50 protein-coding genes and 1 pseudogene (2 of these 51 running past the window's edge) are annotated in these 56,240 nt (G+C 71.2%); 31 read left to right on the top strand and 20 right to left on the bottom strand.

The genetic code is table 11. The features are described 5' to 3' along the window. Window positions 1-811: the 5' portion of a TetR/AcrR family transcriptional regulator gene (locus tag AC3EO4_RS09535; protein ID WP_379575090.1), read on the bottom strand. 23 nt of this gene lie to the left of the window's left edge; only the first 811 of its 834 coding nucleotides appear in the window; the start codon lies at window positions 809-811; its stop codon lies off the left edge, out of view. Between the two features lie 71 nt (window positions 812-882). Between AC3EO4_RS09535 and AC3EO4_RS09530 the strand changes: the two genes are divergently transcribed. Continuing rightward, window positions 883-1,299: a hypothetical protein gene (locus AC3EO4_RS09530; protein WP_379575091.1), complete on the top strand. Its 417-nt coding sequence runs from the start codon at window positions 883-885 to the stop codon at window positions 1,297-1,299. A gap of 7 nt (window positions 1,300-1,306) precedes the next feature. On the opposite strand, the gene AC3EO4_RS09525 is transcribed toward AC3EO4_RS09530, so the two are convergent. Next, the gene (locus AC3EO4_RS09525) at window positions 1,307-2,371 is read right to left on the bottom strand and encodes an FUSC family protein (protein WP_379575092.1); all 1,065 of its coding nucleotides are present in this window, start codon (window positions 2,369-2,371) and stop codon (window positions 1,307-1,309) included. A gap of 73 nt (window positions 2,372-2,444) precedes the next feature. Beyond that, window positions 2,445-4,085: an efflux RND transporter periplasmic adaptor subunit gene (locus tag AC3EO4_RS09520; RefSeq protein ID WP_431894911.1), complete on the bottom strand. Its 1,641-nt coding sequence runs from the start codon at window positions 4,083-4,085 to the stop codon at window positions 2,445-2,447. Between the two features lie 147 nt (window positions 4,086-4,232). On the opposite strand from AC3EO4_RS09520, the gene AC3EO4_RS09515 reads away from it, so the two are divergent. The 6 genes from AC3EO4_RS09515 to AC3EO4_RS09490 are packed head-to-tail and all read left to right on the top strand — an operon-like array spanning window position 4,233 to window position 9,988. Continuing rightward, window positions 4,233-5,321, top strand: a complete 1,089-nt coding sequence (locus AC3EO4_RS09515; protein WP_379575094.1) for an efflux RND transporter periplasmic adaptor subunit — start codon at window positions 4,233-4,235, stop codon at window positions 5,319-5,321. After that, window positions 5,318-6,136: an ABC transporter ATP-binding protein gene (locus tag AC3EO4_RS09510; protein WP_379575095.1), complete on the top strand. Its 819-nt coding sequence runs from the start codon at window positions 5,318-5,320 to the stop codon at window positions 6,134-6,136. Before AC3EO4_RS09515 ends, AC3EO4_RS09510 begins: the two co-directional genes overlap by 4 nt. Then, window positions 6,133-7,353 carry an ABC transporter permease gene (locus AC3EO4_RS09505; protein ID WP_379575096.1) on the top strand — a complete coding sequence of 407 codons (1,221 nt, stop codon included), beginning with the start codon at window positions 6,133-6,135 and terminating at the stop codon, window positions 7,351-7,353. Before AC3EO4_RS09510 ends, AC3EO4_RS09505 begins: the two co-directional genes overlap by 4 nt. Then, window positions 7,346-7,855: a hypothetical protein gene (locus AC3EO4_RS09500; protein WP_431894909.1), complete on the top strand. Its 510-nt coding sequence runs from the start codon at window positions 7,346-7,348 to the stop codon at window positions 7,853-7,855. Before AC3EO4_RS09505 ends, AC3EO4_RS09500 begins: the two co-directional genes overlap by 8 nt. Continuing rightward, window positions 7,842-8,543 carry a response regulator transcription factor gene (locus tag AC3EO4_RS09495; protein WP_379575098.1) on the top strand — a complete coding sequence of 234 codons (702 nt, stop codon included), beginning with the start codon at window positions 7,842-7,844 and terminating at the stop codon, window positions 8,541-8,543. Before AC3EO4_RS09500 ends, AC3EO4_RS09495 begins: the two co-directional genes overlap by 14 nt. Then, window positions 8,540-9,988 (top strand): sensor histidine kinase, encoded by a 1,449-nt coding sequence (locus AC3EO4_RS09490; protein WP_431894907.1) that lies wholly within the window; start codon window positions 8,540-8,542, stop codon window positions 9,986-9,988. The genes AC3EO4_RS09495 and AC3EO4_RS09490 overlap by 4 nt, the downstream gene beginning before the upstream one ends. Here AC3EO4_RS09490 and AC3EO4_RS09485 read toward each other — a convergent pair. Then, on the bottom strand, window positions 9,949-10,650 hold the full coding sequence (locus AC3EO4_RS09485) for a FadR/GntR family transcriptional regulator (RefSeq protein WP_488186336.1): 702 nt from the start codon (window positions 10,648-10,650) through the stop codon (window positions 9,949-9,951). The genes AC3EO4_RS09490 and AC3EO4_RS09485 overlap by 40 nt on opposite strands. A gap of 111 nt (window positions 10,651-10,761) precedes the next feature. Here AC3EO4_RS09485 and AC3EO4_RS09480 point away from each other — a divergent pair, with 111 nt between their 5' ends. From AC3EO4_RS09480 to AC3EO4_RS09445, 8 genes are read left to right on the top strand one after another with little or no spacing between them, the layout of a single operon-like run. Further along, window positions 10,762-12,270: an ABC transporter substrate-binding protein gene (locus AC3EO4_RS09480; RefSeq protein WP_379575101.1), complete on the top strand. Its 1,509-nt coding sequence runs from the start codon at window positions 10,762-10,764 to the stop codon at window positions 12,268-12,270. Continuing rightward, window positions 12,267-13,205 carry an ABC transporter permease gene (locus AC3EO4_RS09475; protein ID WP_379575102.1) on the top strand — a complete coding sequence of 313 codons (939 nt, stop codon included), beginning with the start codon at window positions 12,267-12,269 and terminating at the stop codon, window positions 13,203-13,205. The genes AC3EO4_RS09480 and AC3EO4_RS09475 overlap by 4 nt, the downstream gene beginning before the upstream one ends. Then, window positions 13,202-14,023 (top strand): ABC transporter permease, encoded by an 822-nt coding sequence (locus AC3EO4_RS09470; protein ID WP_431894903.1) that lies wholly within the window; start codon window positions 13,202-13,204, stop codon window positions 14,021-14,023. The genes AC3EO4_RS09475 and AC3EO4_RS09470 overlap by 4 nt, the downstream gene beginning before the upstream one ends. Beyond that, window positions 14,010-14,912 (top strand): ABC transporter ATP-binding protein, encoded by a 903-nt coding sequence (locus AC3EO4_RS09465; protein ID WP_431894902.1) that lies wholly within the window; start codon window positions 14,010-14,012, stop codon window positions 14,910-14,912. Before AC3EO4_RS09470 ends, AC3EO4_RS09465 begins: the two co-directional genes overlap by 14 nt. Then, window positions 14,881-15,666 (top strand): ATP-binding cassette domain-containing protein, encoded by a 786-nt coding sequence (locus AC3EO4_RS09460; RefSeq protein ID WP_379575105.1) that lies wholly within the window; start codon window positions 14,881-14,883, stop codon window positions 15,664-15,666. Before AC3EO4_RS09465 ends, AC3EO4_RS09460 begins: the two co-directional genes overlap by 32 nt. Continuing rightward, complete coding sequence (locus AC3EO4_RS09455; protein ID WP_431894900.1) at window positions 15,663-16,844, top strand: M20 family metallopeptidase; 1,182 nt, start codon at window positions 15,663-15,665, stop codon at window positions 16,842-16,844. Before AC3EO4_RS09460 ends, AC3EO4_RS09455 begins: the two co-directional genes overlap by 4 nt. Before the next feature lie 31 nt (window positions 16,845-16,875). Continuing rightward, entirely contained in the window at window positions 16,876-17,961 is a 1,086-nt protein-coding gene (locus tag AC3EO4_RS09450; RefSeq protein ID WP_379575107.1) for a P1 family peptidase, read from the top strand. Between the two features lie 10 nt (window positions 17,962-17,971). Next, window positions 17,972-19,390, top strand: a complete 1,419-nt coding sequence (locus AC3EO4_RS09445) for an aldehyde dehydrogenase family protein (protein ID WP_431894897.1) — start codon at window positions 17,972-17,974, stop codon at window positions 19,388-19,390. 22 nt (window positions 19,391-19,412) lie between these two features. On the opposite strand, the gene AC3EO4_RS09440 is transcribed toward AC3EO4_RS09445, so the two are convergent. After that, window positions 19,413-19,661 (bottom strand): hypothetical protein, encoded by a 249-nt coding sequence (locus tag AC3EO4_RS09440; RefSeq protein ID WP_431894896.1) that lies wholly within the window; start codon window positions 19,659-19,661, stop codon window positions 19,413-19,415. Between the two features lie 93 nt (window positions 19,662-19,754). Here AC3EO4_RS09440 and AC3EO4_RS09435 point away from each other — a divergent pair, with 93 nt between their 5' ends. Beyond that, on the top strand, window positions 19,755-22,742 hold the full coding sequence (locus AC3EO4_RS09435) for a chondroitinase family polysaccharide lyase (RefSeq protein ID WP_431894895.1): 2,988 nt from the start codon (window positions 19,755-19,757) through the stop codon (window positions 22,740-22,742). A 216-nt stretch (window positions 22,743-22,958) separates the two neighbouring features. On the opposite strand, the gene AC3EO4_RS09430 is transcribed toward AC3EO4_RS09435, so the two are convergent. Then, the gene (locus AC3EO4_RS09430) at window positions 22,959-23,624 is read right to left on the bottom strand and encodes a nucleotidyltransferase domain-containing protein (protein ID WP_431894893.1); all 666 of its coding nucleotides are present in this window, start codon (window positions 23,622-23,624) and stop codon (window positions 22,959-22,961) included. A 360-nt stretch (window positions 23,625-23,984) separates the two neighbouring features. Between AC3EO4_RS09430 and AC3EO4_RS09425 the strand changes: the two genes are divergently transcribed. Both AC3EO4_RS09425 and AC3EO4_RS09420 read left to right on the top strand, forming a co-directional pair. Then, entirely contained in the window at window positions 23,985-24,413 is a 429-nt protein-coding gene (locus tag AC3EO4_RS09425; RefSeq protein WP_431894892.1) for a hypothetical protein, read from the top strand. Window positions 24,414-24,628: 215 nt separating this feature from the next. Continuing rightward, window positions 24,629-24,913 carry a hypothetical protein gene (locus tag AC3EO4_RS09420; protein WP_431894890.1) on the top strand — a complete coding sequence of 95 codons (285 nt, stop codon included), beginning with the start codon at window positions 24,629-24,631 and terminating at the stop codon, window positions 24,911-24,913. Here the strand turns inward: AC3EO4_RS09420 and AC3EO4_RS09415 are convergent. After that, window positions 24,897-25,661 carry an SDR family NAD(P)-dependent oxidoreductase gene (locus AC3EO4_RS09415; RefSeq protein ID WP_379575114.1) on the bottom strand — a complete coding sequence of 255 codons (765 nt, stop codon included), beginning with the start codon at window positions 25,659-25,661 and terminating at the stop codon, window positions 24,897-24,899. The two genes, AC3EO4_RS09420 and AC3EO4_RS09415, sit on opposite strands and share 17 nt — an antisense overlap. A 356-nt stretch (window positions 25,662-26,017) precedes the next feature. Here AC3EO4_RS09415 and AC3EO4_RS09410 point away from each other — a divergent pair, with 356 nt between their 5' ends. Next, entirely contained in the window at window positions 26,018-26,455 is a 438-nt protein-coding gene (locus AC3EO4_RS09410; RefSeq protein WP_431894889.1) for a GNAT family N-acetyltransferase, read from the top strand. Between the two features lies 1 nt (window position 26,456). Here the strand turns inward: AC3EO4_RS09410 and AC3EO4_RS09405 are convergent, their stop codons facing one another. The 4 genes from AC3EO4_RS09405 to AC3EO4_RS09390 are packed head-to-tail and all read right to left on the bottom strand — an operon-like array spanning window position 26,457 to window position 32,072. Beyond that, on the bottom strand, window positions 26,457-26,675 hold the full coding sequence (locus AC3EO4_RS09405; protein ID WP_379575116.1) for a cold-shock protein: 219 nt from the start codon (window positions 26,673-26,675) through the stop codon (window positions 26,457-26,459). A 9-nt stretch (window positions 26,676-26,684) separates the two neighbouring features. Next, on the bottom strand, window positions 26,685-27,146 hold the full coding sequence (locus AC3EO4_RS09400; protein ID WP_431894888.1) for a hypothetical protein: 462 nt from the start codon (window positions 27,144-27,146) through the stop codon (window positions 26,685-26,687). Beyond that, a complete protein-coding gene (locus AC3EO4_RS09395; protein WP_431894887.1) occupies window positions 27,143-28,771 on the bottom strand; it encodes an alpha/beta hydrolase in 1,629 nt (542 codons plus the stop codon). The genes AC3EO4_RS09400 and AC3EO4_RS09395 overlap by 4 nt, the downstream gene beginning before the upstream one ends. Window positions 28,772-28,802: 31 nt before the next feature. Continuing rightward, entirely contained in the window at window positions 28,803-32,072 is a 3,270-nt protein-coding gene (locus AC3EO4_RS09390; protein ID WP_431894886.1) for an indolepyruvate ferredoxin oxidoreductase family protein, read from the bottom strand. A gap of 79 nt (window positions 32,073-32,151) precedes the next feature. On the opposite strand from AC3EO4_RS09390, the gene AC3EO4_RS09385 reads away from it, so the two are divergent. After that, the gene (locus tag AC3EO4_RS09385; RefSeq protein ID WP_379575119.1) at window positions 32,152-32,604 is read left to right on the top strand and encodes an Lrp/AsnC family transcriptional regulator; all 453 of its coding nucleotides are present in this window, start codon (window positions 32,152-32,154) and stop codon (window positions 32,602-32,604) included. Between the two features lie 79 nt (window positions 32,605-32,683). Here AC3EO4_RS09385 and AC3EO4_RS09380 read toward each other — a convergent pair whose 3' ends face one another. Continuing rightward, on the bottom strand, window positions 32,684-34,015 hold the full coding sequence (locus AC3EO4_RS09380; RefSeq protein WP_431894885.1) for a hypothetical protein: 1,332 nt from the start codon (window positions 34,013-34,015) through the stop codon (window positions 32,684-32,686). Between the two features lie 245 nt (window positions 34,016-34,260). On the opposite strand from AC3EO4_RS09380, the gene AC3EO4_RS09375 reads away from it, so the two are divergent. After that, entirely contained in the window at window positions 34,261-34,404 is a 144-nt protein-coding gene (locus tag AC3EO4_RS09375; protein WP_379575121.1) for a hypothetical protein, read from the top strand. Window positions 34,405-34,628: 224 nt separating this feature from the next. Here AC3EO4_RS09375 and AC3EO4_RS09370 read toward each other — a convergent pair whose 3' ends face one another. Then, window positions 34,629-35,630, bottom strand: a complete 1,002-nt coding sequence (locus AC3EO4_RS09370) for an ArsR/SmtB family transcription factor (protein WP_379575122.1) — start codon at window positions 35,628-35,630, stop codon at window positions 34,629-34,631. Window positions 35,631-36,300: 670 nt separating this feature from the next. Between AC3EO4_RS09370 and AC3EO4_RS09365 the strand changes: the two genes are divergently transcribed. The 3 genes and pseudogenes from AC3EO4_RS09365 to AC3EO4_RS09355 all read left to right on the top strand — a co-directional run bounded on the left by AC3EO4_RS09365 (window position 36,301) and on the right by AC3EO4_RS09355 (window position 39,669). Continuing rightward, entirely contained in the window at window positions 36,301-38,358 is a 2,058-nt protein-coding gene (locus tag AC3EO4_RS09365) for a hypothetical protein (RefSeq protein ID WP_431894884.1), read from the top strand. A 56-nt stretch (window positions 38,359-38,414) separates the two neighbouring features. Then, a pseudogene (locus AC3EO4_RS09360) lies at window positions 38,415-38,561 on the top strand (DUF4158 domain-containing protein); the annotation flags it as partial. Window positions 38,562-38,637: 76 nt separating this feature from the next. Beyond that, complete coding sequence (locus AC3EO4_RS09355) at window positions 38,638-39,669, top strand: serine hydrolase domain-containing protein (RefSeq protein ID WP_431895112.1); 1,032 nt, start codon at window positions 38,638-38,640, stop codon at window positions 39,667-39,669. A 332-nt stretch (window positions 39,670-40,001) separates the two neighbouring features. On the opposite strand, the gene AC3EO4_RS09350 is transcribed toward AC3EO4_RS09355, so the two are convergent. Beyond that, window positions 40,002-41,627, bottom strand: a complete 1,626-nt coding sequence (locus AC3EO4_RS09350) for a DHA2 family efflux MFS transporter permease subunit (protein ID WP_431894882.1) — start codon at window positions 41,625-41,627, stop codon at window positions 40,002-40,004. Between the two features lie 622 nt (window positions 41,628-42,249). Beyond that, the gene (locus AC3EO4_RS09345; protein ID WP_431894881.1) at window positions 42,250-43,071 is read right to left on the bottom strand and encodes an alpha/beta fold hydrolase; all 822 of its coding nucleotides are present in this window, start codon (window positions 43,069-43,071) and stop codon (window positions 42,250-42,252) included. A gap of 56 nt (window positions 43,072-43,127) precedes the next feature. On the opposite strand from AC3EO4_RS09345, the gene AC3EO4_RS09340 reads away from it, so the two are divergent. The 3 genes from AC3EO4_RS09340 (at window position 43,128) to AC3EO4_RS09330 (ending at window position 48,449) form a co-directional block, all read left to right on the top strand. Further along, complete coding sequence (locus tag AC3EO4_RS09340) at window positions 43,128-43,745, top strand: class I SAM-dependent methyltransferase (RefSeq protein WP_431894879.1); 618 nt, start codon at window positions 43,128-43,130, stop codon at window positions 43,743-43,745. A gap of 117 nt (window positions 43,746-43,862) precedes the next feature. Then, entirely contained in the window at window positions 43,863-44,246 is a 384-nt protein-coding gene (locus AC3EO4_RS09335; protein WP_379575127.1) for a cupin domain-containing protein, read from the top strand. Window positions 44,247-44,333: 87 nt separating this feature from the next. Next, a complete protein-coding gene (locus AC3EO4_RS09330) occupies window positions 44,334-48,449 on the top strand; it encodes a translocation/assembly module TamB domain-containing protein (RefSeq protein WP_431894877.1) in 4,116 nt (1,371 codons plus the stop codon). 405 nt (window positions 48,450-48,854) lie between these two features. On the opposite strand, the gene AC3EO4_RS09325 is transcribed toward AC3EO4_RS09330, so the two are convergent. Then, window positions 48,855-49,235: a VOC family protein gene (locus tag AC3EO4_RS09325; RefSeq protein WP_379575129.1), complete on the bottom strand. Its 381-nt coding sequence runs from the start codon at window positions 49,233-49,235 to the stop codon at window positions 48,855-48,857. Between the two features lie 337 nt (window positions 49,236-49,572). Between AC3EO4_RS09325 and AC3EO4_RS09320 the strand changes: the two genes are divergently transcribed. Next, window positions 49,573-50,169, top strand: a complete 597-nt coding sequence (locus AC3EO4_RS09320) for an LGFP repeat-containing protein (protein WP_379575130.1) — start codon at window positions 49,573-49,575, stop codon at window positions 50,167-50,169. 75 nt (window positions 50,170-50,244) lie between these two features. Here AC3EO4_RS09320 and AC3EO4_RS09315 read toward each other — a convergent pair whose 3' ends face one another. The 4 genes from AC3EO4_RS09315 to AC3EO4_RS09300 all read right to left on the bottom strand — a co-directional run bounded on the left by AC3EO4_RS09315 (window position 50,245) and on the right by AC3EO4_RS09300 (window position 52,515). Further along, window positions 50,245-50,724, bottom strand: a complete 480-nt coding sequence (locus AC3EO4_RS09315) for a hypothetical protein (protein ID WP_379575131.1) — start codon at window positions 50,722-50,724, stop codon at window positions 50,245-50,247. A gap of 59 nt (window positions 50,725-50,783) precedes the next feature. After that, complete coding sequence (locus tag AC3EO4_RS09310) at window positions 50,784-51,641, bottom strand: helix-turn-helix domain-containing protein (RefSeq protein WP_379575132.1); 858 nt, start codon at window positions 51,639-51,641, stop codon at window positions 50,784-50,786. Next, window positions 51,641-51,970 carry a hypothetical protein gene (locus AC3EO4_RS09305; protein ID WP_379575133.1) on the bottom strand — a complete coding sequence of 110 codons (330 nt, stop codon included), beginning with the start codon at window positions 51,968-51,970 and terminating at the stop codon, window positions 51,641-51,643. Before AC3EO4_RS09305 ends, AC3EO4_RS09310 begins: the two co-directional genes overlap by 1 nt. Before the next feature lie 191 nt (window positions 51,971-52,161). Then, a complete protein-coding gene (locus tag AC3EO4_RS09300; RefSeq protein ID WP_379575134.1) occupies window positions 52,162-52,515 on the bottom strand; it encodes a DoxX family protein in 354 nt (117 codons plus the stop codon). A gap of 234 nt (window positions 52,516-52,749) precedes the next feature. Between AC3EO4_RS09300 and AC3EO4_RS09295 the strand changes: the two genes are divergently transcribed. The 3 genes in view from AC3EO4_RS09295 to AC3EO4_RS09285 are tightly spaced (each overlapping or abutting the next) and all read left to right on the top strand, a layout consistent with a single transcriptional unit that may run on beyond the window. Then, window positions 52,750-54,552, top strand: coding sequence for an ABC transporter substrate-binding protein (locus AC3EO4_RS09295; RefSeq protein ID WP_379575135.1), 1,803 nt, complete (start codon window positions 52,750-52,752; stop codon window positions 54,550-54,552). Then, window positions 54,545-55,534 carry an ABC transporter permease gene (locus AC3EO4_RS09290; protein ID WP_379575136.1) on the top strand — a complete coding sequence of 330 codons (990 nt, stop codon included), beginning with the start codon at window positions 54,545-54,547 and terminating at the stop codon, window positions 55,532-55,534. Before AC3EO4_RS09295 ends, AC3EO4_RS09290 begins: the two co-directional genes overlap by 8 nt. Beyond that, window positions 55,531-56,240 carry the 5' portion of an ABC transporter permease gene (locus tag AC3EO4_RS09285; RefSeq protein WP_379575137.1) on the top strand. It continues 109 nt past the right edge of the window, so 710 of the gene's 819 nt are visible here — the first part of the coding sequence; it begins with the start codon at window positions 55,531-55,533; its stop codon lies off the right edge, out of view. The genes AC3EO4_RS09290 and AC3EO4_RS09285 overlap by 4 nt, the downstream gene beginning before the upstream one ends.

The raw sequence follows: 56,240 nt of genomic DNA, 5'->3' as shown, positions 1-56,240 counted from the left end.
CGGCCATGCGGCCGGCGTCCCACGTGACCGCGGGGTCGGGTTCGAGGAAGGTGAACGCGGTGGCGGCGATCCCCAGCGCGGGCAGCGACCAGTCGGCGGGACGGTCCTCGCCGAGCGGCGCCGACCGCAGGCGGAGCGTCGCGACCTCGGGGGTGGACAGCGCCATCGTCACCATCCCGCGCATCGTCGCCTGCGCCAGCGTCGCCATGGTCTCGAAGGTGGCGCCGAGCTCGGCGCGCAGCCGGTAGCCGAGCAGCCCGGCCAGATGCCGGTAGCGTGAGGCGATCCGCTCGACGAACGCCCGCTCCGCCCTGCCGAGCGACTCGCGGACGTCGTCGCGCAGCTCGCCGTCCTCGAGGCTGAGGAACGTCGCGTGCAGCGCCAGGTAGGTCCGCCACTCCGTCGACCCGTGAATGGCCTCGAAGTCGTGCGCGGCCCCCAGGCGCAGCATCTCGGCGCACAACCGCCGCCTCCCCTCCGGCGACTCCAGCCAGTCGAGGTGGTCGCGCGCGAACCCGTTGATCAGCTCGAGCGCCGCTCCCGCGTCGGCGACGGCGGGCGTGGCCGCCTTGGCGATCTGCCTGAGCAGATCGCTGAAGAACAGGTCTTTGTACGGCCAGCGCCGGTAGACCGCGCTGCGGGAGACGCCCGCGTCGCGGATCACGTCCTCAAGGCCGATGTGGTCGAGCCCCACGGTCAGCCCTGTGAGGTTGACCATGTCCAGCGCGGTGTCGAGCATCCGCTGCTCGGTCTCCTCGTCGGACAGCCGCTGCCGCCTGCGCGACAGCCCGGTGGGCGCTCGATCTCTCATGGGGCTAGTCTCTCATTAGGACATGATGTCTCAAGTTTGGTATCTCTAGTATGCCACCAAAGGAGAAACCCATGCAGACCCAGCGCAACGCCGTACGCGCGATGTACACCGGGGCCGCGCTCACGGTGATCGCCGCGCTCGTCCTCATCGCCGACCAGGCGACCGGTGACCTGGCGCGACACCTGAAGGCCGCCTATCCCTCGAACGACGCGCAGTGGCTCGACATGACGATGGCCAGCATCGCGACGTATCTGTACGTCGTCTACGGCGTGGGCGTCGTGCTGTGGCTGTGGCTGGCGAGGGCCGGCAGGAAGGGCGGCAGAAGGGCCAGGCTCAACGCGACCGTCGTCTTCCTCGTGGGCACGGCCCTGCTCGCCTTCAACTTCACCCAGCCGCACCCGATGGTCGTGACGGTGGCGGGCGTGCTGCCCTGCCTGGCCGGCCTGGCCGCCGTCGCGTTCCTGTGGAAGCGGAGCGAGCGGGTCTGACGGGCTTTCAGTCGGCGAGCGGGGGCAGGGCGGCGGCGGCCTCCTCGTGGCTCGCGCCAGTGGCCTGGAGCAGGTCGACGACGATCGACCTGAGCTGCGCGACCAGCACGCCGGCGGCGAACCCCTCCCTGTCGCCCGGCAGCGCGGCCGCCACCGCGAGGATCGCGGAGCGCGCCCCTTCAGGCTCGCGGCGCGAGGGCAGTTCGTCCCGCAGCAGCAGGACGGCGGCCGACAGGTCGTGCAGCGCGCCGGGCAGCCACACGGGAACGGGCGCGCCCTGGTCGACGGCGACGAGCGCGCGGCGGGCCAGGACGCGGGTGTTGCGGAGGGCGTGGTCGACGGGCGTGAGCGCGGTCTCGTACCGCAGCAGCAGCTCGCGCCGCCGCCTGCGGCGCAGCGGGGAGATCGCGATGATCTCCTTGCTGGTCTGCAGGGCCTCGGCGAACTGCTCGACCGCCTTCTGGGTGCCGCGCGCCTCCTCCAGCGCCGCGGCGGCCAGTTCGGGGTCCGTCTTCTCCAGGGCCTCGGCCGTGTCCTCCAGCGCCAGGGCCAGCGCGTCCAGGGCGGCGGCCGCGTGCCGGTGGGCGATGGCGGCGGTGTCGGCGGGTATCAGCGCCACGGCCGCGATGCCGAGCACGCCGCCGAGCAGGGCGTCGACCATCCGGTCCAGGCCGCCGGTGCCCGAGGGCGGCAGCAGGGTGGCGACGAGGACGGCCGACGAGCCCGCCTGCAGCACGATCAGCGAGCCGCTGTCCAGGAGCACGGCCACGCCCATGGCCAGCGCGACGACGAGCGCGATCTGCCACGGGCCCGAGCCGATCGTGGAGATCAGCAGGTCGCCCACGCCGACGCCGAGGGCGACCCCGACCACCAGCTCGGCCACCCGCCGCAGCCGCGCCCCGAGCCCGACGCCGATGCAGAGCACCACCGCGATCGGCGCGAAGAACGGGCGGGCGTGGCCGAGCAGGTCCTTGGCCGCCAGCCAGGCGACCGCGGCGGCCAGCGCGCACTGGGCGATCGAGGGGGCCATGAGGGCGAGCCGGTCCATCCGGCCCCGCACGTCGATTCTCACGGCGCCAGCATGCCCGCAAAATATGACAAACCGGTTACCTGGGAAAACCTGGCAGCCGGCTGAACGCGCGCTGTCAGTCCTCGGGCCAGCTTCCGTCGGGGAATTCGCCCGTGCCGCCCTCGACCAGCACCACCTGGTCACTGTCGCTCAGGCCCTGCTCGATCTGCACGTACTGGTCACCGCGCACGCCCGTCGTGACCGGCTGCTCCTTCTGGCCCGCGGCGGTCTTCACGGTGACCGTCGCGGTGCCGTCCGTCCTGGTCCTGACCGCCTGGGCCGGAACGTAGAGCGCGTCGTCCGCCTCGTCCGTCGTGACGGTGACCGTCGCCGACTGGCCCACCAGGAGGCCGCTCGGCGGATCGTCGAAGGTGACCGTCACGGCGTAGCGGACGAGCCGGTCGGTGGCCGTGGCCGTCGGCGCGATGTGCGCGACGGTGCCGGTGTGCCGCTCGCCCTGGCGCGTGGCGAGGGTGACGCCCGCCTTCTGGCCGAGGGCGAGACTGTTCACGTCCGACTCGGTGAACATGGCCTCGACCTGCAGCTCGTCCAGGTCGCCGAGGCTGATGAAGGTGCCGGTGCCCACGCTGTCGCCGCGCCCGCCCCCGACCGAGAGGACGGTGCCCGAGACGGGCGCGACGATCCTCGTGGCTCTGACCGCGTCGGCGGCCTGCTCCATGGCCGCCTGGGCCTTGGCGAGCGCGGACCCGGCCTGTTCCTCGCCCATTCCGCAGTTCGCCTTCGCCTGGCCGCTGGGGCCTGCGCTGGCCTGGGGCCCCGGGCTCGGCCTGCCGTCCGGCGCCCTGCCGGGCTCGCCGCTGGCTCCGGCGGACGGCCTCGCGCTGGGCCTGCCCGTGGTTCCGGCCGAGGGCTTCGCGCTGGGTCTCCCACTGGCCTTGGCCGAGGGCTTCGCGCTGGGCCCGCCGGTGGGTCTCCCGCTGGCTGCGGCGGACGGGCCGGGGCTCGCGGCCGGACCGTCGTCAGGCGCGGAGGTGGGGTGGGCCGTCACCGCGGGGATGCCGCCGAGGTCGCCCGTCGGCCGAGGGGCGGGGACCTGGGCCGACGGCGTCGCGGTGACCGTCACCGTCACGGTGGGGGCGGGCTCGGTCACGGTGACCGTCACCGTCGGCACCGGCTCCTCAGGCTCGTCCGGATCAGCTCCGCGCGGCTCAGGCGAGGGGGTGCCCTGCGGTGTCACGGGGGTGAAGGCGGCGAGCGCGATCCCGGCGCCGAGCCCGCCCGCCTGCGCGGCATCCGAAAGGCCCGCCTGCGCGGTGTCCGACACGCCTGCCGTGGCAACCGGCCCGCCCGCCTGCGCGGCGTCCGGCACCCCCGCCTGCGCGGAGGAGCACGACGCGGCCGTGTCGACGGCGTCCTGCGCGGCGGCCACGTCGGCCTTCGCCGCCGCGTACGCCTCCCTGGCCGCCGTCGCGTCGGTCCAGGCGAGTACCCGGCCCTTGCGCACCTTGTCGCCGACCTTCACCTTCAGCCCCTGGACCTTCCCCGAGGCGCCGAAGGCGAGGTCGCGGCGCGATCCGTCCTTCGTGCTGCCCGCCGCGGAGACCGACGCCGTGACCGTGCCGCGCTGGGCGGCCGCCAGCCGTACCGTGGAGGACGGCGCCGGGTCGTCGCCCAGCACGACCACGAGCACGCCCGCACCCGCCAACGCCGCCGCGGCGACGGCAAGGCCGCCCCTGCGCATATGACTCGGTCTCATGGGCGCCCATCCTGGCGGTCCCGATTCGGAGGAGACTGTCGGGAAGCTGGAGGTTGCCTGTGCGCCGCGGGGCCGCGCCGCGGCGTTCAGCAAACGCCCAGGCTTCGCGAGGCTGGAGCCAAGGCTGGTGTGCCAGGGTCACGGCCTGTGAAGCTGTCGACCAGGCGCAGGAGCCTGATAACGAACGGGATCCTCGCGGTCGCGTTGCTGGGCGGGGCGGTCCTCGCCTACTCCGCGCTGGGCACGGGCGGGTCCTCGGCCGACGCCCTCGTGCGGACGGTCACCGCGGCGAGGGGCACGGTCGAGGCCTCCGTCTCGGCCTCGGGCGCCGTGGAGAGCGCGCAGTCCCGCTCGCTCGCCTTCGCCTCCGCCGGCACCGTGGAGAAGATCTATGTCAAGGCGGGCGACACGGTCTCCAAGGGCCAGATCCTCGCCAGGCTGGACGACGACGCCGCCCAGGAGAGCCTGTCCTCGGCGAGCGCGGCCTACGAGGCAGCCGCCGACGACGGCACCTCGACCGCCGCGCTCTACGCCTCCTACGTCAAGGCCCGCAACGCCTACAGCGCCGCTCGGCGCGAGGTCGCGGGCACCGTGCTGAAGGCGCCGTTCGCGGGCACCGTCACCGCGGTGAACGGCTCCGTGGGCGGATCCTCCGCCACGGCCGGCGCGGGGCAGGGCGAGGAGGCGTCCTCCGGCTTCATCACCGTGGCGAACACCAGGAAGCTTAAGCTCGTTGGCTCCTTCACCGAGTCGGACGTCACCAAGCTGAAGATCGGCCGCCCGGCGACGATCACCTTCGACGCCCTCTCGGGGGTCACCGCGACAGGAAAGATCACCCAGATCGAGCCCGTCGCCGCCACCAGCGAGAACGTCGTCCAGTACCCGGTGACGATCTCCTTCACCAAGGTGCCGGACGAGGTGCGCCTCGGCCAGACGGCGACCGTCCAGGTCGTCACGGACCGCGCGGAGGACGTCGTGACCGTCCCCTCTGTCGCCGTGACCACCGCAGGCGGGCAGAGCACGGTGACCCTCCTCAAGGACGGCCGGCAGGTGCGGACCCCGGTCGAGATCGGGGTGAAGGGCACCGCCACGACCGAGATCAGGTCGGGCGTGGCCGAGGGCGACACCCTCGTCCCTCCCGCCGCCACCGGCACCGGCGGCACCCAGCAGCTGGGCAGGTTCCCGGGCGGCGGCATGATCGGCGGCCCGGGCGGCGGTCCGGGGGGTGGCAGGTGAGCGCGGCGGTCCTCAGGGTGGAGAACCTGGTCAAGACCTACGGCGAGGGCGACGCCCTGGTGCGGGCGCTGCGCGGGGTCAGCCTCGACGTGGAGCGCGGCGACTACGTGGCCATCATGGGCGCCTCGGGCTCCGGCAAGTCCACGCTCATGAACATCCTCGGCTGCCTCGACGTGCCCAGCGAGGGCCGCTACCTCATCGACGGCACCGATGTCGGCTCCCTCGACGAGCACCAGCTCGCCGTCCTGCGCAACCGCAAGATCGGGTTCGTGTTCCAGTCGTTCAACCTCATCCCGCGCATGAGCGCCCTGGCCAACGTCGAACTACCGCTCACCTACGGCGGCGTCGGCGCCGCCGAGCGCCGCGCCCGCGCGCTCGAGGCCCTCGGCAGGGTCGGCCTGGCCGACCGGGTCCACCACGACCCGAACGAGCTGTCGGGCGGCCAGCAGCAGCGCGTGGCCGTCGCCAGGGCGCTGGTCACCGCGCCCGCCCTGCTGCTGGCGGACGAGCCGACGGGCAACCTCGACACCATGTCCACGCGCGACGTGCTGGACATCATGGACCGGCTCAGCGAGTCGGGCAGAACCATCGTGATCATCACGCACGAGGACGACGTGGCCGCGCGCGCCAAGCGGATCATCAGGCTGGTGGACGGCGAGATCGTCGAGGACCGCCGCCAGGCGCCGGTCGAGGGACCGCCGCCGCGGCCGGCGGCGCAGACCTCCGCCCCGCTCCCCGGAAACGGATCGGGACCGCCACGGGGAGCGGGCGGAGACCACGACGAGCGGCCCGCGTGCGAGGTGCGGTCCCGGTGAACCAGCTGGAGATCCTCCGCTTCGCACTGCGCGGCCTCGCGGCCAACAAGCTGCGCAGCGCGCTGACCACACTCGGCATCCTCATCGGCGTCGCCGCGGTGATCCTCCTGGTCGCCGTCGGCGAGGGCTCGTCGCAGAGCATCCAGCGCAACATCCAGCGCCTCGGCTCCAACACGCTCACCGTCTCCCCGTCGTTCTCCGGAGGCGGCCCGGGCGGCGGGGGCCAGGGCTCGGGCCCGAGGACGCAGGCCAGGCCGCTCACACTGCAGGACGCCAAGGCCCTCACCGAGCTGCCCTCGGTGAAGAGCGTCTCTCCCGTGGTCAACGCCAACGCCGCCACCGCCGTCCACGAGGGCGCGAGCCACGCGGTCGGTCAGCTGGTCGGCACCTACCCCAGCTACTTCGAGGCCATGAACAAGCAGGTCGCCTCGGGCACGTACTTCGTCAACGACGACGTCCGCGCCTCCAGAAAGGTGATGGTGATCGGCCGGACCGTCGCGGACGAGCTGTTCGGGCAGGTGAACCCGATCGGCAGGCAGCTGAGCGTCTCGGGCGTGCCGTTCACCGTGGTCGGCGTGCTCAAGGAGTCGGGATCCAGCGGCATGCAGGACGCCGACGACCTCGCGATCGCGCCGCTGCCCGCCGTCCAGCAGAGCCTGACGGGGTTCGGCTCGCTCGGCTCGATCGTGGTGCAGGCCACGGGGGCGACGGCCACCGAGTCCGCGCAGGCGGAGGTGAGCGCGCTGCTCAACCAGCGCCACGGCGTCGGCGCCGACCCCGACTACCGCATCCTGAACCAGGCCGCGCTGCAGGAGACCGTCAGCGCCGCCACGGGCACCTTCACCGTGCTGCTCGGCGCGGTGGCGGCCATCTCGCTGCTGGTCGGCGGCATCGGCATCACCAACATCATGCTGGTCACCGTCACCGAGCGGACCCGCGAGATCGGCATCCGCAAGGCCATCGGCGCGCCGAGGAGCGCCATCCTGGGCCAGTTCCTGATGGAGGCCACGCTGCTGAGCCTGGTCGGCGGGCTGTCAGGCGTGCTGATCGCCTTCCTCGGCACCCGGTTCACGATCGCGGGGATCGAACCCGTGCTGGTGCCCTCCTCGATCGCGCTCGCCCTGGGCGTCTCGATCGGGATCGGGCTGTTCTTCGGCAGCTATCCGGCCAACAGGGCCGCCAAGCTCCGTCCCATCCAGGCGCTGCGCCATGAGTGAGGAGAAGGTCGTGTCGTCGTTCGAGGAGGAGTTCCAGCCGCGCCGCAGGACGTCCAGGCTCACCCTGGGTCTGGTGGCGGCCCTGGTGCTCGTCGCGGGGGTGCTGATCGGCATCCAGGCCCACAAGCTGCTCGGCGGCTCCACGGCCGCCGCCGGGCAGTTCGGCCCCCGCACGGGGTACGGCGTGCAGCAGCCGAGCGGCGGCACCGGACCGCAGGGCCAGCCGCCTGGCGGCGCGATCCGCGGCAGGGGCCAGGGCGGCGCCGCCACCGTCGGCACCGTCGAGAAGGTCGAGAAGGACAGGATCACGCTGAAGACCATGGACGGCTCCACCGTGGTCGTAACGACGACGGGCGAGACTACAGTTCAGGTCACCGAACAGGGCGCGCTGTCCGACCTGAAGACCGGCACCACCGTGGTCGTCCAGGGGGAGAAGGGCGGCGACGGCGAGGTGGCGGCCACCTCCATCAGCGAGGGAGGCGGATTCGGTGCCAGGAGATAGGGCCCGTGAGGCCCGGCTGCTCGTCGTCGACGACGAGCCCAACATCAGGGAGCTGCTGTCGGCGAGCCTGCGCCTGGCCGGATTCGACGTGCGGGCCGCCGCCGACGGCAGGCAGGCGCTGCGCCTCGCCGACGAGGACCGGCCTGACCTGGTGATCCTCGACGTCATGCTCCCCGATCTGGACGGCTTCGCCATCGCCGACCGGCTGCGGGCCGGCAACAGGCGCGTACCCGTGCTGTTCCTGACCGCCCGTGACGCCCACGACGACAAGGTGGCGGGGCTGCGGGTCGGCGACGACTACGTCACCAAGCCGTTCAGCCTGGACGAGGTGCTGGCCAGGATCAGGGCGGTGCTGCGCCGTACCAGGGGAGGGGAGGCGGCGCCGTCCAGGCTGGAGGTCGGCGACCTGGAGCTGGACGAGGAGGCCCACCAGGTGCGCAAGGCGGGCGTGCTGGTGTCGCTGTCGCCGACGGAGTTCAAGCTGCTGCACTACTTCATGGTCAACGCCGGCCGCGTCGTGTCGAAGACGCAGATCCTCGACCACGTCTGGTCGCACGACTACGACGGCGACGCTGGAGTCGTCGAGTCCTACGTCTCCTATCTGCGGCGCAAGCTCGACAGGGACGACCCCCGGCTGCTGCACACCCTGCGCGGGGTCGGCTACGTCCTGCGCGCGCCCCGGCAGTGAAGGCGCTCCCCCTCTGGCTGCGGCTCGTCTCGGCGACCCTCCTGCTGGTCACGCTGGCGATCACGCTGACCGGCGGCTTCGCCGTCAGGCTGCTGCGCGGCTACCTGGTCGAGCGGGTCGACCAGCAACTGGCCACCGCCGCCCGGCCCCTCCCGTTCCCCGACATGGCGCCGCGCCCGGTGGAGGGGCGCCCGCTGCGCCTGCCGGGTCTGTTCCACATGGTGCTGCTCGACCGGCAGGGTGCCATGGTCAGGACCTTCGCCGAGTCCGTCGACGTCGACAGGCCCGCCATCCCGCGGCTCACCCTCGCGGACGTGATCGACAGGGCGGGACGGCCCTTCGACGTGGACTCGGTCGAACGCGACGGGCCCGAGTGGCGGGCCGTCGCGGTGCCGGGCCCTGGGCAGACCACCCGGGTGATCGCCGTCAGCCTCGGTGACATCGACCGCACCGTCTCCCGCCTGGTGACGATCGTGGTGGGCGTCGGCGGCGGCGTCCTGGTCGTGCTGGGCCTGGCCTGCTACTGGCTCGTACGGCGCAGCCTGCGCCCTCTGGGCGAGATCGAACGCACGGCGGCCGCGATCGCCGGGGGCGATCTGTCAAGGCGGGTGCCCGAGCGGCATCGCCGTACCGAGATGGGCAGGCTGGGCCGCGCGCTCAACGGGATGCTGGCGCAGATCGAGCGGGCGGTCAGGGACAGGGAGGCGGCCGCCGACGCCGCGGGCCGCTCGGCCGAGCTGATGCGCAGGTTCGTCGCCGACGCCTCGCACGAGCTGCGCACCCCGCTGACCTCGATCAGGGGCTTCGCCGAGCTGTATCGTCAGGGCGCGCGCGACCTCGACAAGACCACGTGGCTGATGGACAGGATCGAGAACCGGGCCGGCCACATGAGCCTGCTGGTCGACGACCTGCTGCTGCTGGCGCGTCTCGACCAGCGCCGCCCGCTCGACCACGCGCCCGTGGACCTGCTCAGCCTCGCGGCCGGCGCGGTGATCGACGCCAGGACGCTCGCACCCGACAGGGACATCGGCTTCGAGCGGCTGGACGGCGCGGAGGGGGAGGTGACCGTCCTGGGCGACGAGGCGAGGCTCGGCCAGGTCATCGGCAACCTGGTCGGCAACGCGCTCAAGCACACCCCTCACGGCACGCCGTTCACCGTGCGGGTCGGGGTCGAGGCGGGGCAGGCCGTGGTGGAGGTCGCCGACCAGGGGCCCGGACTGCCGGGCGAGGCCCTCGACAGGGTCTTCGAGCGCTTCTACCGCGCCGACCCCGCCAGAGGACTCGACTCGGGAGGCACCGGGCTCGGCCTGTCGATCGCCGCGGCCCTGACCGACGCGCACGGCGGCACGATCAGCGCCGCCTGTCCGCCTGGCGGCGGCGCGCTCTTCCAGGTCAGACTGCCTCTTTACTCCAGCAGCTCGTCCAGCGCGCCTTCCGGAAGGTAGGGCGAGTAGAAGTCGCTCAGCGCCTGACGGGCCAGGCGCGCGGCGAGCGGTCCGTCGCCCACGCGGAGGGCGGCCAGCGCCTCCTCGTGGTGGGCGATGCTGCGCCGCCGCTGCTCGGGCGCCCTGATCTTGTCGGCGATGAGGTTGAGCACGATGGAGCGGACCACGTCGCTGCAGATCTGGATGAGCTTGTTGCCGCTGGCCCGCGCCACCGCGTCGTGGAAGTCCACGTCGGCGGCGCTGAACGACTCGTAGCCGTCCGCTGCCCGCATGCGCTCGATCGCGTCGTCCATCTCCGCCAGCTGCGCCGGGGTGTGCAGCCGCGCGGCCAGCAGGTAGGCCGCGCCTTCGAGCACCATCCTGAACTGCACCAGCTCGGCCAGCGACAGCTCGTCCACCCTGGCCAGGGTGGTCATCGACTTGTGCAGCGCCGCGGGGGTGAAGGGCATCACCTCCGCGCCGTTCGGGTCGCCAGGGCGCGACCTGACCAGGCCGCGCGCCTGCAGGACGCGCAGCGCCTCACGGACGGTCGACCGGCTCACCGAGAACTGGACCATCAGGTCCCGCTCGCTCGGCAGCCGCTCGCCCGGCCGCAGCTCGCCGCTCTCGACGGCCTGCTCGACCTGCTCGACGATGCGCTCGTAAGCGCGCACGGTTCGCACAGGTTGGAACCGAGGTCCGTCCATCGCGCCCCCTCTTGACCGAAAAGTCCTGGGCTGGCAGTGTGCGTAGCCTACTGGTCAGACCAGTGCACTAGCCAGGAGGCTTGAGGCATGAGGCGCATTGGAATCTGGGTCGCCCTCGGCGGCCTCCTTCTCAGCGCGGCCTGCGGCGGCGGTGGCGCCGACAGCGCCGGCGACCGCACCGGCGGCACGACGGGCTCCCAGCCCTCCACCCTGGCCGTCGGCTTCGTCGCCGAACCGGCCAACCTCGACTTCACCGCCACCGAGGGGGCGGCCATCCCCCAGGCGCTGCTCGTCAACGTCTACGAGGGCCTGGTGAAGCTGGATCAGGACGGCAACATCCAGCCCCTTCTCGCGGAGAAGTGGGACGTCTCCGCCGACCGCAAGACCTACACCTTCACCCTACGCAAGGGCGTCACCTTCACCAACGGCGCCCCGTTCACCGCCGACGACGTGGTCTTCTCCGTCAACAGGGTCAAGTCCGACTGGAAGCTGAAGATCAAGACCCAGATGGACGTCGTCGACAAGGTGGAGAAGAAGGACGACTCCACCGCCGTCATCACGCTCAAGCGGCCGAGCAACGGCTGGATGTACTCGATGGCCACCAGGCTCGGCGCGATGTTCAGCCGCACCGGCGTCGCCGACCTGGCCAACAAGCCCGTCGGCACCGGCCCCTACCAGCTCGGCTCGTGGAAGCGCGGCGACTCCATCCAGCTCACCGCCAACCCGAAGTACTGGGGACCCCAGCCACAGGTCTCGCAGATCACGCTGAAGTACTTCAAGGACGCCACGGCGATGAACAACGCGCTGCTCACCGGCGGCATCGACGTCATCTCGGCCGTGCAGGCGCCCGAGTCCCTCGCCCAGTTCGCCGACACCAACCGCTTCCAGGTCGTCGAGGGGACCACCAACGGCGAGGTCGTCCTGTCGATGAACAGCGCCCGCCCGCCGTTCAACGACAAGAAGGTACGGCAGGCCGTCCGCCACGCCATCGACCACAAGGCCCTGCTCGACACCGCGTGGGCGGGACGCGGTCAGCTCATCGGCAGCATGGTGCCGCCCACGGACCCGTGGTACGAGGACAGGACCGGCGACTACCCCTACGACGTGGCCAAGGCCAAGGCGCTGCTCGGCGGCAAGACCTACAACGTGAAGCTGCGCATCCCCAACCTGCCCTACGCCGTCGCCGCCGCGCAGGTGGTCAAGTCGCAGCTCGCCCAGGTCGGCATCACCGCCGACATCGACCCGTTGGAGTTCCCCGCCAGGTGGCTGGACGTGGTCTTCAAGCAGGGCGACTACGACATGTCCATCATCAACCACGTCGAGCCCCGCGACATGGGCATCTTCGCCGACAAGTCGTACTACTTCCACTACGACAATCCCGCCTACGGCGAACTCCTGGCCTCGGCCGACCAGGGCTCCGAGCAGCAGCAGGTGGACGACCTGAAGGCGGCCGCCAAGCTCCTGTCGGACGACGCCGCGGCAGACTGGCTCTTCCTCTTCCCCAACCTCATCGTCGCCAAGAAGAGCATCGCCACGGGCCTGCCGAAGAACGCCATCGCCGAGTCCTTCGACTTCACCGCTCTCACCAAGCAGTGATCTGGTACCTGGTCAGGCGGGTCGCGGTGCTCCTGGGTAGCACCGCGGCCGCCGGTGTGGTCGTCTTCGCCTTCATGGCGCTGCTGCCCGGCGACCCGGCGGAGATCGCGCTCGGCGTCAACGCCACGCCCGAGGCGCTCGAGGCGCTGCGCAGGCAGTTCGGCACCGACAGGCCCGCGCTCGCCCAGTTCCTCGACTGGGCCGGCGGGCTGGTCGCCGGTGACTTCGGCACCTCCTACGTCACCAGCTCGCCGATCGGGCCGCAGATCGCCGAGCGTTTCGGCGTCACGCTCACTCTGGTGCTCGGCGGGATGGTGATCGCCCTGCTCGTCGCGGTCCCCGCGGGAACCTTCGCCGCGGTCCACCACCGCAACCCCCTCGGCGCGCTCATCAGCGCCTTCAGCCAGGTCGGCATCGCGATCCCCGCCTTCCTGGCGGGCATCCTGCTGGTGTTCGTCTTCGCGGTGCAGGCGCAGGCGCTGCCCTCGGGCGGCTACGTGCCCTTCGCCGAGGACCCGGCCCTGTGGTTGCAGTCGCTGCTGCTGCCGTGGCTGTCGCTCGGGCTGGTCCAGGGGGCGGTGCTCACCCGCTACGTGCGCAGCGCGGTCCTCGACGTCATGCGCGAGGACTACCTGCGCACCGCCCGCGCCAAGGGCAGGGGGCGCATGGGCGCGCTGTGGCGCCACGGTCTGCGCAACGCGGCCATCCCCGTCGTCACCGTGCTCGGGCTGCAGCTGGCCACCCTGCTCATCGGCGCGGTCGTGGTCGAGCGGGTCTTCGTCATCCCCGGGCTCGGCGACCTGCTGCTGAACGGCGTCGCCCAGCGTGACCTGCTGCTCGTCCAGGGGGTGGTCATGATGCTCGTCGTGGCCGTCCTGCTGGTGAACTTCGTGGTCGACCTCGCCTACGCCGTACTCGATCCGAGGTTGCGATGAGAGGAAACCTGGTCATCGGCGCCGTCCTGGTCGGGCTCACGGTCCTGGCCGCGCTGGTGTCGTTCGTGTGGACGCCGCACGACCCGACGCTCGTGGACGCCGCCCACCGGCTGGCCCCGCCAGGCGGCGACTACCTGCTCGGCACCGACAAGTTCGGCCGCGACACGTTCAGCCAGCTCATGGTCGGCGCCCGCACCACGCTGTACGTCGGGATCGTCGCGGTCGGCATCGCCGCGCTCGTCGGCACGCCGCTCGGCATGGTCGCGGGGATGACCCCGCGCGGCTGGCTGTCGGAGCTGATCATGCGGGTCAACGACCTCGTCTTCGCCTTCCCCGCGCTGCTGCTGGCGGTCATGCTCGGCGCCGTCTACGGAGCGGGAACCCTCACCGCCATGATCGCGATCGGCGTCGCCACCGTGCCCGCCTTCGCCCGCATCGCCCGCGCCGCCACCATGCAGGTCATGGTCACCGACTACATCCTCGCCGCCCGCGCGGCCGGACGCGGGAGGATCGCGATCGCCGCCCGCCACGTCCTGCCGAACATCGGCTCCATGCTCATCGTGCAGGCGTCGGTCTCCTTCGCCATCGCCATCCTGGCCGAGGCGGCGCTGTCCTTCCTCGGCTTCGGCACCAGGCCGCCGACCCCCTCGTGGGGCCGCATGCTGCAGGAGGCACAGGAACTGCTCTTCTCCACGCCGCGCCTGGCCCTGTGGCCCGGCCTGGCGATCGCGCTGGCCGTCCTCGGCTTCAACCTCCTCGGTGACGGCCTGCGCGACCATCTCGACCCCAAGCTCAGGAGGATCCGTGCTGAGCGTTGAGGGCCTGACCGTCCGAGCCGGAGACCTGGAGCTGGTGCGGCAGGTGTCGTTCGGCATCGCCCACGGGGAGCGGGTCGGCCTCATCGGCGAGTCGGGCTCGGGCAAGTCGCTGACGGCGCTGTCGCTGATGGGGCTGCTGCCCGAGGGCGTCTCGGCCACGGGATCCGCCTTCCTGAAGGACCAGCCGCTGGTCGGCGTCCCCGAGAAGCGGGTCAAGGACCTGCGGGGCCGCGTGGTGTCCATGGTCTTCCAGGAGCCGATGACCGCGCTCAACCCCACCATGCGCGTCGGCGCGCAGGTGAGCGAGGTCATGACCCTGCACGGGACCCCGCGCGCCGAGGCCAGGGCCCGCACGCTCGACCTGCTGCGCCGTGTGGGCGTCGAGGCGCCCCGCGCCTACCCGCACCAGCTGTCGGGCGGGCAGCGCCAGCGGGTCATGCTCGCCATCGCGCTGGCCAACGAGCCCTCGCTGCTCATCTGCGACGAGCCCACGACCGCGCTCGACGTCACCGTGCAGAAGCAGATGCTGGAGCTGATCGCCGAACTCGCGCCCGCCGTCCTGTTCATCACCCACGACCTGGCCGTCGTCGCCTCCGTCTGCTCCCGCGTCCTGGTCATGTACGGCGGGCGCGTCGTCGAGAGCGGCCCCCTCCGCGAGGTGTTCGCCAACCCCCGCCACCGCTACACCGAGGGCCTCATCGCCGCCTCCAGACTCGGCCCCCGCGGCACCCGCCTGCCCACCATCAGCGGCACCGTGCCCGCGGCAGGCGAGTTCCCCGAAGGCTGCGTCTTCAGTAACAGGTGCGCGCACGCCACGCCCACGTGCTCGCAGGAGCCGACGCTGCAAGGAGAGGGCCATGCCTACGCCTGCTGGCATCCCCGTGATTGAGGCCCGCGACCTCACCAAGATCTACCGCACCTCGCTGTTCAAACCCGAGGTGCGGGCTCTGAACGGCGTCTCCCTCGACGTACGGCGCGGCGAACGCTTCGGCATCGTCGGCGAGTCGGGATCGGGCAAGTCCACCCTGCTGCGCCTGCTGTGCGGGCTCGACCAGCCGACCAGCGGCACGATCTCCTTCGAAGGGCGGCCGATCGTCGGCCGCCGCGAGCGCGACCTGCGCTTCCTGCGCGACGACCTGCAGATCGTCTTCCAGGACCCGATGAGCTCGCTCGACCCCAGGATGAGGGTCCGCGACATCGTCGCCGAACCGCTCGTCGCCCTCGGCCGCCCCGCCGGAGACCGGGTCGCCGCGCTGCTGGCGGAGGTCGGGCTGCCGGCCTCCGCCGCCGACCGCTACCCCCACCAGTTCTCCGGAGGGCAGCGGCAGCGCATCGCCATCGCCCGCGCCCTCGCCCCCGAGCCCAAGGTGCTCGTCGCCGACGAGGCCGTCAGCGCCCTCGACGTGTCCGTCCGCGGGCAGATCCTCAACCTGCTGGCCGACCTCATCGACACGCACGGGCTCACCCTTGTCTTCGTGTCGCACGACCTGTCCGTCGTGCGACACGTCTGCGAGAGCGTCGCCGTCATGCACCGAGGCTCCATCGTCGAGCGAGGACCGGTCGACGAGGTCTGGGCCGAGCCGCGGCACGAGTACACACGGACGCTGTTGCAGGCCGTACCCACTCTGGAGGGACTGCTTTGATCGAGATCGATGCCAGGGGAGTGGTCGAGTTCACCCAGGAACTGGTCCGCGTCCCCAGCACCAACGACCCCGCCCGCGGGCGCAACGAGCTGCCCGCGGCCGAGCTGGTGGCGGCCAAGATGCGCTCGTGGGGCTGGGACCCCGTCGTCGAGGAGGCCGCTCCCGGCCGGCCGAACGTCGTCGCGGTCGTCGAGGGCGGCGGCGGTGAAGGGCCGACGCTGATGTTCGAGGGCCACACCGACGTGGTGACCGAGGGCGACCTGTCGGAGTGGACGGTCGACCCGTTCGGCGGCGAGATCCGCGACGGCAGGCTGTGGGGCAGGGGCAGCGCCGACATGAAGTCGGGCCTGGCCGCCGTGCTGTACGCCACCAGGGCGCTGCAGCTGGCTGGACCGTTCCCCGGGCGGGTCAAGGTGTGCGCGCTGGCCGACGAGGAGGGGCTCATGATCGGCGCCCACCACTTCGTCAACTCCGCGCTCTCCTCCTACGTCGACGCGGCCATCGTCGCCGAACCCGAGGCGGGCGAGATCTGCGCCGTCGCCAAGGGCGCGCTGCGGCTGCGCGTGGACTTCACCGGCAAGATGGCCCACGGCGCGATGCCCCAGCACGGCCGCAACCCCATCCAGGCGGTGGGGTCGCTGCTGGTCGCCCTGCGCGCCTACCAGGAAGACCTGCAGGCCGCCCACCCCGCGCACGAGCACCTCGGCGAGGTGTACGTGACGCCGACCGTCGTCCATGCGGGCTCGCAGGAGCAGGTCAACGTCATCCCCGCAGTCGCCTCCGTCTTCGTCGACGTGCGCTCCGTCCCAGGGGTCGCGCACAAGGAGGTGGCCGACAGGGTGGAGGAGCTGGCCGCCTTCGACGGCATCGAGTCCAAGGTCACCATCCTGGTCGACAGGCCGCCCGTCGATGTGCCCGTCACCCACCCCGTCGTGACGTCCCTCGCCGCCGCGCACACCGCGGTCACGGGGCAGGCCCCGGTGTACGGCGGCGTGCCTGGATCCACCGACGGCACGGTGCTGACGCACTGGGGCGGGATCCCCTCGGTGGTCTACGGCCCCGGCGGCAAGTGGATCGCGCACCAGGCCGACGAATACGTCGAGGTCGAGGAGATCGTCCGCTGCACCCGCGTCTTCGCCGAGGCCGCGCGGATCTTCCTGTCCGGTGGCGGGGCATGACGCGCCGCCCGCTTCCACGAAGGGGCGCCCGATGAGGCCTGGTCCCACGAACTCCATGGCCGACGTCGCCGGGCTCAGGGTCGGGCACGCGCAGCGGATCGGCGACGGGTACCGGACGGGAGTGAGCGTCGTGCTCGCCCCGCCCGGAGGGGCCGTCGCGGGGGTGGACGTGCGAGGAGCGGCCCCCGGCACCCGCGAGACCGAGCTGCTCGACCCCCGTAACCTCGTCGAACGCGTCCACGCCATCGTGCTGACCGGCGGGAGTGCCTACGGTCTCAGCGCCGCGTGCGGAGTCATGGAACGCCTGGCCGACGCCGGAGTCGGATTCCCCGTGGCGGAGGGCGTCGTCCCCATCGTGCCGTCGGCGGTCATCTACGACCTGGGGCGCGGCGGCCGCTTCCGCGCCACGCCCGACGGGGCCCTCGGCGCCGCGGCCTACGACGCCGCCGTCGCCTCCGCGCCTGCCCCCTCGTCGGCTCCGGCTCCTGCTTCGGCTCCCTCTTCTTCGGCTCCCTCCGACGCGGCGGCGTCCTCGGCGGTCCCGGGGCTCAACGGGTCCATCGGGGCGGGGACGGGTGCGATGGCGGGCGGGCTGGCCGGCGGCCTCGGGACGGCGAGCGCCGTCCTGCCCTCGGGGATCACCGTGGCCGCCCTCGCCGTCGTCAACGCCGCGGGTTCCGTCCTCGACCCGGACAGCGGCCTGCTGTCCGGCACCAGGTACGGCCTGCCCGGCGAGTTCGACCACGTCCGCGAGCCCGACCACGACGAGTTCCTGCGCTGGCAGCCGCTGAAGGCGCCCTCGTTCAACACCACGATCGGCGTCGTCGCCACCGACCTCACGCTGTCCAAGGCCCAGTGCGGCAAGCTGGCCGGAGTGGCGCACGACGGTCTCGCCAGGGCGATCAGGCCCGCGCACACGATGGTCGACGGCGACACCATCTTCGCGATGTCCACCTGCGGGCGCCCGGGACCCGTGGACACCGACCTGCACGACGTGCTCGCCGCCGCGGCCGACGTGTTCAGCAGGGCGGTCGCGCATGCCGTCCTGCATGCCACCGGCAGGCGGGACGCGCCTGCTTACCTGGATGTGTTCCCGAGCGCACGAAAGCGAGCATGAGGGGGTCGGAATGATGGACGGGCTGCCGATCGGAGACGGATGGGTGCACGTGGGGGAGACCGCCGAGGTCGTCTTCCCCTACGACGGCACGACGGTGGCACGCGCGCCCGTCGGGACGGTGGAGCTGGCGAGCAGGGCCGTCGAGGAGGCACTGGCCGTGGCCCCCGTCATGGCGAGGACACCCTCGCACGCCCGCCGTGCCGCGCTGATGGGCGCGCACGACGCGCTGGCCGCGCGCAGGGAGGAGTTCGAGCGGCTGTTGGTCCTGGAGACCGGCAAGCCGCTGGTCGACTGCAAGGTCGAGGTGGCGAGGACGCTGGTCACGCTGGCCACCGCCGCGGAGGAGGTCGCCAGGCTGCACGGGGAGACCGTGCCGATGGACCTGCTGCCTTCGGGGGAGGGGCTGATCGGGTTCTGGACGAGGCGGCCGATCGGGGTGGTGGTCGGGATCACCGGGTTCAACTATCCGCTGCTCCTGGCCGCGCACAAGATCGCGCCCGCGCTGGCGGCCGGGTGCCCGGTGATCGTGAAGCCCGCTCCCTCGACGCCGCTGGCGACGATCGGGCTGGTGGAGCTGCTGCGCTCGGTCGGCGTGCTGCCGAACGCGTCCGTGCAGCTCGTCACCGGCGACGTCGAGGTCGGCAGGGCGCTGGTGGAGGACCGCCGGATCGGTGCGGTCTCCTTCACGGGATCCGCCGCGGCGGGTCACGCCATCGCGCGCAACGCCGCGCCCACCAAGGTGCTCCTCGAGCTCGGGTCGAACGCCGCGCTCATCGTGGCGGCCGACGCCGACCTGGAGGCCGCCGCCGACGCGGTGGTCAGGGGCGGCTACTACGCGTCGGGCCAGGCGTGCATCTCGGTGCAGCGCGTCGTGGTCGAGGAGGCGGTGCGGACCGAGTTCCTGGACCTGCTGGCCGCGCGGATGAAGGACGTCGTGGTCGGCGACCCGCGCTCCCAGGACACCAGGGTGGCGGCCCTCATCGACGAGCGGTCCACCTCACGGGTCCTGTCGTGGGTGGACGAGGCGGTGGCCGCGGGAGCCGAGCTCGTCACCGGCGGGGTGCTCGAGGGACGGGCGATCGCGCCGACCGTGCTGGCCGACGTACCCGACGGGGTGGCCGCGTGGGACGAGGAGATCTTCGGCCCCGTGGTGTGCGTCCGCACCGCCGGGAGCCTGGAAGAGGCCTTCGAGACCGTCAACAGGTCGCGGTACGGCCTGCACCTGTCGGTCTTCACCCGGTCGCTGGCGACGGCCTTCGCGGCCATCGAGCGCCTGGAGGCGGGCGGCGTGGTGGTGAACGAGGTGCCGGGATTCAGAGCGGACAACATGCCGTACGGCGGGGTCAAGGACTCGGGGATCGGGCGTGAGGGACCCAGGTTCGCGATCGAGGAGTTCACCGTGACGAGGATGGCGATCATCCGGCCCTGATTCGGCCCGCGTCCCACCATTCTCAGAGTTCCTCGGCGACGCTCCGCGACGGTCGTCTCGTCCCCGTCACCCGCCAGAAGGACGTGCCGGCGGACCCGGACGCGTGCGAGCAGTTCGCACGGCAGTTCATCGGCGCACTGCGCACCGCCTCGTGCTCGGCGAGCCGTACGGCCCCGGCTGGAACACCCTCCCGGCCTCCCGGCCGGCGGGTGTGGACCACGGCGGTGGCCACGCTCGCCTCCTGTGAACGTCGCCGAGGACCGGGGTTCATGACCGGCTCCATCTGGTCCCTGCCGTCACACCCGCCCCTGTGGTGTCGTCCGGCACCTAGACGTGAAGATAGTTTTCGCGTTTTATGGTGATTGTGGCGAATATCTCGCGCAGGACGGTCATCAAAGGCGCGGCGCTCGTGCCCGCCCTCCCTGCCATGGCCGCGCCCGCCGACCTCGAACAACGGGCGATGGCCATGGACCCCCCGGTGTTCCTGCTGGAGTCCGCCGTCCCCCCGCACTTCAGCGGCGACGGCCTGGCCATCGGCGACCAGGTCGCCGTCTGCGGGAAGCACTCCCTGCGCTGGGACCACACCGAACGCGCCGTCATCACCGTGCGCGCGCCGCTCCGGTGGGCGCCCGACCCGTACCGGCTCGGCGACGACCAGGCCTGGCAGGGGCTCGTCGACGCCTTCTGCGTCTGGATCCACAACGAGACCCCGGTCGACGACGTCGTGCGCTTCGAGTTCGGCAGGGGCTCGAAAACGGACGTGTGGTTCGAGTTCCACCTGAACTACTCGGGCTGGCGCACGGCGTGGGTGCGCTACGCCTACGACATGCACGGCAGGCCCAGGCCCGACATGGACACGCTGCGGATCGTGGCGCCCCGCCGTACCGGCAGGCTCCACCTCGACCAGCTCATGCTGAACGTGCCGCTGCGCCCGGACGCGCCCTGCCGCGACCACCAGTTACCCCTCATCGCCCCCGAGGGCGACGAGTACGACAACCAGCACTGGCAGGCGCTGTACCTGTTCGACCGGTTGCTGGCCGCCAGGAAGCCCGAGGTGAAGCCGCCGACGCCGGAAGAGAGCGAGGCGCTGCGCGCGCTCGTCACCCGCTACCACGACGAGTACCTCGTCGCCCAGGTCAAGCCGAACGTGGCCGCGCTCACCGCGCAGACCGACGCGCTCATGGGCCGCCCCGTGCACGCCTACCAGTCGCAGATCTACCCCGTCGAGATCGCCGCCGAGCTGAAGGCGTTCGTCGACCCCGTCACCCTGCGCGCCTGCACCGACCTCATGAAGACCATCGCCCAGGGCCACCAGGCCAGCCCGGCCGACAGGCCCGCGCTCGCCGCCCTCTACCTGAAGATCGTCGACCACCTGCGCGAGCAGGGATGGACGCGCGGCAGCTGCCAGGGCACGATCCACCACCTCGGCTACGACGTGCGAGGCTACTACGACTCCGTGTACCTCATGCGCGACGCCCTGCGCGCGGCCGGCAGGTTCGAACAGGTCCGCGCCGACCTCGACTGGTTGACGGGCCTCGGCAGGATCTTCCGCGGCTGGAAGCACCGCATGGCCCACGGCTCGATCATGGATTTGTTCAACACGACCTTCCGCGGCATGCTGGCCGCCGTCCTCCTGCGCGACACCGAGGCCGAGCAGGTGGCTTACCTCAAGGCACTGCGCGACTGGCTCGACGCCGCCCTGCTGCCCACCGACGGCATCCAGGACGGCATCAAGGTCGACGGCACCGCCTTCCACCACGTCGGCTTCTTCCCCGACTACGTCCGCGACGGCTTCACCGGGCTCGCCCCGCTGGTGTACGTGATGAGCGGCGGCGCGTTCGCGGTCTCCCCCGAGGCGTACGGCCGGCTGAAGCAGGCGCTGCTCATGCAGCGCGTCTACGCGGGCAGGACGCAGTGGCCGATCTCCATCAGCGGCCGCAACCCGAGCGGCGCCACCGCCCTGTCGATCGTGCCCTTCCAGTGGCTTGCCCCGATCGACGACGAGATCGGCGCCGCCTTCCTCAGGCTCATGCCCGCCTCGCCCACCCCGCAGCAGAAGGAGCTCGCCGCCAGGCTGGCCGCCAAAGGCGTCACCGCGGAGCCGTCGCCCACGGGGAACTGGGCGGTCAACTACGCCGCGCTCACGGTCCACCGGCGCGGCGACTGGCAGGTCACCGTCCGCGGGCACAACCGCTACCTGTGGTCCACCGAGATCTACGTCGGCGCCAACTGGTACGGCAGGTACAACACCTACGGGCAGATCCAGGTCGTGCACCGCGGCACCAACCTGGACAGCGGTTACGCACAGCCGGGCTACGACTGGAACCGCAGACCGGGCGCCACCACGATCCACACATCCCTCGACGCGCTCAAAGGCGACCTGACAGGGGCGATCGAGGAGATGCTGCTCACCGAATCGCGGTTCGCCGGATCGTGCGCCATCGACGGACGCAACGGGATGTTCGCCATGGACCTTCGCGAACACCCCAAGTACGAGGGCACACACCGAGCGAGGAAGTCGGTGTTCCTGTTCGACGACCGGATCGTGGCACTCGGCACCGGCATCGGCAACGCCGACGGCGCCAACGAGACCGAGACCACGCTCTTCCAGACCACCAGGACGGGCCGCGTCGTCGTGGACGGGACCGACGTGCCCTTCCCCTACGAACGGCTCGACCTGCAACCCCGCTGGCTGCTCGACGACAAGAACATCGGCTACTACCTCGCACAGGGCCAGCGCGTCGGTCTCACCCGCTCGACCCAGTCCTCACGCAACAACGCCACCGAAGCGCCGACCACCGGCGACTTCTCGACCGCCTGGATCAGGCACGGCGCCGCGCCGCGCGCCGCCTCCTACGAATACGCCATGGTCGTCGACACCACCGCCGAGCGAATGGCGGCCTTCGCGGCCGACGTGCCGTACGCGGTGCTCAGGGCCGACGACACCGCCCACGTGGTCGCCGACCGGGCCACCGGCGTCACCGGCTACGCGATCTTCGAGCGGGTACGGCTGGCAGGCCGCGTCCTCGAGATCGACACGCCGTCGCTGCTCATGACCCGTCAGGAAGGCGACGACCTCGTCCTCGCGGTCGCCGACCCCGACCTGCGCCTCTACGGCGGCATCGACCACGACCAGTACGAGCGGGGCAGGTACGTCGGCCACTACAGCCCGTGGTCCAGGCCATGGCTGACCAGCCCCAGCCACCCCCACCTGCTGAAGGTCACCCTCGCCGGCCGGTGGCGCCGCGCGGAGGGCCGGTGCGAGACGCGGGTCACCGGCGGCAGGACCGTGGTCGTGTTCGAGACCGTCCACGGCATCCCTGTCCAGGTGCGGCTCAGCCCCGAAGCCTGACACCGCCGCGGTCTCCTTCCCGCCGGGGGTCTGCCCAGCTCGGCGGATGGCTGAGAGCGAGGGGCCGAGCTGGAAGGGGCCGGGCGCGCCCGTCCGGCACCGCTAACAGGGTGAGCACACGCGCACATATGACGCCTCGCCCTCCACGCCTGGCGGTGCGGGGACGGGGCCGTCGTCGACGACACAGCGGGCGAGCCGTACCGGGCAGCGTTCATCTCATGGATCGTGGCGCAGGCGCTCGCGCCAGGGATGTGTGGCGTGCTCGGTCGCCAGCGCCTCATCCAGCCAGCGCCGCTGCCCGTCACTCAGCAGGGGAAGGACCACCTCGAAATCGGTCTCGTCCTTCGGCCGCCTGCTCTTGGACTTGTAGAGCAGTTGCACCTCCGGGGCGAGCCGGTGGAAACCGTCGTTCTCGACGGTCAGCTCGGTCAGCGGGCGGCGGATTCGAGGGTCACGCCGGTAGAGCCATTCCTTTCCGTCGGCCTCGTCCAGCATCAGCTGGAACCGCCACGGCCCGTCCGGATGCTCGCGCACCCATATGTCGTGCGCCGGCTCGGGCAGCACCTCGTCCACTGCCCATGGCCGCAGCGTCTGGGGCACGACTGCGGCGTGGACATCCCAGCCGTCCAGCAGCCGCCGCACCGCGAGCTGATCCCGGCGCAGCAGCGCGATATCCACGTCCTCGTGCTCGCGACACGGATGGCCCACGGCCAGCTCGATCGCGTACCCGCCGGCCACCCACCACGGCGCCGCCAGCCCGCGCATCAGCGCGATGACCTCGTCAAGCGGCGCGGCTTCCCAGGGCCCCCACGGCGTCTCGATCCTCATCATCCGGAAATCATGCCTGATGCCCTGCAGGGTGCCGATCATGACTTGTCGCATTTCCGAGCTGATAATCCCATCACACGCTGTCCCGCGCGGAAGGCTGGCCTGTCTTCACCGCCCGCTTCTCCCTGTCGGACCCCTGCCGCTGGCCGGCTCCGAAAGCCGGCTCGTGAATCCTGGGATCGTCTCGACACGCCCGTCCAAGACCTCCAGGTACACGCCGAGGGCGCCGATCGTCGTGCCCCGCCGACGATTCACCGACGGCGGCCGGCACGCGTTCACCAGGCCGCCCCAGACGTCGGCCTGGTGATGCCGCCGTCGGCGTCGCGCGTGACGACCGCTGATAGGGCGTCTGCGATCATGAGCCGTCAATATTGCGACGATCATCGAAACCACCTGGTCTCTATACTGACCCGTGTGAGATCAGGAATGGTGGCCATTGCGCTGGCCGTGCCGTTGTCGCTGCTGAGCTGTGGCTCCGCGACGGCGGGATCGGGCGGTGAGATCGCCGCCGAGCCTGGAAAGGTCTTCACGCTCGCGTCCGGCGATACCGCCCGCCTCACGGGGGCGGAGCTCACGGTGACGTTGACGGGCGTGGGCCAGGACAGCCGCTGCCCCACTGGCGTGCAGTGCGTGTGGGAGGGCGATGCGGTGGTGAAGGTGCGGGTCACCGCCGGAACGGCACCGCCCGCCGATCACGAGCTGCACACCAGCGGCAGGTTCGAGACGGCGATTACCGTCGCCGGGCACGAGCTACGGCTCGTCGATCTCAAGCCGTACCCCAGGTCGGGCGCTGCCCCAAGCGCCGACCGCTACCGGGCCGACTTCACCCTCACGCCGCGCTGACGGTGAGTCGCCCCCAGGGTGGGGCGCCGAAATCGAACATGTCATGAACCCCGCTGGGCCGCGAGAAGCGACTACGTGAGAGCCTTCTCCCGCGCCCCACGCGCCGCAGCGGGGAAGATCTCGTCTAGTTGCTCGCGAGTTCACCTCAGTTTCTCCGCCGGGAAGGGCTTCCAGCGAGGGTTGACGAGCGTGTCCGCCACCAGCGTCCTGTCGTCGTGCGGATCTCGATCTCGCCATGGCCGGGACGCCAGGCCATGCTCGACTACGCCTCACCCGTTGCCCTGTTCGCCTCGGGCGCGGAGGCAGCCGAGCATGGCCTGGCCGAAGCCGAGCACCCCAGCACGCAGGCCGCCGAGACCATCGCCGAGATCACCCGCGTGCGCGGCGATCTCCACTCCGCCGACGTCGCGCGGGAGCGGCGCGAGGGCGTGGGCGAAAGCCGCCGGGATCGTGACCTTCAAGGCATATCGGTCCGGGTGTGGCTCAGTTGGGCGGGTTGAACCTGCCGTCGACCGCCGTCCAGCCGCCGTCCACGTAGAGGACCGAGCCCGTGACGAAGCTCGCCGCGTCTGAGGCCAGGTAGACGACCGCGCCCGCCATCTCGGGGGCCTGCGCCCACCTGCCGAGCGCGGACTTGGCGGCGTAGGCGTCGTACCAGGACGGGTGCTCCTTGATCTGCCGGGTGAGCGGCGTCTCCACCACGCCGGGGGCGATCGCGTTGACCCGCACGCCGGACGGGCCGAACTCGGCCGCAGCGGTCCTCAGCAACTGGACCAGGCCCGCCTTCGTCGCCGAGTACACGCCCTGGCCTGGCTCGGTCACCGACGCCCTGATGGAGGCGAAGCCGACGATCGAGCCCGTTCCCCGCTCCACCATTCCGGCGCCGAACGCCCGGACCACCTCGAACGAGGCGCGCAGGTTGAGATCGACGACACGCTCGAACTCCTCGGCGGAGTAGTCCAGCAACCGCTTGCGCACGTTCGTGGCGGCGGTGAACACCAGCACGTCGACCGCGCCCAGCTTCGCCGCGGCCTCGCGGACCGCTTCGCCGTCGAGCACGTCGAGCCGCAGGGCCGTCCCGCCGCACAGGGCCGCGGTCTCCTCGGCGGAGGGCAGGTCACGGTCGGCGCACACCACCTCGGCGCCGTGCGCGGCCAGGGCCAGAGCGGACTCCCTGCCGATGCCGCTCCCCGAACCGATGACAACCGCCCGACGCCCGTCAAGCCGGAACAACCGCTCGTAGTCCATGCCCGTCACTTTATCCACTGGTCCGACCAGTGCACTAGGTGCCCCGAGCCGTCACCCATCCCTCGCCCGTTCGCCCGTCACTCATCGCCCGTCACTCATCGCCCGTAACCCGTCGTCTGTCACCCGATACCTGCTGCCTGTCACGCGTTGCCTGTCCCCGCAGCCCGCAGCCCGCAGCCCGCTCCTCGCTGTCCTGCCTTGGCCGCTGCCCGCGGCTCGCTCCTCGATGTCCTACCCCGGCTTACTGCTCCCGGCTTGCTGCCCCCGGCTTACTGCCCACTCCTCCTGCCCGCGGGCCACAACCCGGCTCGCGGCTCGGTGCCCACTGCCCACTGCTCGCGGGTTAGGCTGCCCGGATGCTGATCGAGGAACGCCCGCCAGGCGATGGCGAACTCCAGGCTTTGCTCGACGCGGCATTCGCCGAACTGGTCGCCCGCTACGGGCCCGAAGGAAGGTCGGGCGTGGACCCCGCTGCCCGCTTCCTCGTCGCGGTGGCCGACGGGGCAGCCGTGGCGTGCGGCGCCCTGCAGCCCGTGGACGCGGCGACGGGCGAGGTGAAGCGCATGTACGTCCGCCCCTCGCACCGGGGACGAGGAGCGGCGCGGGCACTGCTGAAGGCGTTGGAGGCGCTGGCCGCCGCCACGGGGTACGAACGCGTCCGCCTCACCACGGGGATCAGGCAGCCAGAGGCGATCGCGTTGTACGAGAGCTCGGGGTACACGCCGATCGCCGCCTACGGGAAGTACGTCGGCGAGCCGACCAGCCGTAGCTACGGGAAGGAGCTCGGGCGGTAGGTCAGAGCTTGCGGACGTTCGTGGCGACGAAGTCGAAGCTGTCCTGACTCCGTTCGACGAGGTCGAACTCGACGGTGTCGCCGGGGTGCAGCTCCCGGAATCCTTCGGCGACGATGTCGCTGAAGTGGGCGAACGCGTCCTTGCCAGGGGGAAGATCGGGGGAGGAGATCGCACCCCAGCCCTTGTCGGACTTCCAGAACTTGACAGTGCCTCGGGTCATGAACAGAGATCATCTCACGTCAGGCCAGACACAGGTGGACGTGACACCGATGCCGAGGACGTCGCCTTGGGTCCAGGAGAGCGAAAGAATGAAGTCATCGGGACGGCTCCGTCCGGCAATCTGGGGCTCGCCCGTGTCGAGGCCGCTCATCTCTGTGATGACGTGCCCTTGGTCCTGCCAGTGGGCCTTGACCCTTTGGGCGACATCAACGAAGCGATCTTTCGGGATACCGCGAAGGTAGTACGTGCGGGTGATGATGATGCGTTCTTCGGAGCCGCCGTCGGTCGCACCCACGCAAAGGTTTTTGTTGAGGCTGGGGCGATACAACTCAAGGCTGGGGCTTGGCTGGATCACCGCTACTGACTCACGGATGAGTTGCTCGACCCGCTCGGTCGTCTGTCTTTCGTTCAAAACTGATGTCTCCGCACAGGCGACGAGGACGAACAGAAGCAGAGCGCTGAGGCGGATCACGGCTGAACTCCCGGTGCTGTGGTGACCTTCTGATGCTCGCCGTTGACGATGTGCGCCAGATTTCTCAGCGACTCGGAGTGTACGTTCCAGTAGTCGGAGTGGGCCTTGAAGGTCAGGTAGAACGGGCCGTCCTCGACGTAGAACCGGCGTGCCCCGAAGCTGTCGTCGCCTGGGTCGTTGCCGAAGCGCGCCAGGTCCGCCACCGGATCTCCCGCCGCCTCTCCCGCCCACACGCGTCCTGGCCCCACTCCCAGTTCCTCCGCCCGCCGGACCCCCACCCCCGGGCTTCCCACGAACACCAGGTCGTCGGCGAATCGTCCGGGGCGCAGTACCGCCGCCTTGCCCGTCACCAGTGAGCCGTAGCTGTGTCCCAGGATGGTCAGGTTCGCCGTGCCGGAAGGCCCGTGGCTCGCGCGCAGGCCGTCGGTCAGCGAGGCCAACGCCCGCGCCCCCTTCTCCGCCGCCCCGTCCGTCGCCACGCTCCGGCCGGGGACGTTCAGCTGCCAGTCGATCTGCGGCGCCCGGTAGCCGAGCCACGCGATGGACGCGATCCTCTGGGACGGGGCGAAGAAGTGCGCCTGGTCCCAGAGCACCGCCGCCCTGTTCAGGTCGCTCCCGTAGGAGGCGAGCGTCGTGTTCAGCCCTGGGACGTACGCCACCACCCGGTCCGCCTCGTCGGGGTCGCCGAAGGAGATCACCGCCTGTCCGAGGGCCCGGGTGTCGAACGACAGCAGGTACGCCGGAGGCCGGCCGTTCCTGCCGCCCTGCGCGAGCCCCTCTTCGATGGCCTTCACGTGGTCCAGCTCCCGCATCACCCTGTCGAGGAGGGCGGGCCAGGCCAGTCGGAGATGCGGGTCGGACGGCACGGTGGTGAGGAGCGCCGCGAGCCTGGCCTTCTCGCCCGCCAGCAGTTCCCTGTTCGCCCTGTCGCGAAGCGTCACGGGCAGCCCGTCGAGCAGTCCGAGGCCGGGCAGGGCCTTGGCCGCCTGGTCGCGGGCCGCCGTGTCGAGCATGCGCCACCACGCGTTCACCCGGGCCGCGAGCGTCGGGTCGGTCGCCTGCCGCTGCAGGTCCAGCAGTCGGGCCAGCGCGGCCGTGTCACCGCCCGCGACCGCTGTCAGGAGGGCGGTGGCGGCCGAGGGGGCGTGCCCGCCGTACAGGCCGAAGGCGACCAGGGGAGCGGGGGCCAGGTCGCCGCCGTCGCGCAGGATGAGCGCGAGGCGGCGGCGCAGGTCGTCGGCCTGGGCCGCCGACCACGAGCCGATCGCGGCCACCTCGGGCGCGCCGAGACTGAGGGCCGCGCGCGGCAGCTCGCCTGCCGCCGTGGTGAGGCCGGTGATCAGGCGCCGCAGCTGGGCGGGTTCGACGCCGGAGAACGCGCCGTGGACGGCGGTCATGCCGGTGGAGGGCCGGGCCAGCGAGGGGACGGCGTCGCCCTCCTTCGCGAGCCTGCCCAGGGCGGACTCCAGTGCGGCGGTGAGCGCGGCGCGCTGCCGGGCGAGTTCGGCGGCGAACGCGGGAGCGCCGCCGCCGACCCATGCCTGCGCCGCGATGGCGCGCGCGGGCTCGTCGAGGAGCCCGGCTGCCTCGGCGGCGTGCCGTACGGCATGCTGAAAGCCCACCATGGCCACAAAGAGTAGCCGGGCGACTACAGGGTCAGCCGGTGGATTCCAGCAACGCGGCCGCCCGTTCGCGGTAGTCGGCCACGCCCCGCAGCTTGACGTGCTCGTAGCCGCGGATCACGTCGGGCAGCTCCGCCAGCTGGAGCACCTTCTCCTCCGGCGCTCCCGACGACAGCGCGCTCAGCACGTCGTGGGTGTACTCCTCGGCGAGGGACCGCTCGGTCCTGCGCACCTCGCCGAGGCCGAACACGTCGAGCTTGGTGCCGCGGAGTTTGCGCATGCCGTACAGGGCCTTGAACGCGGGGTCGAACCACGGGCCGAGGCTGAGCTTGCGCTTGAGTCCGAGCGCGCGCAGGACGGGCGGGTGCAGGTTGTAGGCCACGCGCGTTCCCGGGCCGAACTCGGCGGCGATCCTGGCGCGCTCGGCGGGGTCGAGATGGAGGCGGGCGACCTCGTACTCGTCCTTGTAGGCCATCAGCCGATGCAGGTGGACCGCGTAGGCCTCGGCGACCGCGCCGGGCGAGAGCGCGTGGACCTCGCGGACGGCCGCCAGGTAGCGCAGCGCGTAGCGGGGGTTCTGGTAGGCGACCAGGTCGGGCACCCGTACCGCCAGCAGCCGGTGCAGCTCGCTGCCCTCGCCCGCGAAGGCGATCTGCCGCAGCACCTCGGCCGCGGGTTCGGCCACGGTGGGCGCAGGGAAGAGCGCGTCCACCGCGGACGGGGCGGCGATCACGGCGCGACCCCAGTGGAAGGCCGCCGCGGACCTGCCGAGCGCCTTCTCCATCGACTCCAGCGACAGCGGGATGAGCCCGAGCTGCCACGCCGCGCCCAGCACGATCGTGTTGGCCTGCATGTGGTCGCCGAACAGCGCCTGCGCGAGCCGTTCGGCGTTGAGCGCCACGACCGAGCGGGCGCGCGCCTCCAGCGCGGTCAGCTGCGGCCCGAGGTCGGTGATGTGTGTGGCGGGGTCGAGCACCATGCCGCCGGTAGGCGACAGGTGGGTGGAGACGACCGCCACCGTGCGCGAGGGCGAGCAGGTGCGCAGGTGCTTGGGATCGGTCGCGCCGATCACGTCGAGGGCCAGGTAGGCGTCGACCGAGGCGGCGCTGGCCTGGCCGGTCCTGTCCTCCTCGCCGTCGAACAGGCGGATGTCGGAGACGACCGTGCCGCCCTTCTGCGCGAGCCCCGTCTGGTCGAGGCCGCGCGACTGGCGTCCGTCCATCAGCGCGGCCTTGCCGAGCAGCCGCGCGACCGACACCACGCCGGTGCCGCCGATGCCGACCAGCCTGATCGTGGTGTCCCTCGAGTGGAGGTCAGGGACCGGCATCTCGGGCGGCGCGGGGGCGGCCAAGCGCTTCTTCGAGCCGGGGACGATCGTCAGGAACGAGGGGCAGTCGCCGTCGACACACGAGTAGTCCTTGTTGCACGACGACTGGTGGATCTCCGTCTTGCGGCCGAACTCCGTCTCGACCGGCAGCACCGACAGGCATTCCGACTTCTGCCCGCAGTCGCCGCAGCCCTCGCACACGCGCTGGTTGATCGCCACGCGCTTCACCGGGTCGGGAAGCTCGCCCTTCTTGCGCAGGCGCCGCTTCTCGGCGGCGCACTGCTGATCATGGATCAGCACGGTGACGCCCTCGACGGCGGCCAGCTCCCGCTGCGCCTGTTCGAGGTCGGCACGGTCGCGCAGCGAGGCGATCGGCGACAGCCGTACCCCCTGGTAGCGGGAGAGGTCGTCGGCCGTGACGATCACCTTGCGCACGCCCTCGAGTTCGAGCCAGCGCGTCAGCGACGCCACCGACAGCGCGGGAGTGATCGTCTGGCCGCCCGTCATGGCCACCGCGCTGTTGTAGAGCAGCTTGTAGGTGATGTTGACGCCCGCGCCGACGGCCGCTCGGACGGCAAGCGATCCCGAGTGGTGGAAGGTGCCGTCGCCGAGGTTCTGGAAGATGTGGCGCGTGCCGGTGAACGGCGCCTGCCCGATCCACTGCGCGCCCTCGCCGCCCATCTGGGTGAGCCCGGCAAGATCGCCCTTGCCCTCGGGGTTGAGCACGATCATGGTGTGGCAGCCGATGCCCGCGGCCACGACCGAGCCTTCGGGGACCGCGGTGGAGCGGTTGTGCGGGCAGCCGGAGCAGAAGAACGGCGTGCGGGCGGGGCCGAGCAGCTTGAGGGGCTCGCGCCGGCGCGGCAGGTCGATGGACAGCCGATCGGCCAGAACCCTGGCGACCAGGTCGGAGTCAACGCCGCCGTGCTGCGGGATCACCGCCTTGCCGGTGACGGCGGGCGGGTTCGGCGTGCCGTACAGGACGTCCTTGACCAGGCCCTCCAGCAGCGGCGCCTTCTCCTCGACGACGATGATCTCCGACAGCCCGCGGGCGAACTCCTGCACCGCCGTCGGCTCGAGCGGCCAGAGCATGCCGATCTTCAACAGCCGGACCTCGTCGGTGAGCCCGAGCTTGCCGAACGCCTCGCGCACGTCGTAGTAGGCGGTGCCCGCCGCGATCACGCCGATCGTGGCGTCGGGTGCGGGGACGGTGATCTGGTTGAGGTTGTTGTCGCGGGCGTAGGCGCGGGCCAGCTCCAGGCGCGGGCCGACCAGCGTGCGCTCCATGTCCAGTGAGTACGGCGTGAGCAGCATCGCGTCGGGTGTGTGCCGGTACGGCTTGCCCTGCCACATGATCTCGGGCATCACCGGCTTGACCCTGTCGGGGTCGAGGCTGACGGTGGCCGTGGCGTCGACCACGTTGGCCACCGCCTTGATCGCCACCCACAGGCCGCTCGCCCTGGACGCCGCGATCGCGTGCCTGCCGAGGTCGAGCAGTTCCTGGACGGTACCGGGGTAGATCACCGGCATGCCGAGCGCGGCGAGCGTGCTCTCCGTGGCGCTGGGGAGGGTGGAGGACTTGCAGGTGGGGTCGTCGCCGCAGAGGGCGATCAGCCCGCCCTCCGGATGGGCGCCGACGAAGTTGCCGTGCCTGAACGCGTCGGCGGCCCGGTCGACGCCCGGGGCCTTGCCGTACCAGACGCCCAGGACGCCCGCCTTGCGCGGGTCGGGCAGCGAGGGGACGAGCTGGCTGCCCCAGACCGCGGTCGCGCCCAACTCCTCGTTCTGGCCGGGACGGTGGACCACGCCCTCGGGCGTGTTCCTGGCCAGTTCCTGGTCGAAACCGCCCAATGGCGACCCCGGATAGCCGGAGACCATCGCGCCTGTGTCCAGGCCCGCCCTGCGGTCCGCGGCCAGCTGGTCCGCGATCAGCCGCACCAGCGCCTGCGTACCACTCATGAAGGCGTCGCTCGTCATGACGTGAGATTATTTCAAGGGTCGAGGTATTCGATGTCAATACTTGCGGTGGTTTACGCCCTGGTTAGCATCTAAGGTCATGGATGCTACGGATCGCGCAATTCTTCGCCTTCTACAGGAGGACGGCAGGCTCAGCAACATCGAGCTGGCCGACCGGGTCCGGCTGACGCCGTCGCCGTGCCTGCGCAGGGTGCGCAACCTGGAGGAGTCCGGTGTGATCTCCGGATATCGCGCGGTCGTCGACGCGCCGTCGGTCGGGCGCGCCTTCCAGGTCCTGGCCTATGTCGAGCTGGAGGGTCAGGACGCGGAGACCGTCACCGCCTTCGAGTCGGCGGTGATGGAGGTGGAGGACGTCATCGAGTGCCTGCGCATGTTCGGGCGGCCCGACTACGTGCTGCGGGTGGCGGTGGCCGACATGGACGCCTACAGCCGCCTCTGTCTGGAGAAGCTCGGCCGCCTGCCCGGCCTCGACAAGCTCACCTCGCAGATCGCCATGAAGGCCATCAAGCCGGGCGGCTCGCTGCCCCTGTGACGCCCAGACGCAGTCGGTGCCTGCGAGCCGGCCGACCGGCTGCCGGCCTCGGCTCACGGCCGGGCTTCCCGTCAGGCCGTCACAGGCTGGACAGCTCGCCGACGCTCAGCGCCCGCTGATACGCGCGGGTGCTGGCCTCGAGATCACCGCACTGTTCCAGTTCGGCGGCGCTGTCGGCGAAGGCCTTCGAGGCGCGAGCCGGTGCCTGCATCTGTTCGAGCTGTTCGCCGACGCCGGCCCGTACCTCCGCGGCTGCCTGCGTTTGCTCGCGCGCCCGCAGCGTGTCCGCGGTCAGCAGCTGCGCGTCGGCGACGAGGTTGAGCGCGGCAGGGTGGCGGGCGGCGATCTCCTCAGCCTGCCGGGCCGCCGCTGTGGGGTCGCCGGCCAGGAGGTCGGTGCGGGCCAAGGACAGCTGGCAGTAGGCCAGATCGACCGCGCTGGCCGCGCTGCCCGCCAGCTCGCTCTGCGCCGTGAGCAGCATCTGACGAGCTCTGGCGTGCTCGGCCGGGCAGCTGGTGAGCAGGTTCTCCGCAAGCCGCGCCCGCAACCGGCCGGTCGAGCGAGGATCGCTGAGCTGGGCATGAGCGGCCAGCGCTCGATCACCCAGCTCGCCGGCCCGCTGCGCGTCGCCGTCCATGGCCGCGACCGTCGCGCCGTTCCAGCAAGCGGCTCGCAGGGCACGCGGTGTGCCCAGCTGTTCGGCGGCGTCGAGCAACTGGGCGGCCAGTGCCCTGCACGTGGCCTGCTCTCCGCGCTCGATGTAGGCGGCCAGCAGGGTGGCGCCGAGTTCGATACCCCGGTCGGTCCAGCCTCCTGGCAGCTCCCTGGAGAAGGTGATCTCGCCGATGTGGACGCTCGCCGTGAGGTCGCCCACCTCGCGAAGGCATCGGCACAGCGCCAAGGCGACCCCGATCCGATGCTCGGTCTCTTCGCGATCTTCGTAGGCCATCGGCGGCAGCTGCTCATCCAGAGGAGCGAGGACGTTCATCAGATGCGTCAGGCGCTCGATGGCCTCGGGCAGGTCCCCGTCGGCCTCCTCCGCCAGGGCCAGCCCGAGTTCGGTCTGTCGCCACAGGTCTGGGCGGCTGCCCAACGCTGGATCGCCGGCAAGCGTGGCGTATCGGACGCGGGCCTTGGCGGACATGCCTTGGGCGAGTGCCTCGTCCGCGCCGGCGAGCTCCTGCCTGATTTCCGCGCTGCGGTCGGAGCCGAGGCCATGGCGGAGCACCAGCGGCGGGCATCCCAGCTTGGCGGCCAGTTCCGCCAGTTCCCTTGCGGTGGGGTCGACGCCGTCTTCGATCAGCATGAGCCTTCGGGCCGAGAGCTGGGGCCCGCTCAGCTCTTCCAGCGTCAACCGTCGCTGGTGTCGAAGTCCTCGAAGGAGCGCGCCCGCATGCATGTCGGTCAGCATTCCACCGCCTTGGTCGTGACCGCCTCGCCCATGTCGATCAATGCCAACCGATCGTAGACACAACTCGGGCAGACCACCACCTTTGGTGGCACAACGCCCAGGGGCTCGGTCCGGGTCGGCCCGCCCGCCGACGCAGGAAGCCGAAAGGTGATCACATTGTGGAGCAGCCATTGGGCTGTCACAATCGGGCGGGTCAGCAAGTTGCGCGACCGCGTGTCGACATGAAGGAAAGCAGGAGGTTCGCTGTGCGTTCCCGCCGACATCGCGTCCTTGCCCTCAGCGCTCTCGCCGCGGTCGCGGTGCTGTTGACCGCCACGTCGGCGGCCGCCGACACCGAGCCCGGCACGGCTCCGACAGTTGTGGGAGCCGTGGGCAACCACTGCTGCTGAGCGACTGCCTGGAAACGAGGCACTCGACGGCGAGACAGGCGCCGCCGCCGATGGGTCGACGGTTCCACCATCACGAGAATCGACGGCGTGGACCACAGCGGCGTCCCCCGCGTCGCCGGCCGGGACTCCCGAGGACCATGTGAGTCTCCGTCGATACTTCTACGTCGGCTTCCGGGCTCGCGGATGAGAGTGTCAGCCCCCAGGGCCGCCAGGCTTCAGCTCGTTCAGGCTTGTTCAGCCGGTCGCCCTTCAAGGAGTTCGCGGCCCAGGCGAGTGAGGGTGTGGTGGACGGCGGGGCCGGTTCGGCGGCTCGTGAGCAGGCCCGCGTCACGGAGGGCGGTGGCGTGCTGGCTGGCCGACGGCAGGGATATGTCGAGCCTGCGGGCGATCTCGCTGGTCGTGGCGGCGTCGGCGGCGGTTTCGAGTACGGCCGCGCGGGTGCGGCCGAGCAGGGCCTGTAGCACGCGGGGGCCGCGGCCGGGTGGAGCCCACGCGTCGGCGAAGTCGGACAAGGTGTCGACCGCCGGGTAGAACAGCAGGCCGGGAGCCGCCTCATCAAGGCTGTTGCACATGTATCTCGGGCTGGGCCAGCAGAACAGCGAGGGGATCGCTATCAGTCCCTGACCCTTGAGGTGATAGTCATGCGCTTTGTTCGGCTCGTCGGAGATGTGAAGCACCGGGGAGCGCCAGACCACGCTGTGGTGCAGGCCGGTCAGCAACTGCTCCACGCCGCCGGTGCACAGGTCGCGGCCGCGGACCGCGTTGACGGCGTCGAGATGCGCCGCGATGGCGTGCTGGCTTGGCCCGACCGCGACGGCGTCGACCTCCCGGATCGCGGCCGCGAGTTCGGTGAGCGCCGCCGGGTCACCTGCGGCCAGGTCGGTCGCTCGGGTCGGCAGATCGCCTCTGTTCAGGCCCGCGAGTTCGTGGCGTAGCTGCGTGCGGGGAGCCGACAGCAGTCGTTCCACGCTCGCCTCCAGCGAGGAGTTGGGACCCACCACGGTGAACAGGTCCAGGACGGGGCCTTGTCCGGGGTAGAGCTGCCCGAGTAACCGCGTATGCGGGCTGAGCCGTCGCCGGACCAGCCGCCGCCAACCGTCGAAGATGCCTCTGCCGTCTCGCCTGCTCAGCAGCCGCGTCGCGAACAGCGCCTCGGCGAACGGCCATGGCGATGTCGCGACCCTGGTGCGGGCGAGATCCTCGGCGGTGAAGTGAATGCGCAGCATATGTCACCCGTCTCCATGCCGCCCCACGGCAGTCCGGTGGTGCCTGCGACATGGTCACAACTATCTGACCTGGATGTTTCAGCCAGGACCAAAGGGTCCTTCAGCGCCGTACACGATATCGACAGACTCGCCTCACAAGGAACGAACAGGACAGTCCTGATGAGAATCGTAGGTTTCATCGGGTCTGCTCATCAACACGTTCTCACCCTCGACAGTCACTCACCCACCAGTCCATCAACACGGTGAGCCCTTTCAACCAGTCACCGCAGGCCGGCCAGGACGCGCAGGCTGTTCCGGCTTCGACGGCCTGGCCCTCGCACAACAGGAGCCAGTCCAGGCTGACGCGACTCGATCCTGATCGGCGGGTCGTGCGGGTCGGGGTGAAAAGAGTTCCTTCTGTCATTAACGCCGATTTTCTCGTGATCCGGCGAAAGTGGGCGTTGAGCGGCAATCGAGGAACCGGGCGGAAAGGGGTTGACGCACCTTGACCAGCCGGTCACGGAGTATCGGCAGCAAAACACCCGACACGGGGTCAGACGTGCTGCTATATCTCGCTCGATCCTGGCCAGGTCGGCAGATTTGACCATGCCCTCTACTCTTTGTGAAATCTCGTGTTTGCCAGAAACTTTCGCTCTGTGCTAAACGATCTGCGGTGGATAGGGACACGGAAGTGAACGACACTCCGGACGGCGCCACAGCGCAGGCGCTGCGACGACTGCGCGAGGCGGGCGGGGACGGCCGCTCGCTCGACCACGAGAGCCCGGTGGTGATCCGCCGGGCGTCCGTCGCACGGATGCAGGCAGGTGAGCGCCCCACGCTGCTCGCCGAGGAGTACGGGTTCACCCGCGGCACGCTCCACCACGACGGGGAAGCCGGCGTCCCGTCGGGGGAGATGCCCACGGCACCGCCGGCGGCGATGACCGACACCCGCGGATCGAACGGCAGGCCCGGGCAGCCTGCCGGGTTCTGCCGTCCGCCTGATGGAGCTCTGCGCCCCGAGCCTCTGCCCGCGCGTCCCGAGCCTCTGCCCGCGCGTCCCGAGCCTCTGCCCGCGCGCTCCGAGCTGACGCCGCAGCACCTGCGGGCGTTGCCCGCGGCGATACTCGCCGGTCCCCAGGCCGCTGGATTGCCCGGCCACCTGTGGACATGGGAGCTGGTCGCCGCGTACGCGGCCCGCGAGTTCGGTGTCAACCTCTCCGAGCAGCGCATCCGCCAAGCGTTCGCCGAATTACAGCTGTGGCCGGGAAACGGGCTGGCCCGGCGCAGGAGGATGCTGCGGCACGCGCCCGACTGGTGGGCGGGCGGGCTCAGCGACCTGGGCGAGCGCGCGGCAGCGGACGGCGCGATGCTGCTCGTCGCGCAGGCCGTACCCCTGCCGTGGCAGCGGATGCTGATATCGGCCTTCTCGCCCGCACGCTCTGGCCCTACGTGGTTCGCGATCGTCGCCAGGGACTCCGACAGCCATACGCGGGGCGCGGAGCTCCTGCGGACCCACTTCGCGCGCCCGCTCCAGCTCGTCACCGATCCGCTGTCCACCGCGTCAGGGCGTGCCTTCCAGCAGGTGGCGGCGCCGCTGCGCGCGATACCGCTGCCCGACAATCCCCGCCACCAGCTCAGGTACGCGACGATCGCGCTGGAGCAGGCCAGGTCCTGGCTGAGCCGGCGCAAGGACGAGCACAAGGCCGCCACAGCCGCCTGCGCCGCCGACCGCGAACGGGAGAACGCCGCCCGCCAGGTTCTGTGCGAGCAGGTGGCGCGTGCCCGCGCCGCCGGCACCGGCACCGACCTGGTGGCCGCGGCCGCCGAGCTCAAGCGCAACGACGTGCACAACATCTGCAAGCGGACACCGGTGGAATCCGCTACCGCCCTGGCCGCACGCTCGCCCGCCGTGCTGAAGGAAGTCGCCCGGGCGGCGGGCGCGTGGCGCGCGGCGGCCGAGCGCACCCGGCGGGCCAGGCGGCGGCGCGACCAGGCGGCCGACGACTACCGGGCTGCCCGCCTGGACGCCCAGGCGGCCCGCGAGCAACGCGATGCCATGATCCTGCTCTGCCACGACCTGTCCCAGCCGACGATCGAGGAGATCGCCGAGGTGGCGGGCGTGTCCACGAGGCTGGTCCACCTCGTCGTGGACACGGCGCCGCGCCCGGCCGACGAGGGCGCGGGCCATCTGTCCCGCCTCGACCGGGCCGTCGGGCGCTGGCGCGCCGAGCACGAGCGGCTGCGGGAGCTGCGCGCGGAACGCGATCGCCGCGCCGAGGCTCGGCGACGGGCCCGCCGGCAGGAGGTCGGCCTGCGTAAGGAACGCGACGAGACGATCCAGGCCTGTCGGCGCGCCGGCGTGCCCGGCGTGCGAATCGCGCAGGAGGTGGGCCTGGAGTTGGCCGGCACCCTCTCGCGCCTGGCCGGCCCCACGCGCGGCGGCCGGCCGGATTCTCCCGATGCGGGTCAGCGCGAGATCGACCGTCTGCGTGAGGTGTCCGGGCGCTGGCGCGAGGCCAAGGAACTGCTCGACCGCAGCAACGAAGCGCTGGTCCGTGCCGAGGAGCTCAGACGGAGCAGGAGCACAGTGGCCGCGCGGCTGCGACTGGGGCGGGACGAGGCCCTGCTGGACTGCCGCCGCAAGGGCGTCACGCTCGCCGTTCTCTCCGCGCGCACCGGCCTGGACTCGCGCACCATCCGCGAGGCCACGGCCCCGCCGCCCCTGTCGCAGGAAACGGCCTCGCTCTGACTGACCTCCGAGGAGGATGAGCGAGAGTTGATCTTCGGTTCTGCGGGCTGGATCGCGTGGCCCTGGACACGCCGGCCGGCAGGCGCCGATCGGCTACCCGTCTGGGGCGGGCGGTGCAGTGGGGCACGGTCCGCATGCCTGGCGTGTTTCTGACCGAGGCGCCAACCGAGGTCCCGGTCAGGGCGGTGGAGTTCGTCGCGCGCAGATCCTCACCGCGCTGGAGCCGGCGGCTGAACCGGCCGGGCGTCTGGCCGAGCTCTCTGGCGCGCTGGAGGGCGCCTGCGCCCGGGTGCTGGATGGGCTGGGCGGCAACACCGCGGTGCAGTTCGGCTGCGGCTGGACGACCCGGTGGATCCGTGGCTGCCCGAACTCGCCGACCGGAAGGTGCTGAAGCGGGCCGACGGCCCGCTGGAGGACACCGTGCCGGCGCGGCGGCCGATCACCGTGCGGGACCTGCTCACCTCCACGTGCGGGCTCGGACTGGATATGACGGCGCGGACCGCTCCGATGATGAGCGCGTTCTTCGAGCAGGGGGTTTACGGCCAGGAGGACGGATGGCTGTTGCCCGGACCGGGACCGGATGAGTGGATGCGCCGCCTGGGCACGCTCCCGCTGATGTACCAGCCCGGAGAGCGGTGGCTGTATAACGTCAGCGACGACGTGCTCGGCGTGCTGGTGGCCAGGGTCACCGGCCAGTCGTTCGAGACGTTCCTGCGCGAACGCATCTTCGATCCGCTGGGCATGAAGGACACCGGTTTCCACGTGCCCGCCGACAAGATCGACCGGCTGCCGCCCCTGTACGCCCCCGATTGGCAGACCGGAGAGTTCCTCGTGGAGGACGAGGCCGAAGGGGGACACCACAGCCGGCCTCCGGCGTTCCAGTCAGGCGGCGGCGGACTGGACTCAACCGTCGACGACTATCACGCCTACTTCCGAATGCTGTTGAACAACGGGATGCACGGGACCCAGCGGATCCTGTCCCGGCCCGCCGTTGAGCTGATGACCACCAACCGCCTCACACCCGAGCAGACCACCGCCCTGCAGGCCTGGGCCCGTAGCGTCGTCCATTTGTCGCACGGCACGGGGCAGCACGGCGGCTGGGGCTTCGGGATGGCGGTGCGCGCCTACCGTGGTGACTACGCGCCCATCGGCCAGTTCGGCTGGGACGGCGGAGCCGGCACCACTACATACGCCGACCCCGACAACCGGCTCGTGGGCATCCTGCTCACCCAGACCGGGATGTCCACCCCGGATTCGACGCGGGCCATCCACGACTTCTGGACCACCCTCTACCAGGCGATCGACGACTGAGCCGCCTACCTCGCATATCGCACGAGCGATCCGCAGGAATCGTCGGGGTGGCGGCTCGCCGTAGCCATAGGAGGTCCAGGCCGTGAAGGCCCGACCTGTCCTCCGGCAGGCCGATCGCCGGACGCGGCAGGGACGGCTCTGGAGACCCGGATGCCGACCGCGCCTGGCTGGTCCAGATGATGGCCGCCCTCACCCGGCAGGGGGAGAGCTGATGACCGTCCCCGCGTTCCGCCGTCGGAAGGCCTTCGGCGGCCGCCACGACGAAACCCCGCCCGGTCCGGCCGGCACGAGCGACGTCATCGTCGACAGCGACCCCCTTGGGCGTTTCCGGGTCAGTCCTGTGGTGAGGTTTCGGTTTGCCTCCTCTGAGCGGGCTCGGTCGTCGGCTTCTTGTGCGGGCTGAACAGCAGACAGAACAGGGCGGCGGCGACCAGGGCCACGGCGCACGCCACGAGGGTGGTCTGCATGGCGGTGACGAAGCCGGTGGCGAACGTGTCGGCGGTGACGCGTTCGTACAGGCCGGCCGTGGCGGGGCTCAGGCCGGCGGGCGGAGCGGGTGGACCGTAGGTTCGCGCGGCAGCGGTGCTGTTGTCGATGAACTGGGCGCGCAGATTCTCCGGTAGCCGTCCGGCGCTCTTCTCGGCCTCCGTCCGCAGGGTCGAGGAGAGGCGGGCCGACAGCAGGGCACCCAGCACGGCGGTGCCCAGGACGCCGCCGATCTGCCGGGTGGTGCTGGAGACGCCAGAGGCCGCCCCGGCCAGCCGGGGATCGACGCCGTCCATGGTGGCCTGCTGCAGTGGCGCGAACGTGGCGCCGCCGGCGATCCCGATGATGGTCAAACCGGGCAGCAGGCTCCACGCGCTACTGGTGGGGCCGGCCATGGCGACCAGCACCAGCAAGCCGACGGCCAGCAGCGTCATCCCGGCCATCAGGATGTACTTGCCGCCGAACGTGTCCGACAGCCGCCCGGCGTACGCCGAGCCGACCGCGGTGAGCGCGGCGTTCGGCAGCACCACCAGGCCGGTCTCCAGCGCCGAGTACCCGCGCGCCATCTGCAGGTACAGCACCAGCACGAACATGATGCCGATCATGCCGAGCTGGAAGACGAATCCGACCCAGTTGCCGACCGCGAAGTTGCGCACGCCGAACAGGGCCGGAGGCATCAGGGGCTCGTCCCGCTGCCGGTACTGCCGGAGAACGAAGACCGCCAGCAGGGCGACGCCCGCCACGATGACCGAGGTGATGCTGATCGGGCCGGCGACGGTGCCCCAGTCGTAGCGTTCGCCCTCGATCAGGCCGAACACGATGCCGCTCAGCCCTGCGGTGGCCAGCGCGACGCCGACCAGGTCGAGCCGATGGCGGCGGCCCGAGCGCATGGGCGGCGCGAAGGTCAGCGCCAGCACAGCGGTGATGATCCCGATCGGGACGTTGATGAAGAAGATCCAGCGCCAGCTGAGATGGGCGAGCAGGAAGCCTCCGAGAACCGGGCCGATGATCGGGGCAAAGCCGACGATCGCCCCGAACAGCCCGAATGCGCGGCCACGCAGATGCGGCGGGAAGATCGTCAGGATCGATGAGATGACCTGCGGGAACAGCAACGCTCCGCCCAATCCCTGCAACAGCCGGGCGGTCAGCAGTTCAGGCGGTGAGCCGGCCAGCCCGCACAGCGCCGAGGCGACGGTGAAGGTGATGATGCCGATCACGTACAGCCGGCGGTATCCGAAGATGTCCCCCAGCCGGCCGGTGGTGATCAGCAGCACCGAGAAGACGAGCAGGTAGCCGTCGATGACCCACAGCACCTGGTCGTAGGAGGCGTCGATGCTGTGGATCAGCGTGGGAACGGCGACGTTGACGATGGATCCGTCGAGCAACGACATGAAGAAGCCGATGCACATGATCGCGAGGACCTGCCACGGACGCTGCGTGGCTGGTTGTTCGGCGGATTTGACTTCCGGCACGCCGGAGACCTCCCTGAGGAGAACCGTCTGCTGGGTGGTGACACGGACCGGGCCTGATGCCAGAACGGCGTTGACGCCGGCACACGGTCCCCGGCAGTTCCCCGAGGGCTCGGAAAGGACCAGCACGGTCAACGCGCGTCGCCACCATCGCAGGACACCCTTTTTCAGGATGTGGTGAGCGACTTCCACCTTCCCCGTGTCATCGGGACCCGGGTGAAGCTGGTTGGCGAGGCGCGAAGCCCAACGGTGAGAAGTCGGCTCGAAGCGTAACACAGCGGTTCGGCCTGTGTGGATCAGGAGGCGGCCGGTCCCAGGAACGTCAGGCCCTCGACCGGGCGGCTCCTCGGAGGCCGACGTGTCCCGCAGACCGGTCTCCTCCTGCTCCGATTGCCGCAGTCGCGCGCTGGTTCGTTCCCCGTCCCGGTGCGAGGCGCGTCCCGTGCCCGCGGCCGGGATCAGGTGATGGCGGCTGGTTCGCGACGGGGGTGGACAGGCGATGTTCCCGTAGCAAGGTGTGCCCTGTCGGTCCCGGCATTCTCACCATCCCGCCGTCTCGTGCCGCGACGCGGGACGGACAGGTCGGCGCCGGGGGATCCCCCCGGCGTGGACGCACGGGCTGGTCTCAGCCGCGCAGGACCTCGTCCAGCTTGGCGGCGAACGGTCCGGCCACTGTGGTGAACCCGCCGTGGTCGCCGGCGAAGACGACTGGCTCGCTGCCCAGCCGCTCGGCGAGCGCGATCGCCGTACGTCGGGCGAGCTGTCCCTCGGTGGTCTCGCCGATGCCGACGACGATCCTGGGCGAGCCGGAGCGCAGCGCCTCGACGTCGGGCCGGTAGCCGCTGAGCGGCGTGATCCCGTGGCCGAGGAAGAAGTCGAGGTTGCCGCCGATCCTGCCGAACATCTCCATCTGCTCGGGCGTCGACGGCTGCTGCGGCGGGGCGTCCTCGCCACCGCCGACGCCGATGAGCTCCTCGAACCGCTTCATGCCCGCGGGCACGCCTTCGCGGCGGTAGGCCGCCTCCACCTCGCGCATCCCGGCGGCGACCTCGTCGGCGTCGGGGAGCAGGGTGATGCACGGTGGCTCATGCGCGACCAGGGTGCGCACGAGGGAGGGGTGCCTGGCCGTCAGGTTGAGGCCGATCTGCGCGCCGCCGCTGCTGCCCAGCACGTACACGGGCTCGCCGCCCAGCGCGGCGATCAGCGCGGCCGCGTCGTCGCCGTGGACGTCCATGTCCTGGTCGAGCGTGGGGTCGTCGGGCACGCTGCGCGAGTTGCCGCGCGGGTCGTAGGCGACGACCGTGTAGCGGTCGGCGAGCAGGTGGGTGACGGCCGCGAAGATCCCCGCGTCGGTGGGGCCTCCGGGAATCATGACGAGGACCGGACCGGAGCCCTGGACCTCGTAGTAGAGCTGTGCGCCTGGAACCTGCAAGGTCTCTGTCTTCATGCGAGGAGCCTCTCACCGACAAATTTTTTTGTCAAGGGCGGGCGTAGAGCCGGCTCATGGAGAACACGTCGTGGGCGTTCGACCGTCCGATCACCTCTCCGTTCGCCCGGCCACGCGGCCTGGCGGGGCGTCTGGCCGGGCGCTTCATGCTCCTGACCAACGAGCAGCGCGAACTCGTGGCACTGCTCGGCGTCCGGCCGGGCGACCACGTCCTCGAGGTCGGCTACGGCCCCGGCAAGCTCGTCAGGATGCTCGCGTCAGGGCCCGCCGCGCGCATCTGTGGCGTCGACCCCTCCGCCGAGATGCGCGAGCAGGCAGCCCGGCCGCACCGGGGCGACGATCGGATCGACCTGCGGCTGGGTACGGCCGACGCGACCGGCTTCGGCGACGGGGTCTTCGACGGGGCGGTCTCCGTCAACAACGTCGCTCTGTGGCCGGACCTCGGCGCGGGCGTGCGCGAACTCCACAGGGTGCTCAAGCCGGGCGGGAAGGTCGTGATCGCCTGGCATGGCGGGAGCCTGCCCGGCCGGATCGCGGGAACGCTCAAGCTGCCGGAGGACAAGCTGGCGATGATCAGGGGCTCCATGGGAGAGCTGTTCGAGGACGTGGAGAGACACGAGTTGAAGGCGCTGACCGCCTTCAACGGCATCCGCCCGCGGACGGAGGGTCCCTAGACGTCGAGGATGCGGCAGGCGCCAGGGCTCCGCCTCGGGAGGAGCCGCGCCTCGACGGGCAGGGGCGGCAGGACGGGGAATGCCGGTGAAAGCGACGTTCAACGAGAGGAAACGCGAATGAGCCTGCATCACGTCCGGCCCGGCGATCTGACCTCCGAGACCGCGCAGACCGGCGGCATGCGCAGGTGGGCGGCCATCAGCGGCGACAGCGTCGGGTCGTCCGCGATCTGGATGGGGCAGACCCACGTCGCGCCGGGAGCCGTGTCGGCGACCCACCATCACGGCGCCTCCGAGACGGCCATCTACGTGGTCAGCGGCAGGCCGTCGTTCGTGTTCGTGCACGAGGGGCAAGAGGTGCGGATCGACACCGAGCCCGGCGACTACGTGTACGTTCCGCCGTTCGCCCCGCATCGGGAGGAGAACCCCGACCCTGAGGTCGAGGCCGTGGTCGTGATCGCGCGGAGCACTCAGGAGGCGATTGTGGTGAACCTTTCCGAGTAAATCCGGGCTTGACTAATTGTGGGCGGATATGGTCGTCTCTTACCTTTCGTGATCAGTCGGCCACACTTCCCGGGGGAAAAGCCAGTCATGCCGCGGCTGTCCTGTGTCCTGCTCGTCTGCGCGCTGGTCGCCGGCGTGCCCACGGCTGCGCACGCCGTACCGATGGCCGGGCGAACACCCGGGACGGCCGTACAGGCCGGCCCGGGTTCCGGAGTCGCCGGCGGTGGCCAGGGCAGGGGGAGCGGCGGTTCCGGCCTGGCGGTCAGCGGCCCGGAGGGCGGGAAGCCGACGATCGAGCCGGTGGCGCGGGTGCGGGTTCCCGCGGCGGCGCAGGCCGCGATGGCACGGCGGCCCTCGCCGGCGACCGAGGCCGGAGCCGGGCGGCCGGACGGCCCCGGCAAGCCGGCGGTCACGGTGCCCGCGGGGCCGGCGCTGGTCGACAAGGTGGTCGCGGAGGCCGAGAAGCGGATGGCGGGGCCGAGCCCGTCGTCCGAGCTCGTCCTGCCCGACGCCGAGGAGGGCGGGCTGAGCCTGCTGCCGGCCAAGAAGGGCCTCAAGCTTCCGTTCCCTGTCACGCCGGACCTCCCCGTGGTGCGGGACGGGGTGCCGCTGATGACGTTCAAGCTGTGCGCGGCCGGCGCGGACCTGCCTGCCGCGTGCTCGTCGGCACGTCCCGTGGGCACGCCCGTCCAGGCGGACGTCACCGGCGACGGCATGCCCGACCTGCTGGCCACGCTCGTCCCGCAGAAGGCGGAGGGCGACAGCGTCGGCATCGGCTTCGGCGTCGTCCAGCTCGGCGGGCCGGTCAAGGCGCAGGTGTGGGCCGAGTACGCCGTGGCCTCCGACAAGGTGGTGAAGGTCGGCTTCGACGGCTACCGCAGGGGGAGCACCCTTGCGGGGCGCGACTGGGGCTCCTTCACCGTCGACCTGAGCGCGCTCGCCAAGGGACGGATCGACGTGCGGGCGACCGTACGGCGTAGCGCTCCTGGATCCTCCGCCGCCACCATCGCGGGGCTGGAGGGCAAGGCGCTGCTCAGCCTGCGCCAGACACCCGCCACCGAGCGGTTCAGCGCGCACGCCAGGATCGACGGCGACACGAGCGCGCTGACCGCGACCGCCTCAGCGAACGCCGAGCTCGACGCGCTCGTAGTAGCGCACCGGCGCAGGTTCACCCAGGTGACGGTGGACAAGATGGGCGCCGAGCTGACCGCCGAGCTGACCAGGCCAGGCGACGTCCACTTCACCAGCTCGAGTCCGATCGCCAGGGCCGGTTTCCACGACTACGTGTTCAGGGACGGCAAGCTGTCCAGGGCGGCGGGGCTGTCGATCACCAGGCTGCCCCGCGAGTTCCGCGCCACCGCCCGGGCCCAGGGGCTGTCGGTCAGCTCGGGCTCGCCCCGGGCCAAGGCGGCCGACCTGAGCTTCTACGACGCGACCAGGGACCAGACGGTCGTCAGCGCGCGGCTCACCGGACTCCCCGCGAAGATCGCGGTCGAGCACGACGCCGCCGCCAACACGATCGTCCACACCGCCAGCTCGGCGCTCGGCGGATTGACGCTGCTGCTCCAGCGCGGGCAGGGAGCGATCGCCAGCCCGCCGGGCAACCACGTCACCATGATCAAGGACGGCGCCCGGCTGGGGGTGTCGGGACGGCTGACCGGCGTGGCGGGCTTCGAGGTGAGGTACGGCGCCACGCCCCGCGTCAAGCTCGCCCTCGACGCGGGAGGCGGCCCGTTCACGGGCGCGGCCGACATCGACGGGACGCACCTGGCCAGGCTGGAGATCTCCAACACGCCCGCCAAGGTGTCGGCCGATCTGGACCCCGAGGCCCGCACGGCCGCCTACACCGCCAACGGGACCATCGAACGGCTGCGCGCCTCCTACGCCAACCCGAAGACGGGCCTGAGCGTGGACGGCAGCGTGCGCGGAGTGCGGGGGAGCGTGAAGGCGTCGTGGGCGCTCGGCCCCCGGACGACCGTGGACGTGACGACCCCCGGCAGGCTCGGCAGGATCGACCTGCACGCCGCCGCGGCGCAGGGAGTGGTGAGGGCCAGCGTGAAGGGGGTGCGCGGGCACCTCACGGCGGTCGCCGACACCGAGGGCAGGCGGCTCGGCTGGACCGCCGACGCGCCTGTCTCCTCCGTCGTGGCGTGGGCGAGGGCGGGGGAGCTGCGAGCCGCCTTCACCGCGACCGGCGTGCCCGCCCGCTGGGAGGCCACCTGGTCCGCGCCGGGCACCGCGACGGCCCCGAGCGCCTCGCCGGGCACCGCGACCGCCCCGAGCACCCCGCCGGGCACCGCGGGCCAGGCGGGGGCTGCAGTCGGGGGGGTGAGGTTCAGGGGGCTGTCGGGGCCCATCGGGTCGGCGACGATCGCGGTCGCCAACCACGAGGGCGCGACCGCCCCTGCGGGCCCGCACCTGGCCGCGCATTACGACGCCGCCACCGGAAGGTTCGACGCCGGCGTCCGCCTGGACGGCCTGCGCAAGGCCGACCTCACCCAGAACGAGACCGGCACGGGCTTCACGGCCGACGTGCAGGCCGCCCGCCGTCCCATCGCCGTGGACGCCGACCTGCGCACCGCCACGGGCGACGGCTTCGGCGCCAGGGCCGTCCTCGGCCCGGCACCCGGTCGCGTCGCGGTCTCCAGCGCCAACGGCCGGCTGACCTACGACGCCTCCGACGTCAACCTCACCGGCCAGGTCTGGCTCGGCAATGCGACGGCCGTCCCCGACGCGCCCCGCGTGAAGGGAGGGGTCTCGCTCGTCGACGGCGGCACCCCCGCCCGGCCGGGCGTCAGGGCGTTCGTCGACCTCAAGGGTCTGCCCGGCAAGGTGGACGTCGACCTGGCGGGCAAGACCTTCACCTTCTCCGGCTTCCGCCCCGCCGGCCGCAGGCTCGCCCTCTACCTCGACAGCCGCGTGCTCGCCCCCGTGCCGATCCGCGCCAGCGCCACCCTCACGGGACTGCCCTCCGCGATCACCAGCATGACCGTCGGCCCCTTCGGGGTGCAGGGGCAGTCCGTCACCGCCGCCTACAAGATCGAACCCGCGGCGACGCTCGGCACCCTGGACGTCCGCGCCGAGACCGGCGAGGGCAGGCTGCGCGGCCGCGTGGTCGTCGACCCCGTGCCCGCCGCCGTCTCGGTCACCGGCGTGTACGGGGGCCGCACCAGGATCCGCGTCCACAACTCGGCCAGGGTCGAGCGCCTGGAGGCGGCCGTGACCTCGGGCGAGGCGACCGGCCTGCTGCGCTTCACCGACGTCCCGTCCGTGTTCGGCGTCGACGCCGACTCCACCGCCTCCGCGCTGCGGCTGCCGAACCTCACCTACAAGGCGAACGCCGGCACCCTCGACGGGCTGCTGGCCGTACAGGCCGGGCTGATCGAGAAGGTCTACCAGCCGCCCCAGGGACGCGTGCTCGACACCTTCCTCGAGGTGGGCGACCTGGGCGCGGACACCACGGCCAGGCTCAACCCCGACCTGTCCGTCGACCTGGTGTCCAAGCCCGCCCCCACCCGGCTGCTGCGCGCCCGCACGGGGCTCGACCTGCAGCCGGTGGCGGCGCAGAGGGTCTCCTCACGCAAGGACGTGCCGTACGCGGGCGGGTTCCTCGCCTACCGGCTCGACGGGCAGTTCGGGCTCGGCCCCAGCAGGATCGACGACGTGACGATCGCCGTGCACAAGATGTCGTGGCTGCGGATCCGCCCTGGCAAGGTGCCGTTCGGCGCGTCGGCGCCGCCGGCCGTCGGGTTCGTCTCGCCGGGGTTCGAGGGCGGCTACGACCGGCTTGACCTGCGGGCGAGCGGGGTGGATCTGCGTCCCGACGTACGGCTGGACGTGAAGGTCACCAGGAGCGTCGGCGCGGACGTGTTCGACCAGCGGGTGCGGATGGGCAGGACCACGTCGCTCCGGTTGCGCCGCTACGACCAGCGGATGCGGCCCATCAGCTCCAAGCAGGCCGTCAAGGCGGGCAGCGTGCCGCTGGCCTGCGTGACCGTCGGCACCAAACCGGGTGTCGTGCCCGCCAGGCGGGGCAACGCGCTGACGCTGCGCGGCGCGGACGGCCCGCAGATGGTCTCGCTGCTCGATCCCGGAGGGCAGGCGCCCGGTTACGCGATCGACCTGCTGACGCACTTCATGTCGCCCTTCCCCGGGGCGGAGTGGAAGGTCTCCTCGGTCGAGGCAGGGCGCTGCGACCAGTGATCAGTCCGGCCGCCTCCGCCCGGGTCTGCAGGGCGGTGACGATCTGCGCCATGCTCGGCCCGCTGCCACCGCCGGAACAGCGCAGACACCGCCCGCCAGGAGCCGTAGCGGTCCCGGGACGTCCCGCCAGGGCGCACCGACCCGCACCCGCCACCCGATCCCGTCGATGAGCTGCCGTTTCGTCCACGCCGACGACCGACCCGATCGCGTGGGCACAGACAACAGTGGTCAGGTCAAGCCGCCTCGTCACCGCTAGGGTGGCCGCGAGGTCTCCGGTGTTCGGCTCTCCTTGATCCATGAACCCTCTGCCGGAGACCTCACTTGCTTCACGATCACGACACGCCCGTCACACTGGGCTTCGCGGCAGACCCCAGGTACCTGATGCCGAGGCGTGACCGATGAGCATCAGAGTGGGTTGAGGCGGGCCTTGAGCAGGCAGAACTCATTGCCTTCTGGGTCGGCCAGGACATGCCACTGCTCCTGGCCTGTCTGACCGATGTCGGCCGGGCGAGCACCGAGCTTCAGAAGGCGTTCGAGCTCGGCGTCCTGATCGCGGTCGGTGGCGTTGACATCGATGTGCAGCCGGGACTTCCCCTTCTCCGGCTCATCCCTGCGACTGAGGATGATCGTCGGCTGCGGACCGCCGAACCCTTCGCGCGGCCCGATCTCCATCGAGCCGTCGTCCATGCGATCGAGCACGACGAAGTCCAGAACCTCGCACCAGAACCGCGCCAGCACCTCAGGGTCGCGGCAACCGAGCACGAGCTCACTGATACGACATGCCATAAACGAAACCTACTCTCCGCCGGTGAACTGCAGGGGAGGCCACACGCGAACCTCATGGCTCCCAGCAGCGAAAACAATCCCGCGACCGTACCAAACGAGGCCGGCACGGGCGAAATGATTTCAGGGCCGCCCTGTCCGGGCAGCTGGGCAAGGCCGTTGGCCATGCAGCCGGGAAGCTGACCAAGAGACACGACCAGCCGTACTCGGCCTGCGGGGGCGCCCTGCGCCGCGGCGTCCCCGCGGCGTCAAGTGGCTGTCAAGCGGTGTATGCCCAGGTGAAAGCGGGTGGGCGTAGACAGGAGGCGGTTGCGCGAACCCGCCCGAAAGGACCACTCCGATGGCTCGCTCATTTCTGGCCCTCGCCGCGGCCGCCATGGCCGCGGGCGCCGTCCTCGCCGCACCCGGTGCCGCGCAGGCCGCGACCGCCAGGGCGTGCGACGTCCATCTCGTGGCACCGCACGGCAGCCTCATCGGCGGTCTGTGGCGCTCCAGCGGCGCCGCGAACAGCGTCTACGGCTGCCCCGCCACCCAGGAGTTCGGCTTCCCCGAGACGCTGGGATCGTGGCAGCGCTTCGAGAACGGCAAGATCGTCTGGTCGCCGAACGTGGGGGACACCGCCCTGCTGCGCGTGTTCGAGAAGGACGGGAAGATGTTCTTCGAGTGGGACGACATGGGCCGGGAATGGGACTTCTTCAACGTCCGCTGGAGCCTTGACGCCGAGCTCGGCAACAAGAGCACGGACGTGCGGGTCAAGCGTGTGACAGGGCGGAGCGGCCGGTTCTCGGTCACCACGGGTCCCGCCGAGGACCTCGGCGGCGCCTCGAGCCGTGGCAGGCCGGCCGAGACGTGGCGCTTCGCCGTCCAGGGCTGCGACGCGGGCGCGCAGGGCTCCGAGTGCGGCCCGTGGAGCATCGCCAACGTCTATGCCCGCTAGCGAGGGCGGGCGGCGGCCGGGAGCCGCGCATGGGCCCGTCGACCATGCCGCCCCCTGGAGATGGCGGCAGCCGGATCACGCCGACGTGGACGCCGGATCCCGTCTCCACAGCAGGACGACAGCCGCAAGCCCGGCAAGGCAGGGCAGCAGCCCCGTCAGGCCGATGAAGGCGGGCACGATCGTGCGGCCGTACTCCTCCGCGAAGAGGTTCACGAGAGCGGCGCATCCGGCGAGGGCGAGAACGATCGTCGCGGCGACCCGTGCCCACCGCCTCCTCCGCCTGACGGCGACGATCAGCCACCACCACGAGAGGACTCCCAGCGCTCCGGTGACCAGCAGGTAGGTCAGCAGGACGGTGGCGGTCGAGTCCACCTGGTCCGGCTGAAGGTAGGCGGAATAGACGTCACGGACGTGGCTCGACAGGGTGTCGCCGATCGCCAGGTCCGCGAGGGGGACGAGCATGGCGATCAGGGTGAGCGCCAGTCCGACGTACATGATCACGACTGTCCGCCGGGTGGATGGGGGCAGCGCCGGTTTCGTGGTGAGAGTCGGCATCGTTTCTCCTCAACATGCAGTGCACACGAATGAGCGGAAACGTAACCGGCGGAGCCGCGCTAGAGCTTGAAGAAATGGGACATCGCGCGGCGGCCGGGGGAGGCGGGCCGCAGCGATGCCGCGAACTCGCCGGGCGAACACTGCACGAGAGCCCTGAACTCGCGGCTGAGATGCGCCTGGTCGGAGTATCCCGCGTCGGAGGCGACGTCGCTGAACGCCCTGCCGCGGTCCTCCAGCAGAGCCAGCGCGCGTTCGAAGCGGAGGATCCGTCCCACGGTCTTGGGTGGCAACCCGATCTGCTCGTGGAATCTCCTGACCAGGTGGCGCCTGCTCCATCCGAGCTGCTCGGCGAGAGCGCCGATCCTGATCACGCCGGACGTGGCGCGAAGCCGCCGCCACGCCCATTCCACGGCGGGGTCGGCCTGCGGGCCCGAGGAGATGAGCCCGGCGAGGGCTGTGCCGAGGGCCTCGAAACGAAGAGGCCAGCTCGGCGCCTCCGCCAGCCGCTCGACCAGGAGGGAGCCTGTCCGGCCGAGCAGCGCCTCCAGGTCCAGGAACGCGTTGCTGATCTCGTGCATCGGCACGCCGAAGATCGAATAAGCCTCCAGCGGGCTCAGCCATATCTGAACGCCGTGCTGCGACCCGCCGATCCCGGTCACCGCCGGGCGGTCGTGCAGGCCGGCGACGAGGGAGGTGAGAGTCGTACCCGAGCCTTCCATGGGGGAGCGGAGGACCTCCACCGGGTCGCCGAACGCCAGGACGACGACCACCACGCTGGACGGGATCTCCCGGCGGAGCACCGTCGTGGCCAGGCGCTCCCGGTAACCTGCGCAGTCGACGAGACGGCCGGCGAGCGGTCCGCCGGGCCGGAGGCAGACGACCTCGTCCGTGCCGGAGGGCAGCAGTGGCACGGCCATCAGGAGTGCCGGTCTCCGGCGGTCTCGTGGATCGTCCTGCCGCTTCCACGCGCGGACACGCCCACGGTGAGGCCCGTCGCGATGGCCTCAGGGCACCACCCACGGTTCCTGATCGTCCTGTTGTTCCTGGCAACCAGGCCCGCGGCGGCCCGCTTGGCGCCGGCGATGGCGAGCCGGGTCCTGACCCGCGAGGGGGACGGGACGGCGGGGGAGACCGTCGCGGGGGAGGCGGGAGGCCGAGACGGAGCGGTGGGCATGGCGAGGGGCGGCAGCGGCCCGCGGCCGGCCGGGCTTCCTGCCAGGACGGCGATGAGCGGTGCCTGTCGCACGATGCGCACCCTTTCGATGGATCCCCGGTAGCCGGGACCCTAGACGATGGACGGCCCCGCCGCGCGGCGGCGGCTCGCCGGCGACGCGCGTTCGACCAGGTCGCGCGCGCCGCCGTTCGTGCCGCAGTGCCGCGTGCGCGGGACGCGCCGAAGGCCGGCGAGCCGCATGTGTGCGGGCCGGCGAGGAATGATCAGCCGGCCAGGTCCAGCACCAGGGTCGACACGACCAGCACGAGGAAGCCGATCGCCAGGCCGAACTGCGGCGAGTAGTCGCGCGCGAGCAGGTGCGTGTGGACGGCGCAGGTGAAGAACAGGACGAGGCCGACGGCGGCGGCGGTCCCGATCAGCGGCACGCCGGCGAGGCCGAGCAGCAGCCCGAGCGCGCCCAGCGTCTTCAGGGTGCCGATCGGGAAGGTCAGCCAGGACCGCGGGACGCCCGCCTTGGCCATACCCGGGATGATCGGCTGGAAGTGGAGGAGGGCGGCGACACCCGAGAAGGTGGTGGCGGCGATGGCCAAGACGGTGACGATGACGTGGGCGGTCATGGCGAGAGCTCCGATTCCCTGGGGCGGATCCGTACGTGCAGGACCAAAGAGGGCTACGGAGCCGCATGTGTGACATCCGGGCCGCGGGGCCGTACACATCCGGGCCGCGGGGCCGGACCTTGCCGGAGCCTCGAAAAGTTGGGGGGTGAGGCTCATAAGCGTTCACGTTCGTTGGGGTGGCGCGCTCGGATCGTCAGCATTCCTACATCCCCACCCCCCGAGGAGCACACCCCCATGTGGATTGGTAAAGCGCTGCTCGTCGGCGCGCTGCTGACGACCGCGGCCGCCCCTGTCACACCCGCCCAGGACACCACGCTGCGCGTGAAGATGTCGGGGTCGGGCGTCGACACCCTCAACCCCTTCCTCGCCTTCTTCAACGGCGCGCTCGACATCTTCGGAACGATCTACCCCTCGCTCAACTCCCTCGACGAGAACGGCAAGCCGGGCCCCTACCTGGCGACCGAGTGGACGCAGGGTCCCGACCAGCTCACCTGGACCTTCAAGCTGCGCGAAGGGCTGAAGTGGAGCGACGGGCGGCCGATCACCGCCGAGGACGCCGCCTGGACGCTCGAGCTCATCAGGACCGACTCCGTGGCGGGCACCGCCAACGGGTCGCTGGTCAGCAACTTCGAGCGGGTCACCGCCCCCGATCCCACGACACTCGTGATCAAGACGAAGAAGCCGCAGGCGAACGTGATGTACGTCAGCATCCCGATCAGCGGCATCCCCATCGTGCCCAAGCACGTCTGGGAGCCGCACGTGAAGGAGCTGAAGGACTACAAGAACGACGCCTTCCCCGTCGTCGGCTACGGCCCGTGGACGCTGACCGACCACCGGCCCGAGCAGTACGCCAGGTTCGACGCCAACAAGGGTTTCGTGCTCGGCGCCCCCGGCTTCGACCACCTCGTCCAGCAGAGCTTCAAGGAGTCGGACGCGGCGGTGGCGGCGCTGCGCAGCGGCCAGCTCGACTACATCAACGGCGTCAACCCGACCCAGTTCACCGCGCTCAAGGCCGACTCCTCGCTGCTGGCCGTCCAGGAAGTGGGCAACGGGTGGACGGGTATCGAGCTGAACCCCGGCGCCAGGACCCGCAGCGGCAAGCCCATCGGCACCGGGCACCCGGCGCTGCGCGAGCAGGTGGTGCGTGACGCGATCGCGCTGGCCATCGACAAGCCCACGCTGGTCACCAAGGTCATCAACGGGCTCGGGCAGCTCGGGCACGGCTACTTGCCGCCCGCGTGGCCGCAGTGGAGCTGGAAGCCCGCGCCGGAGGAGGAGCACGTCTTCGACCCCGCCAAGGCCAACCAGCTCCTCGACGCGGCGGGCTACACCAAGGGCGCCGACGGGGTCAGGGTCGACCCGAAGAGCGGCAAGCCGCTGGCCTTCAGACTCGGCACGCACTCCGACGACTCGGCCGACGCGGCCATCTCCACCTACCTCGTCGGCTGGCTGGAGGCGATCGGCGTCAAGCTGACGATCCAGCCGCTCAGCATGAGCGCGCTCAACAGCGACCTGGCCAAGGGCGACTGGGACATCCTCATGGACGGCTGGACCACCGGGCCCGACCCCACCTACCTGCTCGGCATCCAGACCTGCGCCACCCTGCCGAAGGACGACGGCACCGGCGGAAACACCGAGGCGTACTACTGCGACAAGGACTACGACGCGCTGTTCGAGCGGCAGCTCACGACGGCCGACCCCGCCGAGCGCGCGACGATCGTCGCCGAGATGCAGCGCACGCTGTACAAGGCGAACGTCGACCAGATCCTCTACTACGCCAACACCCTCGACGTGGCCCGCACCGACACCGTGAAGGGCATCGTCACCGGCACACCGAACGCCGACGGCCTGCACCCTGCGCAGACCGCCTTCTGGAGCTACCTGAAGGCCGCCCCGCCCACCGCGACGAAGGCGGGCGCCCCGGGTGGCAGCGGCGGCGGCACGGCGGTGTGGCTCGGGCTGGGCGCGCTGGTGATCGTCGCCGTCGGCGGGACACTGGTGCTGCGCCGCAGGAAGACGGCGGGCGACCGTGAGTAGTGCCTCGACCGGTACGGCGGTGCGCGGCTTCGGCCGCCACCTCGCCGAGAAGCTGGCCGCCGCCGTGGTCAGCTTCTTCGTCACACTCGTCATCGGCTTCGTCATCTTCAGCCTCATGCCAGCCGATCCGGTCAGGACCCTCACCAGGGGCCGGCCCACCAGCGAGGCCCAGCTCGCCCAGCTCAGGCTCCAGCTCGGCCTCGACGACCCGCTCTGGCAGCGCTTCCTCACCTTCGTCGGCGACACCCTGCGTGGCGAGCTCGGCTACTCCTGGCAGTTCCAGCAGCAGGTCTCCACCCTGGTCGCCGAACGGCTCGGCCCGACGCTGCTGCTCATGGGCACCTCCGCGGCCGTCTCGGTCGCGCTGGGGCTGTGGCTGGGCATGCGCAGCGGCTGGCGGCAGGGCAGCGTTTTCGACCGGATCACCTCGGGCGCGTCGCTGACCCTGTGGTCGGTGCCGACGTTCTGGCTCGGCATGATCCTGCTCGTCGCCTTCAGCATCCCAGGGCTCCTGCCCGCGGGCGGCATGAGCGACCCCTCGCTGCCCACCACCGACGTGCTCGACGTGGCCCGCCACCTGGTCCTGCCCTGCCTCACCATGGTCCTGGTGATCTTCGCGCAGTACGTGACGGTCATGCGGTCCTCGATCATCGACGAGCGGGGCGCGGCCTACCTGCTCACCGCCCGTGCCAAGGGCCTCACCGACGCCGACGTACGGCGCAGGCACGCCGCGCCCAACGCCCTGCTGCCCTCGGTCACCATGATCTTCATGCACCTCGGCACGCTGGTCAGCGGCGCGATCACCGTCGAGGCCGTCTACTCATGGCCCGGGCTCGGCTACCTCACCTACCAGGCACTCAAGATCCCCGACCTGCCCCTGCTCCAGGGCACGTTCATCATCTTCAGCGCGAGCGTGATCATCATGAACCTGCTGGCGGACCTCGCCTACCGCTTCCTCGACCCCAGGGTGCGTGCCCAGTGAGGTCGCTGCTCTGGGGCGTCGGGGTGCTCGCCGCCTTCGCGGTGCTCGCTCTCACCGCCCCCCTCTACATCGGCGACGCCGACCTCAACGTCGTCAAGGTCACGGGCCCCCAGCTGTCGCCGCCCGTCGCCGGCTACCCTCTCGGCACCGACCAGGCGGGCCGCTCGGTGCTGCTGCTGGTCATCTGGGGCGCGCGGGAGTCGCTGGCCATCGGCCTGATCGCCACCGCTCTCACCGTGGTGCTCGGCAGCGCCGTCGGCCTGCTTGCCGGGCACTACCAGGGCGCGCTCGGCAAGGCGCTCATGCACGTCACCGACTGGTTCATCGCGCTGCCCAGCCTGCCGCTGGCCATCTCGCTGTCGGCGGTGCTCGGCCAGGGGGCGGCCTCCATCACGATCGCGATCGCCGTCACCTCGTGGACGGCCACCGCCCGCCTGGTCCGCGCCCAGACCCTCGCCGTGGAGGCCAGGCCGTTCATCGAACGGGCCAGGGTCCTCGGCGCGGGCAACGCCCAGGTGATGCTGCGCCACGTGCTGCCCAACGTCCTGCCGCTGATCCTCGTCTCCAGCACGCTGACCGTGGCCTCGGCGATCCTGTCGGAGGCGACGCTGACCTTCCTCGGCCTCGGCGACCCGACCAGTGTGACCTGGGGCTCGATGCTCCAGGCCGCCTTCTCGGGCGGGGCGGTCACCGCGGGCGCGTGGTG

The organism is Nonomuraea sp. bgisy101, assembly GCF_057708945.1.
This window is presented reverse-complemented; position numbering and strand designations above follow the sequence as displayed.

What these genes read in the sequence shown, in the direction of transcription:
- AC3EO4_RS09325 (WP_379575129.1), bottom strand. Translation starts at nt 49,235, where the DNA reads ATGGCATGTCGTATCAGTGAGCTCGTGCTCGGTTGCCGCGACCCTGAG.
- AC3EO4_RS09470 (WP_431894903.1), top strand. Translation starts at nt 13,202, where the DNA reads ATGAGAGGAAACCTGGTCATCGGCGCCGTCCTGGTCGGGCTCACGGTC.
- AC3EO4_RS09345 (WP_431894881.1), bottom strand. Translation starts at nt 43,071, where the DNA reads ATGAAGACAGAGACCTTGCAGGTTCCAGGCGCACAGCTCTACTACGAG.
- AC3EO4_RS09320 (WP_379575130.1), top strand. Translation starts at nt 49,573, where the DNA reads ATGGCTCGCTCATTTCTGGCCCTCGCCGCGGCCGCCATGGCCGCGGGC.
- AC3EO4_RS09410 (WP_431894889.1), top strand. Translation starts at nt 26,018, where the DNA reads ATGCTGATCGAGGAACGCCCGCCAGGCGATGGCGAACTCCAGGCTTTG.
- AC3EO4_RS09370 (WP_379575122.1), bottom strand. Translation starts at nt 35,630, where the DNA reads ATGCTGCGCATTCACTTCACCGCCGAGGATCTCGCCCGCACCAGGGTC.
- AC3EO4_RS09520 (WP_431894911.1), bottom strand. Translation starts at nt 4,085, where the DNA reads ATGAGACCGAGTCATATGCGCAGGGGCGGCCTTGCCGTCGCCGCGGCG.
- AC3EO4_RS09415 (WP_379575114.1), bottom strand. Translation starts at nt 25,661, where the DNA reads ATGGACTACGAGCGGTTGTTCCGGCTTGACGGGCGTCGGGCGGTTGTC.
- AC3EO4_RS09405 (WP_379575116.1), bottom strand. Translation starts at nt 26,675, where the DNA reads ATGACCCGAGGCACTGTCAAGTTCTGGAAGTCCGACAAGGGCTGGGGT.
- AC3EO4_RS09530 (WP_379575091.1), top strand. Translation starts at nt 883, where the DNA reads ATGCAGACCCAGCGCAACGCCGTACGCGCGATGTACACCGGGGCCGCG.
- AC3EO4_RS09300 (WP_379575134.1), bottom strand. Translation starts at nt 52,515, where the DNA reads ATGACCGCCCACGTCATCGTCACCGTCTTGGCCATCGCCGCCACCACC.
- AC3EO4_RS09310 (WP_379575132.1), bottom strand. Translation starts at nt 51,641, where the DNA reads ATGGCCGTGCCACTGCTGCCCTCCGGCACGGACGAGGTCGTCTGCCTC.
- AC3EO4_RS09315 (WP_379575131.1), bottom strand. Translation starts at nt 50,724, where the DNA reads ATGCCGACTCTCACCACGAAACCGGCGCTGCCCCCATCCACCCGGCGG.
- AC3EO4_RS09380 (WP_431894885.1), bottom strand. Translation starts at nt 34,015, where the DNA reads ATGCTGACCGACATGCATGCGGGCGCGCTCCTTCGAGGACTTCGACAC.
- AC3EO4_RS09480 (WP_379575101.1), top strand. Translation starts at nt 10,762, where the DNA reads ATGAGGCGCATTGGAATCTGGGTCGCCCTCGGCGGCCTCCTTCTCAGC.
- AC3EO4_RS09445 (WP_431894897.1), top strand. Translation starts at nt 17,972, where the DNA reads ATGATGGACGGGCTGCCGATCGGAGACGGATGGGTGCACGTGGGGGAG.
- AC3EO4_RS09430 (WP_431894893.1), bottom strand. Translation starts at nt 23,624, where the DNA reads ATGCGACAAGTCATGATCGGCACCCTGCAGGGCATCAGGCATGATTTC.
- AC3EO4_RS09500 (WP_431894909.1), top strand. Translation starts at nt 7,346, where the DNA reads ATGAGTGAGGAGAAGGTCGTGTCGTCGTTCGAGGAGGAGTTCCAGCCG.
- AC3EO4_RS09440 (WP_431894896.1), bottom strand. Translation starts at nt 19,661, where the DNA reads ATGAACCCCGGTCCTCGGCGACGTTCACAGGAGGCGAGCGTGGCCACC.
- AC3EO4_RS09340 (WP_431894879.1), top strand. Translation starts at nt 43,128, where the DNA reads ATGGAGAACACGTCGTGGGCGTTCGACCGTCCGATCACCTCTCCGTTC.
- AC3EO4_RS09390 (WP_431894886.1), bottom strand. Translation starts at nt 32,072, where the DNA reads ATGACGAGCGACGCCTTCATGAGTGGTACGCAGGCGCTGGTGCGGCTG.
- AC3EO4_RS09450 (WP_379575107.1), top strand. Translation starts at nt 16,876, where the DNA reads ATGAGGCCTGGTCCCACGAACTCCATGGCCGACGTCGCCGGGCTCAGG.
- AC3EO4_RS09335 (WP_379575127.1), top strand. Translation starts at nt 43,863, where the DNA reads ATGAGCCTGCATCACGTCCGGCCCGGCGATCTGACCTCCGAGACCGCG.
- AC3EO4_RS09395 (WP_431894887.1), bottom strand. Translation starts at nt 28,771, where the DNA reads ATGGTGGGCTTTCAGCATGCCGTACGGCACGCCGCCGAGGCAGCCGGG.
- AC3EO4_RS09330 (WP_431894877.1), top strand. Translation starts at nt 44,334, where the DNA reads ATGCCGCGGCTGTCCTGTGTCCTGCTCGTCTGCGCGCTGGTCGCCGGC.
- AC3EO4_RS09295 (WP_379575135.1), top strand. Translation starts at nt 52,750, where the DNA reads ATGTGGATTGGTAAAGCGCTGCTCGTCGGCGCGCTGCTGACGACCGCG.
- AC3EO4_RS09460 (WP_379575105.1), top strand. Translation starts at nt 14,881, where the DNA reads ATGCCTACGCCTGCTGGCATCCCCGTGATTGAGGCCCGCGACCTCACC.
- AC3EO4_RS09385 (WP_379575119.1), top strand. Translation starts at nt 32,152, where the DNA reads ATGGATGCTACGGATCGCGCAATTCTTCGCCTTCTACAGGAGGACGGC.